Source organism: Roseateles sp. P1_C1_2 (assembly GCF_056406535.1).
In genome coordinates, this window is record NZ_JBFUAB010000029.1 from 1 (window position 1) to 53,577 (window position 53,577).

At 70.2% G+C, this 53,577-nt stretch carries 62 protein-coding genes (1 of these 62 only partly in view); 33 read left to right on the forward strand and 29 right to left on the reverse strand.

Annotated features, from left to right (window positions below):
• The coding region (locus AC1D2H_RS25255) for a hypothetical protein (RefSeq protein ID WP_478012803.1) at nt 1-326 on the reverse strand (326 nt) is incomplete at its 3' end.
• Nucleotides 327-533: 207 nt separating this feature from the next.
• Here AC1D2H_RS25255 and AC1D2H_RS25260 point away from each other — a divergent pair.
• Entirely contained in the window at nt 534-743 is a 210-nt protein-coding gene (locus tag AC1D2H_RS25260) for a hypothetical protein (RefSeq protein ID WP_478012804.1), read from the forward strand.
• Here the strand turns inward: AC1D2H_RS25260 and AC1D2H_RS25265 are convergent.
• Nucleotides 740-2,791, reverse strand: a complete 2,052-nt coding sequence (locus tag AC1D2H_RS25265) for an oxidoreductase (RefSeq protein ID WP_478012805.1) — start codon at nt 2,789-2,791, stop codon at nt 740-742. The genes AC1D2H_RS25260 and AC1D2H_RS25265 overlap by 4 nt on opposite strands.
• Nucleotides 2,792-2,991: 200 nt before the next feature.
• Between AC1D2H_RS25265 and AC1D2H_RS25270 the strand changes: the two genes are divergently transcribed.
• From AC1D2H_RS25270 to AC1D2H_RS25290, 5 genes are all read left to right on the forward strand, one after another.
• The gene (locus AC1D2H_RS25270; RefSeq protein ID WP_477933406.1) at nt 2,992-4,296 is read left to right on the forward strand and encodes a DUF4397 domain-containing protein; all 1,305 of its coding nucleotides are present in this window, start codon (nt 2,992-2,994) and stop codon (nt 4,294-4,296) included.
• 72 nt (nt 4,297-4,368) lie between these two features.
• A complete protein-coding gene (locus tag AC1D2H_RS25275; protein ID WP_478012806.1) occupies nt 4,369-5,070 on the forward strand; it encodes a hypothetical protein in 702 nt (233 codons plus the stop codon).
• A 42-nt stretch (nt 5,071-5,112) separates the two neighbouring features.
• Nucleotides 5,113-7,797: a DUF3857 domain-containing protein gene (locus AC1D2H_RS25280; RefSeq protein ID WP_478012807.1), complete on the forward strand. Its 2,685-nt coding sequence runs from the start codon at nt 5,113-5,115 to the stop codon at nt 7,795-7,797.
• A gap of 7 nt (nt 7,798-7,804) precedes the next feature.
• Complete coding sequence (locus AC1D2H_RS25285) at nt 7,805-8,224, forward strand: DUF1801 domain-containing protein (protein ID WP_477933411.1); 420 nt, start codon at nt 7,805-7,807, stop codon at nt 8,222-8,224.
• Entirely contained in the window at nt 8,221-8,448 is a 228-nt protein-coding gene (locus AC1D2H_RS25290; protein ID WP_477933413.1) for a cysteine-rich CWC family protein, read from the forward strand. The genes AC1D2H_RS25285 and AC1D2H_RS25290 overlap by 4 nt, the downstream gene beginning before the upstream one ends.
• Here the strand turns inward: AC1D2H_RS25290 and AC1D2H_RS25295 are convergent.
• Entirely contained in the window at nt 8,412-8,864 is a 453-nt protein-coding gene (locus tag AC1D2H_RS25295) for a nuclear transport factor 2 family protein (RefSeq protein WP_478012808.1), read from the reverse strand. The genes AC1D2H_RS25290 and AC1D2H_RS25295 overlap by 37 nt on opposite strands.
• Before the next feature lie 111 nt (nt 8,865-8,975).
• Between AC1D2H_RS25295 and AC1D2H_RS25300 the strand changes: the two genes are divergently transcribed.
• The 5 genes from AC1D2H_RS25300 (at nt 8,976) to AC1D2H_RS25320 (ending at nt 13,642) form a co-directional block, all read left to right on the forward strand.
• The gene (locus AC1D2H_RS25300) at nt 8,976-9,686 is read left to right on the forward strand and encodes a TetR/AcrR family transcriptional regulator (RefSeq protein ID WP_478012809.1); all 711 of its coding nucleotides are present in this window, start codon (nt 8,976-8,978) and stop codon (nt 9,684-9,686) included.
• Between the two features lie 13 nt (nt 9,687-9,699).
• Nucleotides 9,700-10,575 (forward strand): DMT family transporter, encoded by an 876-nt coding sequence (locus AC1D2H_RS25305; protein WP_477933419.1) that lies wholly within the window; start codon nt 9,700-9,702, stop codon nt 10,573-10,575.
• Nucleotides 10,572-12,245: a long-chain-fatty-acid--CoA ligase gene (locus tag AC1D2H_RS25310; protein ID WP_478012810.1), complete on the forward strand. Its 1,674-nt coding sequence runs from the start codon at nt 10,572-10,574 to the stop codon at nt 12,243-12,245. The genes AC1D2H_RS25305 and AC1D2H_RS25310 overlap by 4 nt, the downstream gene beginning before the upstream one ends.
• A 122-nt stretch (nt 12,246-12,367) precedes the next feature.
• A complete protein-coding gene (locus AC1D2H_RS25315) occupies nt 12,368-13,132 on the forward strand; it encodes a DUF4349 domain-containing protein (protein ID WP_478012811.1) in 765 nt (254 codons plus the stop codon).
• Between the two features lie 9 nt (nt 13,133-13,141).
• Nucleotides 13,142-13,642 (forward strand): endonuclease V, encoded by a 501-nt coding sequence (locus AC1D2H_RS25320; RefSeq protein ID WP_478012812.1) that lies wholly within the window; start codon nt 13,142-13,144, stop codon nt 13,640-13,642.
• Nucleotides 13,643-13,685: 43 nt separating this feature from the next.
• Here AC1D2H_RS25320 and AC1D2H_RS25325 read toward each other — a convergent pair whose 3' ends face one another.
• A complete protein-coding gene (locus AC1D2H_RS25325; protein ID WP_477933426.1) occupies nt 13,686-14,066 on the reverse strand; it encodes a YXWGXW repeat-containing protein in 381 nt (126 codons plus the stop codon).
• 156 nt (nt 14,067-14,222) lie between these two features.
• Here AC1D2H_RS25325 and AC1D2H_RS25330 point away from each other — a divergent pair, with 156 nt between their 5' ends.
• Together AC1D2H_RS25330 and AC1D2H_RS25335 are read left to right on the forward strand one after the other, a co-directional pair.
• Complete coding sequence (locus AC1D2H_RS25330) at nt 14,223-14,585, forward strand: VOC family protein (RefSeq protein WP_478012813.1); 363 nt, start codon at nt 14,223-14,225, stop codon at nt 14,583-14,585.
• On the forward strand, nt 14,582-15,202 hold the full coding sequence (locus AC1D2H_RS25335) for an HD domain-containing protein (RefSeq protein WP_478012814.1): 621 nt from the start codon (nt 14,582-14,584) through the stop codon (nt 15,200-15,202). The genes AC1D2H_RS25330 and AC1D2H_RS25335 overlap by 4 nt, the downstream gene beginning before the upstream one ends.
• Here the strand turns inward: AC1D2H_RS25335 and AC1D2H_RS25340 are convergent.
• Nucleotides 15,151-15,453 carry a DUF2834 domain-containing protein gene (locus AC1D2H_RS25340; protein WP_477933432.1) on the reverse strand — a complete coding sequence of 101 codons (303 nt, stop codon included), beginning with the start codon at nt 15,451-15,453 and terminating at the stop codon, nt 15,151-15,153. The two genes, AC1D2H_RS25335 and AC1D2H_RS25340, sit on opposite strands and share 52 nt — an antisense overlap.
• 113 nt (nt 15,454-15,566) lie before the next feature.
• On the opposite strand from AC1D2H_RS25340, the gene AC1D2H_RS25345 reads away from it, so the two are divergent.
• From AC1D2H_RS25345 to AC1D2H_RS25385, 9 genes are all read left to right on the forward strand, one after another.
• Nucleotides 15,567-15,947 (forward strand): phosphopantetheine adenylyltransferase, encoded by a 381-nt coding sequence (locus tag AC1D2H_RS25345; protein WP_477933434.1) that lies wholly within the window; start codon nt 15,567-15,569, stop codon nt 15,945-15,947.
• Nucleotides 15,944-16,726: a helix-turn-helix domain-containing protein gene (locus tag AC1D2H_RS25350; RefSeq protein WP_478012815.1), complete on the forward strand. Its 783-nt coding sequence runs from the start codon at nt 15,944-15,946 to the stop codon at nt 16,724-16,726. Before AC1D2H_RS25345 ends, AC1D2H_RS25350 begins: the two co-directional genes overlap by 4 nt.
• Before the next feature lie 191 nt (nt 16,727-16,917).
• On the forward strand, nt 16,918-17,136 hold the full coding sequence (locus tag AC1D2H_RS25355) for a hypothetical protein (protein ID WP_477933438.1): 219 nt from the start codon (nt 16,918-16,920) through the stop codon (nt 17,134-17,136).
• Between the two features lie 327 nt (nt 17,137-17,463).
• Nucleotides 17,464-19,602 carry a protein kinase domain-containing protein gene (locus AC1D2H_RS25360; RefSeq protein WP_478012816.1) on the forward strand — a complete coding sequence of 713 codons (2,139 nt, stop codon included), beginning with the start codon at nt 17,464-17,466 and terminating at the stop codon, nt 19,600-19,602.
• The gene (locus AC1D2H_RS25365; RefSeq protein ID WP_477933441.1) at nt 19,599-20,189 is read left to right on the forward strand and encodes a hypothetical protein; all 591 of its coding nucleotides are present in this window, start codon (nt 19,599-19,601) and stop codon (nt 20,187-20,189) included. Before AC1D2H_RS25360 ends, AC1D2H_RS25365 begins: the two co-directional genes overlap by 4 nt.
• 130 nt (nt 20,190-20,319) lie before the next feature.
• The gene (locus tag AC1D2H_RS25370) at nt 20,320-21,555 is read left to right on the forward strand and encodes a hypothetical protein (RefSeq protein ID WP_478012817.1); all 1,236 of its coding nucleotides are present in this window, start codon (nt 20,320-20,322) and stop codon (nt 21,553-21,555) included.
• 29 nt (nt 21,556-21,584) lie between these two features.
• Nucleotides 21,585-22,706 carry an HBL/NHE enterotoxin family protein gene (locus tag AC1D2H_RS25375; RefSeq protein WP_478012818.1) on the forward strand — a complete coding sequence of 374 codons (1,122 nt, stop codon included), beginning with the start codon at nt 21,585-21,587 and terminating at the stop codon, nt 22,704-22,706.
• Between the two features lie 23 nt (nt 22,707-22,729).
• Complete coding sequence (locus tag AC1D2H_RS25380; protein ID WP_478012819.1) at nt 22,730-23,527, forward strand: hypothetical protein; 798 nt, start codon at nt 22,730-22,732, stop codon at nt 23,525-23,527.
• A gap of 59 nt (nt 23,528-23,586) precedes the next feature.
• Nucleotides 23,587-24,228, forward strand: a complete 642-nt coding sequence (locus tag AC1D2H_RS25385) for a hypothetical protein (RefSeq protein WP_478012820.1) — start codon at nt 23,587-23,589, stop codon at nt 24,226-24,228.
• A gap of 113 nt (nt 24,229-24,341) precedes the next feature.
• On the opposite strand, the gene AC1D2H_RS25390 is transcribed toward AC1D2H_RS25385, so the two are convergent.
• Nucleotides 24,342-24,803 (reverse strand): helix-turn-helix domain-containing protein, encoded by a 462-nt coding sequence (locus tag AC1D2H_RS25390; protein ID WP_478012821.1) that lies wholly within the window; start codon nt 24,801-24,803, stop codon nt 24,342-24,344.
• Between the two features lie 153 nt (nt 24,804-24,956).
• On the opposite strand from AC1D2H_RS25390, the gene AC1D2H_RS25395 reads away from it, so the two are divergent.
• Nucleotides 24,957-26,540 (forward strand): sigma 54-interacting transcriptional regulator, encoded by a 1,584-nt coding sequence (locus tag AC1D2H_RS25395; RefSeq protein WP_478012822.1) that lies wholly within the window; start codon nt 24,957-24,959, stop codon nt 26,538-26,540.
• 9 nt (nt 26,541-26,549) lie between these two features.
• Nucleotides 26,550-26,720 carry a hypothetical protein gene (locus tag AC1D2H_RS25400; protein WP_478012823.1) on the forward strand — a complete coding sequence of 57 codons (171 nt, stop codon included), beginning with the start codon at nt 26,550-26,552 and terminating at the stop codon, nt 26,718-26,720.
• 225 nt (nt 26,721-26,945) lie between these two features.
• Here the strand turns inward: AC1D2H_RS25400 and AC1D2H_RS25405 are convergent, their stop codons facing one another.
• Complete coding sequence (locus AC1D2H_RS25405; protein ID WP_477933455.1) at nt 26,946-27,515, reverse strand: dihydrofolate reductase family protein; 570 nt, start codon at nt 27,513-27,515, stop codon at nt 26,946-26,948.
• A gap of 396 nt (nt 27,516-27,911) precedes the next feature.
• The gene (locus AC1D2H_RS25410) at nt 27,912-29,093 is read right to left on the reverse strand and encodes an MFS transporter (RefSeq protein WP_477933456.1); all 1,182 of its coding nucleotides are present in this window, start codon (nt 29,091-29,093) and stop codon (nt 27,912-27,914) included.
• 23 nt (nt 29,094-29,116) lie between these two features.
• Here AC1D2H_RS25410 and AC1D2H_RS25415 point away from each other — a divergent pair, with 23 nt between their 5' ends.
• Nucleotides 29,117-29,680, forward strand: coding sequence for a helix-turn-helix domain-containing protein (locus AC1D2H_RS25415; RefSeq protein WP_478012824.1), 564 nt, complete (start codon nt 29,117-29,119; stop codon nt 29,678-29,680).
• Between the two features lie 71 nt (nt 29,681-29,751).
• Here AC1D2H_RS25415 and AC1D2H_RS25420 read toward each other — a convergent pair whose 3' ends face one another.
• The 21 genes from AC1D2H_RS25420 to AC1D2H_RS25520 all read right to left on the reverse strand — a co-directional run bounded on the left by AC1D2H_RS25420 (nt 29,752) and on the right by AC1D2H_RS25520 (nt 46,428).
• Complete coding sequence (locus AC1D2H_RS25420) at nt 29,752-30,366, reverse strand: hypothetical protein (protein WP_478012825.1); 615 nt, start codon at nt 30,364-30,366, stop codon at nt 29,752-29,754.
• Entirely contained in the window at nt 30,359-30,580 is a 222-nt protein-coding gene (locus AC1D2H_RS25425; RefSeq protein ID WP_478012826.1) for a hypothetical protein, read from the reverse strand. The genes AC1D2H_RS25420 and AC1D2H_RS25425 overlap by 8 nt, the downstream gene beginning before the upstream one ends.
• A gap of 89 nt (nt 30,581-30,669) precedes the next feature.
• On the reverse strand, nt 30,670-31,455 hold the full coding sequence (gene sctT / locus AC1D2H_RS25430) for a type III secretion system export apparatus subunit SctT (protein ID WP_478012827.1): 786 nt from the start codon (nt 31,453-31,455) through the stop codon (nt 30,670-30,672).
• The gene (sctS, locus tag AC1D2H_RS25435) at nt 31,455-31,730 is read right to left on the reverse strand and encodes a type III secretion system export apparatus subunit SctS (protein WP_477933466.1); all 276 of its coding nucleotides are present in this window, start codon (nt 31,728-31,730) and stop codon (nt 31,455-31,457) included. The genes sctT and sctS overlap by 1 nt, the downstream gene beginning before the upstream one ends.
• Nucleotides 31,727-32,386 carry a type III secretion system export apparatus subunit SctR gene (gene sctR, locus AC1D2H_RS25440; protein ID WP_477933468.1) on the reverse strand — a complete coding sequence of 220 codons (660 nt, stop codon included), beginning with the start codon at nt 32,384-32,386 and terminating at the stop codon, nt 31,727-31,729. The genes sctS and sctR overlap by 4 nt, the downstream gene beginning before the upstream one ends.
• Nucleotides 32,387-32,389: 3 nt before the next feature.
• Complete coding sequence (locus AC1D2H_RS25445) at nt 32,390-33,067, reverse strand: hypothetical protein (RefSeq protein WP_478012828.1); 678 nt, start codon at nt 33,065-33,067, stop codon at nt 32,390-32,392.
• Nucleotides 33,064-33,705, reverse strand: coding sequence for a response regulator transcription factor (locus AC1D2H_RS25450; protein ID WP_457388452.1), 642 nt, complete (start codon nt 33,703-33,705; stop codon nt 33,064-33,066). Before AC1D2H_RS25450 ends, AC1D2H_RS25445 begins: the two co-directional genes overlap by 4 nt.
• Nucleotides 33,702-34,766: a sensor histidine kinase gene (locus AC1D2H_RS25455; protein ID WP_478012829.1), complete on the reverse strand. Its 1,065-nt coding sequence runs from the start codon at nt 34,764-34,766 to the stop codon at nt 33,702-33,704. Before AC1D2H_RS25455 ends, AC1D2H_RS25450 begins: the two co-directional genes overlap by 4 nt.
• Nucleotides 34,763-35,650: a hypothetical protein gene (locus tag AC1D2H_RS25460; RefSeq protein ID WP_478012830.1), complete on the reverse strand. Its 888-nt coding sequence runs from the start codon at nt 35,648-35,650 to the stop codon at nt 34,763-34,765. Before AC1D2H_RS25460 ends, AC1D2H_RS25455 begins: the two co-directional genes overlap by 4 nt.
• Complete coding sequence (locus tag AC1D2H_RS25465) at nt 35,647-36,216, reverse strand: hypothetical protein (RefSeq protein WP_478012831.1); 570 nt, start codon at nt 36,214-36,216, stop codon at nt 35,647-35,649. Before AC1D2H_RS25465 ends, AC1D2H_RS25460 begins: the two co-directional genes overlap by 4 nt.
• A gap of 7 nt (nt 36,217-36,223) precedes the next feature.
• Nucleotides 36,224-36,697 (reverse strand): hypothetical protein, encoded by a 474-nt coding sequence (locus AC1D2H_RS25470; protein ID WP_477937913.1) that lies wholly within the window; start codon nt 36,695-36,697, stop codon nt 36,224-36,226.
• On the reverse strand, nt 36,694-38,022 hold the full coding sequence (locus AC1D2H_RS25475) for a FliI/YscN family ATPase (protein ID WP_478012832.1): 1,329 nt from the start codon (nt 38,020-38,022) through the stop codon (nt 36,694-36,696). The genes AC1D2H_RS25470 and AC1D2H_RS25475 overlap by 4 nt, the downstream gene beginning before the upstream one ends.
• Nucleotides 38,019-38,642, reverse strand: a complete 624-nt coding sequence (locus AC1D2H_RS25480; RefSeq protein ID WP_478012833.1) for a FliH/SctL family protein — start codon at nt 38,640-38,642, stop codon at nt 38,019-38,021. Before AC1D2H_RS25480 ends, AC1D2H_RS25475 begins: the two co-directional genes overlap by 4 nt.
• A gap of 11 nt (nt 38,643-38,653) precedes the next feature.
• The gene (locus AC1D2H_RS25485) at nt 38,654-39,169 is read right to left on the reverse strand and encodes a hypothetical protein (protein ID WP_477937918.1); all 516 of its coding nucleotides are present in this window, start codon (nt 39,167-39,169) and stop codon (nt 38,654-38,656) included.
• Nucleotides 39,162-39,893, reverse strand: coding sequence for a type III secretion system inner membrane ring lipoprotein SctJ (gene sctJ, locus AC1D2H_RS25490; protein ID WP_478012834.1), 732 nt, complete (start codon nt 39,891-39,893; stop codon nt 39,162-39,164). The genes AC1D2H_RS25485 and sctJ overlap by 8 nt, the downstream gene beginning before the upstream one ends.
• 265 nt (nt 39,894-40,158) lie before the next feature.
• Nucleotides 40,159-40,551, reverse strand: a complete 393-nt coding sequence (locus AC1D2H_RS25495; RefSeq protein WP_478012835.1) for a hypothetical protein — start codon at nt 40,549-40,551, stop codon at nt 40,159-40,161.
• The gene (locus AC1D2H_RS25500; RefSeq protein ID WP_477937924.1) at nt 40,548-40,850 is read right to left on the reverse strand and encodes a hypothetical protein; all 303 of its coding nucleotides are present in this window, start codon (nt 40,848-40,850) and stop codon (nt 40,548-40,550) included. Before AC1D2H_RS25500 ends, AC1D2H_RS25495 begins: the two co-directional genes overlap by 4 nt.
• A gap of 29 nt (nt 40,851-40,879) precedes the next feature.
• Nucleotides 40,880-41,881 carry a SctD/MshK family protein gene (locus AC1D2H_RS25505; RefSeq protein WP_478012836.1) on the reverse strand — a complete coding sequence of 334 codons (1,002 nt, stop codon included), beginning with the start codon at nt 41,879-41,881 and terminating at the stop codon, nt 40,880-40,882.
• A gap of 4 nt (nt 41,882-41,885) precedes the next feature.
• On the reverse strand, nt 41,886-43,700 hold the full coding sequence (gene sctC / locus AC1D2H_RS25510) for a type III secretion system outer membrane ring subunit SctC (protein ID WP_478012837.1): 1,815 nt from the start codon (nt 43,698-43,700) through the stop codon (nt 41,886-41,888).
• Nucleotides 43,697-45,676: an FHIPEP family type III secretion protein gene (locus AC1D2H_RS25515; protein WP_477936537.1), complete on the reverse strand. Its 1,980-nt coding sequence runs from the start codon at nt 45,674-45,676 to the stop codon at nt 43,697-43,699. Before AC1D2H_RS25515 ends, sctC begins: the two co-directional genes overlap by 4 nt.
• Nucleotides 45,673-46,428 carry a lytic transglycosylase domain-containing protein gene (locus AC1D2H_RS25520; protein ID WP_478012838.1) on the reverse strand — a complete coding sequence of 252 codons (756 nt, stop codon included), beginning with the start codon at nt 46,426-46,428 and terminating at the stop codon, nt 45,673-45,675. The genes AC1D2H_RS25515 and AC1D2H_RS25520 overlap by 4 nt, the downstream gene beginning before the upstream one ends.
• A 315-nt stretch (nt 46,429-46,743) precedes the next feature.
• On the opposite strand from AC1D2H_RS25520, the gene AC1D2H_RS25525 reads away from it, so the two are divergent.
• The 8 genes from AC1D2H_RS25525 to AC1D2H_RS25560 all read left to right on the forward strand — a co-directional run.
• A complete protein-coding gene (locus tag AC1D2H_RS25525; RefSeq protein WP_478012839.1) occupies nt 46,744-47,961 on the forward strand; it encodes an EscU/YscU/HrcU family type III secretion system export apparatus switch protein in 1,218 nt (405 codons plus the stop codon).
• A 4-nt stretch (nt 47,962-47,965) separates the two neighbouring features.
• The gene (locus tag AC1D2H_RS25530; RefSeq protein WP_477936531.1) at nt 47,966-48,259 is read left to right on the forward strand and encodes a flagellar biosynthetic protein FliO; all 294 of its coding nucleotides are present in this window, start codon (nt 47,966-47,968) and stop codon (nt 48,257-48,259) included.
• Nucleotides 48,256-48,885 (forward strand): GNAT family N-acetyltransferase, encoded by a 630-nt coding sequence (locus AC1D2H_RS25535; protein WP_478012840.1) that lies wholly within the window; start codon nt 48,256-48,258, stop codon nt 48,883-48,885. Before AC1D2H_RS25530 ends, AC1D2H_RS25535 begins: the two co-directional genes overlap by 4 nt.
• Nucleotides 48,882-49,577 carry a hypothetical protein gene (locus tag AC1D2H_RS25540; RefSeq protein ID WP_478012842.1) on the forward strand — a complete coding sequence of 232 codons (696 nt, stop codon included), beginning with the start codon at nt 48,882-48,884 and terminating at the stop codon, nt 49,575-49,577. The genes AC1D2H_RS25535 and AC1D2H_RS25540 overlap by 4 nt, the downstream gene beginning before the upstream one ends.
• A gap of 161 nt (nt 49,578-49,738) precedes the next feature.
• A complete protein-coding gene (locus AC1D2H_RS25545) occupies nt 49,739-50,461 on the forward strand; it encodes a hypothetical protein (RefSeq protein ID WP_477936525.1) in 723 nt (240 codons plus the stop codon).
• A 143-nt stretch (nt 50,462-50,604) separates the two neighbouring features.
• Nucleotides 50,605-51,567 carry a TolB-like translocation protein gene (locus AC1D2H_RS25550; RefSeq protein WP_478012843.1) on the forward strand — a complete coding sequence of 321 codons (963 nt, stop codon included), beginning with the start codon at nt 50,605-50,607 and terminating at the stop codon, nt 51,565-51,567.
• A gap of 67 nt (nt 51,568-51,634) precedes the next feature.
• Nucleotides 51,635-52,696: a TolB family protein gene (locus tag AC1D2H_RS25555; protein WP_477936521.1), complete on the forward strand. Its 1,062-nt coding sequence runs from the start codon at nt 51,635-51,637 to the stop codon at nt 52,694-52,696.
• A 52-nt stretch (nt 52,697-52,748) separates the two neighbouring features.
• Nucleotides 52,749-53,577 carry the 5' portion of a hypothetical protein gene (locus AC1D2H_RS25560; protein ID WP_478012844.1) on the forward strand. 785 nt of this gene lie beyond the right edge of the window, so only the first 829 of its 1,614 coding nucleotides appear in the window; the start codon lies at nt 52,749-52,751; the stop codon falls past the right edge of the window.

Sequence of the window (53,577 nt, forward strand, 5' to 3'; positions counted from 1 at the left end):
GCCGTGTGCAGCGCCGCGGCGACCAGGGCGTCGCCGGGTGGGCTGCCCAGGCTGAGGCAGAGGTAGACATAGGGCGGCAGCAGCAGCACCGCCGGCGTCCAGGCCAGCATTGCCCAGCGCAGGCTGCCCAGCAGCGTCGGCACCAGCGCCAGCAGCCACAGCGACAGCCCCAGCGTGGCCAGGCGCTCGGGCAGGTCCAGCCCGGTGCTGCCCAGCGCGACGACGAGGCCGGGGCTGGCCAGCAGCGCCAGCAACAGCGCCACCAGCCCGCGCTGGGCCGGCGCAGGGCGAAACGGGGCTTGGAAGGGCGGCGCGGAGGGGATCAAGGCGATGGGCGGCTGATGGGCGCCGCGAGCTTAGCCTGCGGCCGTCTCCCCCTTTTGGGGGAAGAAGAGGGGAAGAAGGGGGATGCGGCGCCGCCCTCTCCCCCCTCGCTCCACCCTCCGGGTGATGTCCCCCAAAGGCCTCGGCCGCGATGCTGACGGCATGGCGTTGAACACGACGACGCCCCTTCAAAAACCCGGAGCCACCCCATGCAATTCTTCAACTCCTCGCAGTCGCCCTGGTCCCACTCCAAGCTGCCGGTGGCCGGCCTGCCCAGCCCGCGCACGGCGGCCAGCGGCGCCAATCGCAAGCTGGATTGCGGCTGGTACGACTCCAGCTTCGACCTGGCTCAGGGCCTGGAGATCGTCGAGCAGGACTGCGACACCCTGTACCAGCTCTGGGAGCTGTCCCAGAACTAAAGCGTGCAGGCCAGCTTGGTGCCTTGCAGGATGGCGCGTTTGGCATCCAGCTCGCCGGCCTCCAGCGCGCCGCCGATCAGGTGGACGTTGACGCCCGCGGCCTTCAGCGGCGCCTCCAGCTCGCGCAAGGGCTCCTGGCCGGCGCACAGCACGATGGTGTCGGCCTCGATCAACTGGGCGTCGGCCCGCTTCTCGCCATAGCTGACCCACAGGCCCTCGGCCGTGATCTGCTCGTAGTTGACGCTGGCCAGCATGTCGACGTTCTTCATCTTCAGTGCCGCGCGGTGGATCCAGCCGGTCGTCTTGCCCAGGCCCGCACCGGGCTTGCCGGCCTTGCGCTGCAGCAGCGTGATCTGGCGCGTCGGCGCCTCGGGTGCCGGCCGCAGCAGACCGGCGCGCACCTGTTCCGGGTCGCCCACGCCCCAATGGCGACGCCAGGCGGCCGGATCCAGCGTCAGCGAGTGGCCGGCCTCCAGCAGGTACTCGGCCACGTCGAAGCCGATGCCGCCGGCACCGACGATGGCGACCCGCCCACCCACCGGCTTGCCGTGCCTCAGCACATCGATATAGCTCAGCACCTGGCCGCGCGCCTGGCCTTCGTCCTGGCCCTTGATCTTCGGATCGCGCGCGCTGACGCCGGTGGCCAGCAGCACCTCGTCGAAGCCCTTCAGGTCGTCCGCCGCGACACGACGGTTCAGCTTCAGCTCGACACCGGTGACCTCGATGCGGCGGCCGAAATAGCGCAGCGTCTCGCTGAACTCCTCCTTGCCTGGGATGCGCTTGGCCATATTGAACTGGCCGCCGATCTCGGCCGCGGCGTCGAACAGCGTCACCGCGTGGCCGCGCTCGGCCAGCGTCGTCGCGGCGGCCAGGCCGGCCGGGCCGGCGCCGACGACGGCGATGCGCTTCTTCGCGCCATTCACCGGCTTGATGACGATCTCCTGCTCGTAGGCCGCGCGCGGGTTGACCAGGCAGGTCGAGATCTTCTGCGCGAAGGTGTGGTCCAGGCAGGCCTGGTTGCAGGCGATGCAGGTGTTGATCTCGTCGGCCCGGCCCTGGCGGGCCTTCTTGACGAACTCCGAGTCGGCCAGGAAGGGCCGCGCCATCGACACCATGTCGGCGCTGCCATCCGCCAGCACGCCCTCGGCCACTTCGGGCGTGTTGATGCGGTTGCTGGTGATCAGCGGCGTCGTGATGCCTTCCTCGCGCAGCTTGGCCCGCAGCTTCGCGGTCACCCAGGCGAAGCCCGCGCGCGGCACGCTGGTCGCGATGGTCGGGATGCGCGCCTCGTGCCAGCCGATGCCGGTGTTGATGAGGGTGGCACCGCCCTTGGCCACGCGCCGGCCCAGCTCCACGACTTCGTCCCAGCTGCTGCCGTTGGGCACCAGGTCCAGCATGGACAGGCGGTAGATGATGATGAAGTCCGGCCCGACGGCCTCGCGCATGCGCGCCAGGATCTCCAGCGGCAGGCGCATGCGGTTCTCGTAAGACCCGCCCCAGGCGTCCGTGCGCTGGTTGGTGTGTTCCACCAGGAACTGGTTGATGAAATAACCCTCGCTGCCCATCACTTCGACCCCGTCGTAGCCGGCCTCGCGGGCCAGCTTGGCGCAGCGGATGAAGGCGCGGATCTGGCGCTCGATGCCGCGGGCCGAGAGCTCGCGCGGCGTGAACGGGCTGATCGGGCTCTGGATGCGCGACGGCGCCACGCACAGCGGCGAATAGCCGTAGCGGCCCGTGTGCAGGATCTGCAGCGCGATCTTGCCGCCCTCGGCATGCACGGCGTCCGTGATGATCTTGTGGCGCCGCGCCGCGCCCGACGTGGCCAGCGTGCCCGCGAAGGGCTTGGCCCAGCCTTCGATATTGGGCGCGAAGCCGCCGGTGACGATCAGCCCCACCTCACCCTTGGCGCGCTCGGCGAAAAAGACCGCCATGCGCTCGAAATGCTTTCGTCCATCCTCCAGGCCGGTGTGCATGCTGCCCATGAGCACGCGGTTCTTCAGCGTCGTGAAGCCGAGATCCAGGGGCGCGAGGAGGTGGGGATAGTTCATGGCGGCGGATGCTACCGACGCGGACGCGCCGGAATTGGAGTGCTCTCCTCACCTGCAGCCTGGGGCAGACCCTGGCTCCAGCAACAGTTCTTCACCCGGTGCTAGGTGGCGGAAATGGCGATATCGCCGGCTTGGGTTCTAATCGCGAGTCCGCGTTCTTGGGATCGGCCCGGCGGTTTGGTTTTTTCGGAGAGTTCTCGATGCGATTCACCCCCTGGGCCACGCGACTGGTCCTGACGCTGAGCCTGTCGGCCACTGCATTCCTGACCGCCTGTGGTGGCGGTGGCGGCGGCAGCAGCAACACGCAGGTTCGCCTGCTCAATGCCACGCGTTCCTATGCGGCGCTGGATCTGTCGGTCAACGACAAGTCCATCAACACCAAGGTCGCCTACGCCAGCGTCGGCGCCTATGGCGACGTCGACACCAACGCCACGGCCACCAAGGTGCTGACCAGCGACGTCGGCACCAGCGTGTCGGCCACGACGCCCACGCTGACCTCGGGCAGCAACTACACCTTCATCACCTACGGCTTCGCCGGTGCCATCCGCACCACGCTGCTGCAGGAAGCTGAAGTCGTGCCCGACGCCAACAAGGCCAAGCTGCTGGTGCTGAACCTGGCACCGGACGCCGGCGCGCTGGACGTCTACGTGACGACGGCCACCGACCCCATCGACACCGCCACCGCGCTGACGACCAACCTCCAGGGCGGCGCCGGCAGCGGCTACATCCAGATCAACTCGGGCACCTTCCGCGTGCGCGTGACCGGCTACAACAAGCGCACCGACCTGCGCCTGGACATCCCGGCCATCACGCTCGACTCGGCCAGCGTCAACACGCTGATCCTGACGGCTTCGGATGGCGGCGTGCTCGTCAACGGCATCAGCCTGGTCCAGAAGGGCGCCGTCAAGAACTTCGCCAACACCCAGTCGCGCGTGCGTACCGTCGCAGCCCTGACCAATGGCGCCGCCGTCGGCTCCAACGTCAACGGCCAGCAGATGTTCAGCAGCGCCATCAGCCCGCTGATCAGCGACTACGTGACCACCGCCTCCGGCGCCAGCACGCTGTCCGCCACCGTCAACGGCGCTGCGGTCAGCTTCAACGCCCCGACGCTGACGGCCGGCAACGACTACACCCTGCTGGTCTGGGGTGACGCCGCTGCGCCCAAGATGTCGGTGCTGAACGACGACAACCGCCTGCCCACCGTCGCCGGCAACGTGAAGATCCGCCTCGTCAACGCCATCGCCGCCCAGACCTCGGGCGTGTCGCTGAACGTCGACTTCAGCTCCGTCGCGTCCAATGTGTTGCCGGGTACGGCTTCCACGCCCAACAGCATCTCGTCGACGACGGCGTCGCAGGTGGATGTGACCGTGCCGACCTCGGCCACGTCCATCTACACCAACACCGCCCTGGCCTTCCCGGCCAACAGCGTCTGGACCTTCTTCGCCGTGCCCAGCAGCTCGGCCACGCAAGGCATGACCGCCCTGCCCAAGCGCGAGCGCCCGTAAGCCTCGGCTGACTCCTCGCAAAGCCCCCGTGCCTACCGGCCGGGGGCTTTTTCTTTGGCAGAAGATAGCGGCATGCCCGCCCCTACCCGCTTTCATTTGCAGCGCCTGCGCCTGCTGTGGCGCAGCGCCGGCTGGCCCAGCCTGGACCTGGTCGAGATCGAACTGCTGGCGGCCGGCTGGGTGGAGCGCCTGCAGGAGGCCGACGGCCGCGAGCGCCTGCGCGTGACCGATGCCGGCATCGCGCTGATCGCCGATTCCCTGACCCGCAACCGCGCCGCCCGCGACGCCCATGAGACCCTGGTTGAGCGCGTCGCTACCGAGATGCAGCGCGCCGGCCGCATCGCCTGGCGCGGCCTCACCCTGCGCGCCGGCCTGCCTGGTCTGGATGGAGAGGATGGCGGCAAGACGCTCTGGGTCAACGCCATGCCCGACGTCTATTCCATCCGCCACAGCACGGTAGAGGACTACCTCGAACCCGCCATCCACGAGATCAAGGTCAGCCGCGCCGACCTGCTCGGCGAGCTGCGCCGCCCGGCCAAGTCCGCCGCCTACCGCGCGCTGTGCGGCCAGTGCTGGTTCGTCATCAAGGCCGGCATCGCCGAAGCCGAGGAGATCCCGCCCGACTACGGCGTGCTGATCGGCCACGCCAGCCACCTCGAGCTCGCCCGGCCGGCGCCCAAGCGCGCCTGCAAGCCCGATTTCGCGACCTGGATGGCCCTGGCGCGAGCGACGCCGCTGCTGCCACCGGAAGACCCGCAGTCCCACCTCGCCTGAGCCTGACCATAATCGCCGCGCGATGAGAGGGAGGCGCCAATGATGCGCGGATTGAGGGAGAAGCTGGCCGTTGCGGGTCTCGCACGGCTGGGCGGGGTTGTGCTGCTGTGGGCCCTGCTGCTGGGCGGGTCGGTCAATGCCTGGGCCCAGCAGGCCAGCGTGGCCCGGGGGCTCAGTTTTGCACCCGTGCCGGCCTGGGTGCAACCGCAGGCGGTGCCGCTGGATGCCGCGGCGCCCGCCGAAGGCCTGAACAAGGGCCAGCACTATCTGCTGGCGGACGAGCAGGTGCGCATCGTGTCCGGCACCCTGGTCAGCTATCACCATATCGCCAGCCGGGCCGTCAACGAGCGCGGCGTCGAAGAGATCGCCAGCGTGCAGCTGCGTTTCGATCCGAGCTACCAGACCMTCGTCATCCACCGCATCGACGTGAAGCGGGCGGGGCGCACCGTGTCCACCGTGGCACCCGGCGCCGTGAAGCTGCTGCAGCGCGAGTCCAGCCTGGAATCGCTGATCTTCGACGGCCGCCTCACCGCCCATGTCGCGCTGCACGACGTGCGTGTCGGCGACGTGGTGGAGTATGTCTACAGCCTGCAGGGCGACAACCCGGTCTTCGGTGGCCGCCATTTCGGCAGTTTCGACCTGGACTGGGACACGCCCGTCGCGCGTCGGCATGTCCGCGTGCTCTGGCCCAAGGGCCGCCCGCTGTACTGGAAGCTCCACAACCAGGCGGCGGCGGCCCAGGTCAGCGACCTCGGCGCCGAGGTGGAGCACCGCTGGGACCTGCGCAACGTGCCGCCCAAAGTGCTCGACAGCGACAGCCCCGGCTGGTACGACCCCTACAACTGGGTCGAGTGGAGCGAATTCGAGAACTGGGCGGCGGTCACGCACTGGGCGCAGCCCCTGTACCGCCTGCCCGCGGGCCCCATGCCGGCGGTGGATCGCGAGGTGGCGCGCATCGCGGCCGAGACGAGCGACCCCGAGCAGCGCCTGCTGTCCGCCCTGCGCTTCGTGCAGCGCGAGGTGCGCTATCTCGGCATCGAGATGGGCGTGAACTCGCACGCGCCGCATGCGCCGGAAGTCGTGCTGCAGCGGCGCTTCGGCGACTGCAAGGACAAGACCCTGCTCAGCATCGCCCTGCTGCGCGGCCTGGGCATTGCGGCGCGACCGGCCCTGGTGCACACCGGCCTGCGCCAGGCCGCTGCCGACCGGCTGCCCACCCCGGGAGCCTTCAACCACGTGCTCGTGCAGGCCGACGTCGGCGGCCGCCGCGTCTGGCTGGACCCGACCCGCAGCCCGCAGGCCGGCCGCGGCGTGGCGCAATGGGTGCAGGCCGATTTCGGCCGCGCCCTGCTCGTCGACGCCGACAGCCGTGAGATGGTGGCCATGGCCGGCCCGCAGGCGCGGCTGCACACGCGGCAGGTGCGCACGCTGCTGGACGCCAGCGCCGGCTTCGACCAGCCGGCCAGCTTCACCGTCACGACGACGGCGAGCGGCGCGGCCGCCGAGCAGCTGCGCGCGACGCTGGCGGACAACGCGCGGGACAGCCTGCAGAAGCAATACCTCGACTACTACGCCGCCAGCTACCCCGGCCTGACGGTGGAACAGCCCTTCAGCGTGCGCGACGACGTCGACGCCAACACGCTGGAAATCGTCGAGCGCTACCGCATGCCCAGCTACTGGACCCGCGATGAGAAGCAGGCGCGCTGGAAAGGCGAACTCGAGGTGCCCGACCTGCTGGAGTGGCTGCGCCGCCCCTCGGGCCTGAATCGGCAAGGTCCGCTGGGGCTGCGCCATCCGGTGGACTTCACCCTCGTCAGCGAATTCCGCCTGCCCGGCAACTGGGGGCTCAAGCCGGAGAAGCTCCATGTCGAGGACCCGGCCTTCGAGCTGCGCCGCGAAGAAGCCTGGCAGGGCGCCACCCTGGTGCTGACCGACCACTACCTCAGCCGTGAGGATCACGTCGCCGCCGCCGACATGGCGCGCTATGTCGGCCAGCTCGACAAGGCCCGCACCGGCGTCGGCTTCAGCCTGACCCACACGGGCGGCAGCGAGGCCGCGGGGTCGGCATCCGCCGGTGCCGGCACGCCGCACTGGCTGCCGCTCATCGCCGCGCTGCTGACGCTGGGCGGCCTGGCCGTGCTGGGGCGTCGCCTCTACCGCTGGGATCCCGAGCCGCCTGCCCTGCCGCTGGACCCCGCGGCGGCCAGCGGCATTGGCGGCTGGCTGCTGCTGCCGCCGATCGGCCTGGCCGTCACGCTGTATCGCGTCGGCAAGTCGCTGCTCGAATCCACGGGGGTCATGGACGTGCAGTCCTGGGTCGAGCTGACCAAGGCCCATGCCCTCTGGGCACCGACGCTGCTGTTCGACCTCGTGCTGCAGCTGGCCATCGGCGCCGGGGCGCTGCTGCTGCTGTGGCTGATGGTGAAGCGCCGCAGCAATCTGCCGCGCATCTATGTCGGCTGGTGGGTGCTGGTGATCGTGATGACGCTGGGCGACGCCATCGCCTTCCAGATCATCCCGGCGCTGCGCGAGCAGTGGGGCGCCAAGGACTCCGCCGAATCGGTCCGCGCCTGCGTGTTCGGCGCGATCTGGATCAGCTATTTCCTGCGCTCGGAGCGCGTGCGCCGCACCTTCGTGGAGCGCCTGGGTGCCCGCCAGGAAAGCCCTCTCGCCCCTCCCATCCCGGCCGTCGACGGCACACAATCGGCCTCTTCTCCCGTGGCCTGAGGGCTCCATGGCGACCGCCAACAAGACCGTCCCGACCGACGCCGATGTCCAAGCCCACTTCGCGGCCCAGCCCGAGGCGCGCGCGGCCGACTGCCGGGCGCTGGCCGCGCTGATGCAGCGCACCAGCGGCCAGCCGCCGAGGATGTGGGGCCGCATGGTGGGTTTTGGCGATCACCACTACGTCTACGACAGCGGCCGCGAGGGGGACATCTTCGAGATCGGCTTTGCCAGCGGCGCGGGCGGCAAGGGCGACATCAGCCTCTACCTGAACGTCGGCTGTATCCCCGCCGAACGCGCGGCCCTGCTTGCCAAACTGGGCAAGCACCGCGAAGGCAAAGGCTGCGTCTACATCAAGCGCCTGGCGGATGTGGACCTGGGCGTGCTGGAAGAGCTTTGCGTGGCGGCACTCAAGGAGAGGCGTTCATGAACGGCCCGCTGCTCGACACCAGCTGCCCGCGCTGTGGCGGTGGCTTCGAGTGCGGCGTCAACGCCGGCCACTGCGCCTGCTTCGGCATCCGCCTGACCGAGAGGTTGCGCGTGCAGCTCGCCGAGCAGTACAGCGGCTGCCTGTGCCTGCCCTGCCTGAGCGAGCTCATCGAGGCTGACCTGCGTCGTCAGCCCGTGATCGGTTCCGCCAAGGCCTCGGGCTGACCGGCTGCGGCCACCTCGGCCAGATAGCCCGCCAGCCGGGCCGTGTCGCAGTGCACCGTCAGCGCGCTGACGCGGCCCCAGCGCAGCTCGAACTCGTGCATGCCGCAGTTGCTGCCTTCGCGGCCGCCGGGCAGCTGGAAGCGGTCGCGCCAGGCCACGACGGCCCGCGTGCGCCAGGGCCAGCCGCTGACCCATACGCCGTCCACCTCGAAGCGCAGGCCCGGCAGCAGGCGCTGCAGGCGGCCATACCAGCGCGTCGTCGCGCCCAGGTCGCGGCGCTCGCCGCCGAGGGCATGGTCGCCCACCATGTGATGCCGGTGCGCGGCCCTGAACTGGGCCGGGATGCCGTCATAGCGCCCCGCATTCAGCTCGGCAAAGGCGTTCAACAGCTTGCGCCGGACGATGGCGTGATACATGGCCGCTCTTTCCTTGCTGTCCGTCCAACCATGCAAGCCAACGCATGATCTTGACGGTGTAAAGATGTCGGCAGTATCCACCTTGATCTTGACGATGGCAAGATGCGGCGCATGAGCAAGCCTGCTTCGACCCGACCGCCCGCCAAGACAGGCGCCGCTCAACCAGCGAGGGCGCCGCGAGCCACCCAGGCGGCGGCCAGGCCCGCCGCGGACCGCCCGCCGCGCCCGCGCGCCAAGGCGGCCGGTGCCTATCACCATGGCGAGCTGCGCGAGGCCCTGCTGGACGCCGCCGAGGCCCTGCTGGCCCAGCGCGGCGCCGCCGCCCTGAGCCTGCGCGACGTGGCGCGCGGCGCCGGCGTCTCGCATGCGGCGCCCTATCACCACTTCGCCGGCCTGCCCGAATTGCTGGCGGCGCTGGCGGAGCGCAGCTTCCGGCAGCTCGGCGCGGCCATGCAGGCCGGCGTCGACGCCCACCCGGCGGATGCGCGCGAGCAGCTGCTCGCCATCGCCTCGGCCTATGTCGACTTCGCGCGGCGCCGCCCGGCGCGCTTCCGGCTGATGTTCGGCCCCGTGCTGGCCTCGCGCAGCCACAACCCGGGCCTGGACCGCGCGGCCGAGGCGTCCTTCCGCGTGCTGCTGGACGCCGCGACGCGCTTCGACGCCAGTTCCGGCCCGCTGATCGCGCTGACCGGCTGGAGCCTGGCCCACGGCCTGTCACACCTGAGTTTGGATGCGGCCTTTGCCGGCCTGCCGCTGGCCGGGCCGCTGCCCGAGCCGGCCGAACTGGTGCGCCTGATGAGTGCCAAGGTCTTGGGTGCTTAGGCATGATGGCTCGATGTCCGCACTCGACCGCCTGGCCCCGCCGCTTTTCATCTTCATCTGGGCCACCGGCTATATCGTCGCCAAGCTGGCCGCGCCCTATGCCGACCCACTGACCTTCCTCGCCTGGCGCTATGTCGGCGTCATCGCGCTGATGCTGGGCCTGGCCCTGGCGGCGCGCGCGGCCTGGCCGTCGCCGCGCGCGATGGCCCATCTGGCGGTCGCCGGCCTGGGCATCCAGGCCCTCTACCTCGGCGGCGTCTGGGTCTCCATCCGCCAAGGCCTGCCGGCCGGCACGGCGGCGCTCATCGTCAACCTGCAGCCCGTGCTGGTCGCCGCGCTGGCGCCGCTGATCGGCGAGCGTGTCTCGCCGCGGCAATGGCTGGGCGTGGCCCTGGGCCTGGCCGGCGTCGTCCTCGTCATCTGGCACAAGCTCAACCTCGGCGCGAGCTATGGCCCGCCGCTGCTGCTGTGCCTGATGTCCCTGCTCGCCATCACCGGCGGCACGCTGTACCAGAAGCGCTTCGTGCCCCACTTCGACCTGCGCACCGGCCAGGTCGTGCAGTTCGCGGCGTCACTGGCCGTCACCCTGCCGCTGGCCTGGTGGCTGGAGCCCATGCACATCGAATGGAATGCCCATGTGCTGGTTGCCATGGCCTGGAGCATCCTGGTGCTGACGGCCGGCGGCATCAGCCTGATGTTCCACATGCTGCGCCATGGCCGCGTGACGGCCGTGTCAAGCACCATGTATCTGGTGCCCTCTGTCACCTCGGTGATGGCGTGGTTGCTGTTCGGCGAGACACTCGGCGCACAAGCCATCGCCGGCATGGGGGTGACGCTGCTCGGCGTCTACCTCGTCGTCGCGCAGAGGAAAACGGAGACAGCCGAATGACGACCCCCCGAGCACATCACAAGTTCTGGCCCGTCCGCGTGCCGCACGCCATCGAGCCGCCGGCCACGGCCCTGCCCGACAACCTGCTCGTCAGCGCACGCCGCTTCCCGCATCGGCCGGCGCTGGTCTTCCTGGGCCAGACGACGACCTATGCCGAATTGGCCGCCCAGGTGGCGCGCCTGGCGGGCTGGCTGGCCCAGCGCGGCATCAAAAAGGGCGACCGCGTGCTGGTGGGGCTGCAGAACTGCCCGCAGCTCGTCATCGCCCATTACGCCATCCTCAGCGTCGATGCCGTCGTCGTGCCGGTCAACCCGATGAACAAGGCGGCGGAGCTCAAGCACCTCATCGAGGACAGCGGCGCGGTGCTGGCCATCACCAGCGCCGACCTCAGCGCCGAATGGCTGTCGGCCGGCGTGGCCGCGCAGAACCTGGTCGTCACGCGCCTGGCCGAAGTGCTGCCGGGTGGCCACAGCGACGGCGCAGGCCTGCCCGCGGGTTGGGCCGACTGGCTGAATACCGACATCGCCCTGCCCGCCGGCGCCACGCCCTGGGCCGACGCCCTCGCCTGCACGGCCCCGGCACCGGCCATGACCGTGGGCGCCGACGACCTCGCCCTGCTGCCCTACACCAGCGGCACGACGGGCCATCCCAAGGGCTGCATGCACCGCCATCGCAGCCTGCAGCACAACATCTTCGCGGGTGGCCTGTGGGCCAATGTCAGCCACGAAGACGTCGTGCTCGGTGTCGTGCCCATGTTCCACATCACCGGCATGGTCGTCGTCATGCACGGCACGCTGGCGGCCGGTGCGGCGCTGGTGCTGATGCCGCGCTGGCAGCGCGAGTACGCGGCCCGCCTCATCGCCAGCCACCGCGTCACGCGCTGGACCAACATCCCCACCATGGTCATCGACCTGCTGGCCAGCCCGCAGGTCGACGGCTTCGACCTCAGCAGCATGGTCACCATCGGCGGCGGCGGCGCGTCCATGCCGCAGGCGATTGCCGAGCGGCTGTGGCAACGCTATGGCCTGCGCTACATGGAAGGCTATGGCCTGACCGAGACGGCCGCGCCCAGCCACAGCAACCCCTACGACGCGCCCAAGCAGCAATGCCTGGGCGTGCCCTACCTGAGCTGCGACTCGCGCGTCGTCGACCCCGACACGCTGAAGGAGCTGCCCGTCGGCGAAGCCGGCGAGATTCTCGTCCACGGGCCCATGGTCTTCGACGGCTACTGGCGCCGCCCCGACGCGACGGCGGCCGCCTTCGTCGAGATCGACGGCAAGCGCTTCTTCCGCACCGGCGACATCGGCTACGCGGATGCCGACGGCTACTTCTTCATGACCGACCGGCTCAAGCGCATGATCAACGCGAGCGGCTTCAAGGTCTGGCCCTCCGAGGTCGAGAACCTGATGCACGCCCACCCCGGCATCGCCGAGGCCTGCATCATCTCGGCGCCCGATGCCTACCGCGGCGAGACCGTCAAGGCCGTCGTCGTCAAGCGCGCCGGCCATGAGTCCCTGACCGAAGAACAGCTGCGTGACTGGTGCCGCGCCAACATGGCCGTCTACAAGGTGCCGGCCCTCATCGAGTTCGTCGACACCCTGCCCAAGAGCGGCGCGGGCAAGGTGATGTGGCGGGCGCTGCAGGAGCGCGAGAAGGCGCGTGGCGGTTGAGGGGGCCGGGCCTCATGCGACAGTCTGGCCGGTCGCTCCACGTGGCTAATCCAGCCGCCCCATGCCCCCTCCCTCCCGCCGGAGATCCGATGCATCGTCTGCTGATCGCTTGCCTCTTCCTGGTGATCATCACCGGCTGTTCCCGCCCGGATGAATCGGGCCCGGTCACGGGAGCCAAGGTGGTTTCGGTCGCGCGTGATGCGGCGGCCGACGGTGCGCGCCGCACGCTGGCGTACAGGCATGCGATCCAGCTCGACGCGCCGGAGGGCAAGGTCGCCGCACTTCATGAAGCGGCGCTGGCCGCCTGCACCCAGTCCGCGGCGGAGCTTTGCACCGTGCTGGAATCGCGCATCAGCACGGGCCGCTCCGCGACGGCATTCCTGCGCCTGCGCGCCAAGCCCGGCGGCATCCAGAAGCTCATCGCGACGCTGGGCAAGCAGGCCGATGTGACGGAGCAGTCCACCCAGGCGGAGGACCTCGCCGGGCCGATCCAGGATGGCGAGAAGAAGCTGGCCATGTTGACAAGCTACCGCAGCGAGCTGGAGGTCCTGCGCAAGCGCGCCGGCAACGATGTGGATGCCTTGATCAAGGTGACTCACGAGCTGGCGCAAGTGCAGAGCGAGCTGGAGGCGGCGAATGGCAAGCATGCCTACCTGCTTCAGCGCGTGGAGACCGAGACCCTCGACATCAACATCCGCACCGAGCGCAGCCACTCGCTCTGGAGCCCGGTCGCGCTCGCCCTGTCGGACTTTGGTGGCAGCCTGTCGCAGGGGGTCGCGACGGCCATCACGGGCACGGCCTATCTGCTGCCCTGGGCCTTCGTCATCGGGCTGGCGCTGTGGATAGCGCGCAAGCTATGGCGGCGGCGCGGGGCAAAACGCGCCTGAGGCTGCTGCATGAAACTCGTGATCGCTGTTCATTTCGATGGTGCGCAGGCGATCGTTGCCGCGGTGGCTTTCGACGCCTGGGATGCCGCGGACGCGAGCAGGACCTATGTCTCGCGCATCGTCCATGTGGAGAAGGCTGCAAGAGGAGAACTCGACCTGCGGGAACTGCCCTGCGTGATGCAGCTGTTGCGCGAGCACGGCCTGGAGCCTGAACTCGTCCTGCTTGACGGCTTCGTCCATCTGGATGCCGACGAAACGCCGGGCCTTGGCCAGCACCTGTACCACGCACTGGGCGGCATGGTGCCCATCGTCGGCGTTTCAAAGAGGAGCCTGCCAGGCCTGTCGGCGCAGTTTGAAGTCATGCGAGAAGAGGAAACGCAGCCGCTGCTGGTGACGTGCGCAGGCATCGACATTGGCGCGGCCAAGGCGCGACTGCGCGCCATGCACGGCAGGAAGCGAGTTCCTACGCTGATGAAGCTCGCAGCGCGCCTGGCGAAAAACCAGGACTGAGTCCGGGACCGCTGGCTGAGCAGCGGGCGGTCCCAGGCCGGAATCAGCGGCGGTGCGGATCGTTGGGCCGGCGGTCGGCGCCATTGGGCACGCCATCCCGGTCTGCGTCGCCGCGCGCCCAGCCGCCGCGCCTGAATTCCCAGCGGCCATCGTGTTCGGCCCAGGCCGGCTGGTTGTAGGAATAGCCATGGCGTTCCTTCATCCAGACACCGCGTTGCCAGACGTGGCGACGACCGTTCCAGTTCCAGTAGCCGGGCACCCAGACATAGCCCCGGCGCGCAGCGGGAACCACCTCATGCCGCGGCGCCGGTGGTGCCACCTGAACCCACACGCTGGCCTGTGCCGTCGCGGCGGTGGGCAGGGTGGCTGCGCCCAAGCCAAGGCTTGCGGCCAGGCAGGAAGCGAGGAGGGTCTTGTTGAGCATGGCAAATCTCCAAGGTAGAGGAGTCCATTCAACGCCCGCGCCCGGCGGCCCGTGGTCGGAGGAACGCCCATCGGCGTGTCAGCCGCTTCCTGCCCTTGGGCTGTGGTGTCCATCGTCCAGGCAATATCCGAGGTCAAGCCGCCCTAACATGGCCCGATGCTGACCCAAGCCCGCTATGTCCTCGCCGTGCCCGACCTCGCGCGCTCGGCGGCCTGGTACCGCGACGTGCTCGGCTTCACCGTGCACGACATGGGCGACCCCGGCTGGTGTTGGCTGGAGCGCGATGCCTGCGTCATCATGGCCGGCGAATGCGCCGATGCGCTGCCGCCCGCACAACTCGGCGACCACAGCTATTTCGCCTATCTGCAGGTCGACGCCATCGACACCCTGCATGCCGAACTCCAAGGCAAGGGCGCCGACTTCATCAAGCCGCTGCGCGACGAGCCCTGGGGCATGCGCGAGTTCGGCGTCAGGACGATCGACGGCCACCGCATGATGTTCGGCCAGCCGTCGGCATGAAGCGGGCCTGGACAGCGCTTGGCGCCGGTGGCGGCGAAGCCTTGCAGGCCGAGCTGCTGGCCCGCTATGCCGAGCCGCATCGCGGCTATCACACGCGGCAGCATCTGGACGAATGCCTGGCCTTGTTCGGCGAGTTCGCCCATCTGGCCGAACGGCCCGCCGAGGTCGAGATCGCGCTGTGGTTCCACGACGCCATCTACGACGTGCATCGCCATGACAACGAAGCGCTGAGCGCCGACTGGGCCCGCACGGCGCTGCTTGGCGCAGGTGCCTCGACCGACACCGGTGAGCGCGTTGCGGCCTTGGTGCTGGCCACCCGCCACAGCGTCGCGCCGCAGACGGCCGACGAGCAGCTCTTGGTCGACGTCGACCTCGCCATCCTCGGCGCCGCGCCGGCGCGCTTTGCCGAGTACGAGGCGCAGATCCGCCGCGAGTACGCCCATGTGCCGCCGGCCGTCTTCAGCGAGAAGCGAGCCGCCATCCTGGCCGGGTTCGTCGCGCGGCCGGCGCTCTACGGCACACCGGCCCTGCGCGAGCGCTTCGAGGCGCCCGCGCGGGCCAATCTTCAAGCGGCGCTCAACGCCCTGTCGCGGCCCGCGGGCTTGAGCAGCAGATAGAGCAGCGGCCCGAACGAACCTGCGGCCAGCGTGATCAGTGCGAACGGCCAGACGGTGCGACCCGTCTGCCTGGCGTCGCGCCAGATGAAGCCCAGCGCGATCCAGGACATGATGACCAGGTCCGCCAGCACCTGCCAGGCACCCACGCTGCTCATGCCGGCCTGCCAGATGCCGAGGTAGCCGACCTGCCACATCACATAGGTCGAGAACAGGCCGAAGGCGGCGAGGACGAGGATGAGGACGACTCTCATGACGATCTCCTTGGGGAGTGGTTGATGGCGTCATGTTCGGCAGCCGAGTGCGTCGCCGCAATGACCTCCGAGGTCATCGCAGCCGCGCGATGCATGGCCTATGGTCAGTCCTCATGAAGCTGCTTGTCCCCATCACATTGGCCCTGGTCGCCCTGCTGCATGCCCTGCCACTGGCCGGCGTGCTGGGCGCCACCAGGCTGTCCACCCTCTACGGCGTCGACGCCCGCGACCCCGCCCTCGAACTGCTGCTGCGACATCGCGCCGTGCTCTTCGGGCTGCTCGCGGCGCTGCTGGCCTGGGCCGCCTGGCAGCCCGCGTTGCGCGGCCTGGGCCTCGTTGCCGGCTTGGTCAGCGTCGCGTCCTTCCTGCTGCTGGCGCTGCAGGCGGGCCCGTTGCCACCGGCCCTGGCCACGGTCTTCAAGCTGGACGTCGCCGCGCTGCTGTTGTTGCTGGCAGCGGCTACCCTGCACCTGCTGCCCACGCCATCACCATGACCGCCACCCTCGCCGCCCTGCGCAAATCGCGCCGCGTCAGCCAGCTCGAGCTGTCGCTGCGCACCGGCGTCTCGCAACGCCATCTCAGCTGCATCGAGACCGGCCGCTCGCGCGCTGGCCGCGAGACGCTGATCGCCCTGCTCGATGCCCTCGGCGCCACGCTGGAGGAACGCAACCAGGCCCTGCTCGCGGCCGGCTATGCGCCTGCCCATACCGAGCGCGCGCTGGACGCGCCCGAGATGGCGCCCGTGCGCGCCGCGCTGGGACAGTTGCTGCACGCCCACGACCCGACGCCGGCGCTGGTGCTGGACGGCGAATACAACCTCGTCATGGCCAATGCCGGCCTGGTGCGGCTGTTGGGGCTGCTCGGCCTGCCGGCCGACCACCTGCTGGCGGGACCCTTCAACCTGCTGCGCGCCGTCTTCCGCCCCGATGGCCTGCGTGCCCTGTGCGTCAACGAGGCCGAGCTGTGCGGCGAGATGTGGGCGCGCGCCAGCCGCGAGGCCGAGCACCTGCCGCGCCTGCGCGCCCTGCTCGACGAGCTGAGGCCCTCCCTGCGCCCCTGGGGCGCCATCGAGCCCAGCGGCCTGCCCGTGCTGGCATTGCGCCTGCGCGCCGCCGACGGCCAGACGCTGAGCTTCTTCTCCGCCTTCACCAGCTTCGGCACGCCGCTGGACATCACGCTGGCGTCTCTGAAGGTGGAGCATCTTTTCCCCGCCGACGAGGCCACGCGCATGGCCCTGATGGATGAGGTCGGGGCGCCGGCAATTTCGGCCTGACGCGGCTTCGGCCGGCGCGCCGCAAACACCGCCAAGCGGCAATTCGCCACACGCCATGCGGGTTCGCACCCAGCCCGGGCCCGTCGATTGCCTACGATGCCGGGTTGAGTCAGGCGGGCTCCGGCTACGCGAGCCTTGTCGACCCCGCTGCGGCAATGGTGCCGCGCGATGCAGCCGTCATTTGTTGGTTGATGAAGCTTCCTACCGTCGTGGCGACGGACGCTGTCGTCCGCTCCATTGAACTGGCCGAGATCCAGGCCTCACGCCGGGCCGCCATGGGCTCGCAGCCTGTCATCAGCCAGATGCCTTTGCAGCAGGCCATCGCCGTCACCCACCTCGACGGCCAGACCACGCGCGCCGTCTTCGGCGTCGTGGGCGCGGCCCGCTACGAGGCCGTCAGCAAGCTTTAGCGTCGCCGATGCCAGCTCGGGACCGGCAGGGCGCGGCAATGTCCGCAACAGGCGGGCTGCTGCCGTTCGCAGCGCAACGGACGTGCCAATCGCACCCCGGATCGCAGACCGCGACGCCTTCAACACCTCTGTTCCCCTAACTACTTCTTGTAGGATGCCGTCCAAGCGACTGTTGTGAGCCTTCAGCTGCGCGGTAGCGCGCCGGGCCAGCACCCGCGACGCGCCGAACGTGCGCATGGAGTCGCCGCATACATGGAGCGCCACGAAGGTATCGCTGAATCGCAGGCCGAGAAACCTGCGGCATGGCCGCTTCACGGAATGGACGGCTTGCCGGCCAACCCCGTGCTGGCGACGCGGTACGACATCAAGCGGTTGATCGGCCGCGGCGGCGCGGGCTCGGTGCATGAGGCGTGGGACCGGCAGCTGGAGCGGGCCGTTGCCATCAAGCGCGTGGGCTGGGGCAGCGGCGACGCGCTGGTGGAGGCGCGGCTCGCGGCCGGGCTGAGCCACCCGGCCATCGTCGCCATCCACGACGTGGTGCAGCAGGCCGACAGCGTCTGCATCGTGATGGAGCTCGTGCAGGGCCGCACGCTGGCCGCCGTCATCGCTGATGGCCCCACCGAGCCGCAGCAGGCGCGGGCCTGGGTCGCCGAGGTGGCCGACGCACTCGCCCAGGCCCACGCCGCCGGCATCGTTCATGGCGACATCAAGCCGGGTAACCTGATGCTGGACGACGCCGGCCGTGTGCGCATCCTCGACTTCGGCATCGCCAGGCGCATCGACGTGCTGAAGACCGCCTCCGGGCCCGTCACGCCCGTCGGCACGCTGCGCTACATGGCGCCGGAGGTGCTGCTCGGCGCCCGGCCCGGGCCGGCGGCTGACATTTACTCGCTGGGCCTGGTGCTGTTCGAACTGCTGCAGGGCGGGCAGGCCTTTGCCGGCGAGGGCGACTTCGCCGTGGCGCATCGCAAGCTGTCCGAGACGGCTGGGCCTGTCGCGCCGGAGCTCGCCGCCGCTGATCCGCTTTGCGCGCTGGCCGAGCGCATGACCCGCCGCGAGCCGGCGCAGCGCCCGCCCGGCATGGCCGACGTCGCCCGCGCGCTGCGCCAAACCGGGCTGCCCACCGAGGGCCCGGCGCCGCCGCACCCCCGCCTGCCCTGGCGCCGGCACCTTCGGCGCGCTGTGCTGCCGATTTCATTGCTTGCCAGTGCCGCCGCGCTGTGGGGCGGCGTGATCATCGCCACCCGGTACCTGCCGGCCAACACCCAGGCGCCGGCACCTGCGCCGGCACTTGCACCCCAGGAGAGCGTCTCGCAGGCCCGGCGCCTGCTGATGCGCTTCGACGAGCCCGGCCACCTGGACCGCGCGGTGGCCTTGCTCAAGGGCGTGCTGGAGTCACACCCCCATGATGCCCCCGCCGCGGCGCTGCTGGCCATTGCCTACTGCCTGCGCGACGGCAGCGACGCCTCGGACGCGGCCTGGCTGGAGCGCGCCAATGCGGCGTCCCAGGTCGCGGTGCAGGCCGACGACCAGCTCGCCGTTGCCCAAGCCGCCCGCGGGCGCTACCTGGCGGCCGCCGGGCAGGCCGGGCCAGCGCTGCAGGCCTACGACCGCGCCCTCGTGCTGGACCCGCGCGACTTCCATGCGCTGCTGGGCAAGGCCGAGCTGCTGACCAAGCAGCAACAGGCCGAGCCCGCGCGTCAGGCGCTGGACGCGGCGCTGGCGGCCTACCCCGACGAGCCCGTGCTGCACAACGCGCTCGGCACGCTGCTCTACCAGGGTGGCCGATACGCCGAGGCCGAGACCGCGTTCCGCGCCGCCGTGCGGCTGGCGCCCCTGGTGGCCGCAGGCCACGCCAATCTCGCCGCCACCCTGCAGAGGCTGGGGCGCGGCGACGACGCCCTGCAGGTGCTGCAGCAAGGCCTCGCGGCGCGGCCCGAGGGGCGGCTCTACAGCAACCTCGGCACGGCGCTCTTTGCGCGGGGCCGGTATGCGGAAGCCGCCAGCGCCTTCGAGAGCGCGGTGTCCGAGAGCAAGGGCAACCCGAACGACTACCTGAAATGGGCCAACCTGGCCGATGCCCTGCGCTGGGTGCCCGGCCGCGAGGCCGGGGCGCAAGCCGCCTACCGCCACGCGCTGCAGCTGCTGTCGCCCCGCCTGGGTGGCGACAAGCCCGAGCCCACCCACCTGAGCCGGGCGGGCGTGTATGCCGCACGGCTGGGCGAGGCGGCGCAGTCGCGCGCCTGGACCGAAGCCGCCGTGGCCGCCGCGCCCAAGTCGCCCGACGTGGCCTTCAGGGCCTGCATGGCCTACGAACTCAGCGGTGACCGCACGCGGGCGCTCGCCCACCTGCAGCGGGCGTTGAAGCTGGGCTATCCCCTGTCGTCCGTCGAGCAGGAGCCCGACCTGCAGGCGCTGCGGCGCTCGCGTGCCTTCCACCAGACCATCACCCAAGGACTGCCATGAAACCATCCAGCCTCCTGAATGACCTGCTCCTGCTCAACGTCAGCTTCGACATCCACCAGCTCAGCCCCTTCCTGTGCTGGCAGGTGATCGACGAGAGCCAGGGCGGGCGCAACCTGATGCGCCAGGTCGGCCGCCACGCCGGCTCGGTGCACCTGGAGAAGGACGACACGGTGCACGTCTGCGTCACGGCCTTCAGCGGGGCTGAGGGCAACGCCCCTCCCGAGGACTTCGGTGGGTTCACCATCAAGAACTGCACGCTGCAATCCGTGCCGCGCCTGCGCGAACGGGACACCTTCTACTCACCGTCCCCGTTTCAGTACGGTCAGTCCGTCGACGGCGGGACCGCCATCCCGATCGGCCCGTTCAAGGTCGTCGATCACGGCAAGGACGACAAGCTCAATGCCTTCTACGAGCGACAGGTCAGCGAGGGCAGCGTGCTGGTGGACAAGGAGATGGGCATCTGGGAGATGTCGCTCGTGCTCGTCGTGGAGATCAAGCCCAAGGCCACGGCCGTGGGCTCGCACAAGAGGGTGTTCCGCTTCGACCCCGAGGCGGAGGTCGGCACCGGCACCAGCAAGAACCTCTGACCGCGGCCGCCCTCGGCGGCATCCAAAGGCGCTGAGACGAAGCGCCCGCTATTGAGACGCGTTGCCCTGCCGCCCGGCAGGGTGCGCCGACACCATGAGCCCCGTGTTCAACGTTTACGGGAGACCTCTCATGAGTGTCGTCAACATCGAGCGCAGCCAGGGGCTGAGTGCCCTCAGGCTGATCAGTGCGGTCGACGGGCTGGCGGGCGCCAGCCTGCTGGCCCAGGTCCGCGCCATGGTCGTGGAGCGCCAGCCCGGCGCCGCGCCCTTCAGCACCGACACGACAGCGCGGGCCATGCTGTCGGTGCGTCAGTCGCAGCTGCGGGCCCGGGCCCGCGAGCTGCTGAACGAGCTGCAGCCCTCGGCACTCGGCAGCATCACCGACATGCAGCAATTCGTGCTGCTGCTGCTGGAAATCCAGAAAGAGGCGCATGGCAGCGATGAAGCCGTCGAGGCCCTCCTGGGTGCGCTGACGGAGCAGGCCCGCGGGTTTGAGCAGCGCAGCGCGGCGCTGGCCGCCAGGGCCACGGCCGCGGCCACGCAGGCTGCCGAGGAACAGGCCGAACTGGACAAGCTCATCGACGCCGAGGTGAGCCGCATCGACGGCGCCGAGGACGGCGACGACGACGGCGAGCTGGCCCAGGCGCGTGCCCAGATCGCCAAGACGAGCGAAGCCATGTCGGCCGCCGTGCAAGCCACGGTGGACTCCAGCCGCAAGGTCGGCGGCGGCATCGGGCGCATCGTCACCTGGGTGTCTTCGCTGTTCTCCTTTCAGCCCGGCGACACGCCCCGGAAGCCCGCCAAGGACGACGATGGCGAGGAGGATGCCGACGACGGCGCCGAGAAGGTCAAGGCCGGCGACAAGGACAGTGGCAAGGCCGGCAAGGACAGCGACATGGCTGGCGGCAAGGACGGTGGCAAGGCCAGGCCCGACAAGCCCGGCCGGCCCCGCATCACGCCGGAGCGGCCGACTGCCGACTTCCCGGTCGAGACCATTGGCGAGATCGGCGACGACACCGCGGCCGTCTTCGACGCGCGCACCAAGCTCAACAGCCTGGTCATCCAGCAGCGCAACCTGTACCTGCAGCTCTACCGCGCCGAGGCGGGCCTGGCCGTGATGCAGGTCGTGGGTCAGCAGGGCAGCGACCTCGTCGCCGCGCTGCAGGGCCTGGGCAGCCGTGCCGAAGCCCTGCGCGCCGAATGGGAGCGCCTGGCCGCCGAGTGCGAACAGGCCAAGGGCTCCGGGCTGTCCTTCGATGACAGCTGGGCGCGCCAGCCCGCCAGGCTCGAAGCGCTGCTCATGTCTTTCATGTCGAGCCCCGCGTCCATGCCGCGGCTGACCCATATCGATTCCCCCACCGCCTGATCCACCCTCACCCCCCAAAGGAGATTTCCATGACCGACATCGCCATCGACCAAGGCGTGAAGGACAGCGGCAAGGCCGCTCTCGACCAATCCGCCGCGGGCCTGATCCTGCAGGCCCACTGCATGACCGTTGAAAAGCAGGCCACCGTCAACATCGCCAACGCGAGCGACAAGCTCAAGCCCATCCAGGAGCAGGCCAACCACCAGTTGGGCCTGGCCAAGGCGCGTTCCAAGAACTACCTCGACGTGCTGCAGCCGCGCATGCTGACCACGGCCACCGACGTCCAGCAGTATTTCCTGCTGCATCGGGAGATCAGCCACGAGTTCCAGAACGCGCCTTCGCGCCAGACAGCGCTGGCCATGCTGCGCGCCCTGCAGGAGCAGACCCAGGGCTTCCAGGCGCGCAGCATCAGCGTGCGAAATGACCTGGGCGTCCTGCGCAGCGGACTGGCCGAGGACGCGGCCGTCTTCCAGCGCGTGACGATCGACCTGAACACGCTGCTGAACGGCAACGAGGGCGTGCTCAAGGACATCAACGAGCAGCTCGGCGGCATCGACGGCAAGATCGCCGGCATGGCCGTGGGCATTGCGCTGGGCGGGCTGGCCGTGATCGCCGGCGGTCTGCTGTTCGTCGTCGGCGCCTTCGGCACCGTCTTCACCGGCGGCGCCGCCGCGGCCTTGTGCGTGGGCGGCGGTGCATTGGCCGCGGCCGGCGTCGCCAGCGTCGTGGGTGCTTCCATCGGCATGGCCGGGCTGCTGAACCTGAAGAGTGACCTGCTGATGCGCCAGGCCACCATCAGCGCCGAGACCACGCTGGTCAACAGCATGGCGGTCAACTTTGGCACGCTGCACAACAGCGCCACCGGCGCCCAGGCTTCGGCCCAATCCATGGCCAACGCCTGGAGCGTGATGGGCGACCACCTCGGCTCGCTGTACGACCAGTTGGAGAAGGGCAAGACGGACGTTCCGGTCCTGGCCCGCGTGTTCCTGGGCGCGGCCGACGGGTCCGTGAAGCTGGTGCTGGCCGACACGGAAAACATCCTCCGCAACGTCACCGGCGCAACGCGCACCGTGGACACGACCCGCCGCGTCGGCGACGTGGTGAAGGACGCGGTCAATGCCGCCGCGCTCGTGAACCGCATCGCGGCCTGACAACCCCAGCCGAGGAACACATCATGTCCATGACTCTGACCGACCAACTCACCGCGCTCGTCCAGCAGGCCGCAGCGGGCACCGCCACGCTGCCAGGCACGCAGCAGGCGCAGCAGCACGCCCAGGCAGCCGAGGCCTTCGGGCGCACGCTCAACGAACTGTGGAACACGGTTCGCGGCCACGCCCAGCGCACGCGGCAACGCGTGGCCCAGGTGCAGCTCGAGATCGCCCGCTGGAACCCGGCGACGCCCGGGGTCCTGCAAGCCCACGCCAAGGCACTGTCCGAGGAAGTGAACGCCCTGCTGCCCACGGTGCAGGCCAAGTCCGACGAAACCGCGCGCCACCGCTCCGTGCTGGCGGCCGACAGCGGGGCCCTGACGCAGCAGGTGGCCCAGGCACGCGCCCGGCTGAAGCAGCTGGAGCAGCAAAAGGCCGAGCTGCAGGCCAAGGCCAACGAGCTGCGCAACCGCTCCATCTGGACCTGGCTCTTCCCGCTGGCCAAGGCCATCGACGAGCTGGTGGCGCTGGGCCAGTACGGCAAGTCGACCGAGGCCGCCTTCGAGGACGCCCTGCGCCAGGTGGCCGAAGGGCAGCGCGAGGCCTCCGAGCTGATCCGTGCGTCCGACCTGGCCTCGGGCCAGGTGGCCGTGCTGGACCAGATGACCGCGCGCCTGCAGGCCCTGCACAACCAGCTGTCTGTCGTTGCCGCCCGGCTGCGCAGCGAGGAATCCCTCGCGAAGTTCGACAGCCCGCAGACCGCCGGCGTCTTCGCGAACGTGCTGATGCACGTCGCCCAGGCGCTGGAACACAGCGTCGACTGATGCACCGCCGCCGGCCCCAGCCGGCGGCCCTTCCCCCCGACCCACGAAAGGAAACCGACATGTTGCTCTTCTACGGAAAACCCAATGGCGGCAATCTCTCCAAGGACGAGAACGCCTCGCGCGCCGCACGCCTGGTCGCCCTGCGCGAGCATTTCCACGCCTGGAAGAAGTGGCCCGAGTTCGCCCCGGCGAACAAAGCCTTCAAGCCCGTTGCCATCCACTACCTGCAGGAGGAGATCCGCGCCGGCCGCCACAAGGGCCTCAAGGCCTACGGCGAAGCGGCCAAGATCCTCGTGCTGAACGCGCACGGCAACGAGTTCGCCTTCAACAACATCTCCACCGGCGCCGCCGAAGTGGCCGACCTGCTCATCGCGCTGGGCATCCGCGAGGCCGGCACCGAGCAGATCTGGTTGGCCGCCTGCGACAACGGCCTGCAGACCCAGGACAACAGCGGCCCACTGCCCCTGGTGTCCAAGCTGGCCAGCCTGCTGGCCACCCGCGAAGGGCTGCACCCCAAGGTCTACGCCCCCCGCGGCAAGGTGAGCTACCAGGAGAAGACGCTGCAGCGCGTCGGCACGGAGGACGTGATTCGCTACGGCAAGGTCATGATCCGCACGCAGGATGGCCCCGCCAACCCCAAGACCGGCAAGAAGACGGACTTCTTCTACCCGTTCGACCAGGGCTGGGTGCTGGCCCAGTAGCCACACGCCGCCCCTGAGCATCACCTGGCCGCCTCGGTCCCCAGTGGACGAGGCGGCCAGGTTTTTTCTATCGTTGTGAGTCCTGGACCCGAAGCGCGGGGCGCGGCATGCGCTCAAGCGGAGGCTGCCGCCGCAGCAGAAGTCCAGTTGCGCAGCCGCGCGTCCATAGGCGACAGCTGGCGCGCCAGCGCATGCGCCCGCCAGGCGCCGGCGCTCAGGCCGTAGGCCTTGCGAAAGCACCGGTTGAAGGTGCGCACGTCCTCGAACCCGCACTGGTAGGCCAGCGTCTCGATGGGCGTGCGAAATGGCGGCTGCGCCAGCAGCTCGCAAACGCGCGCGAGCCGCGCGCGGCGCAGGCAGCCCGCCACCGTGTCGCCCTGGCGCACAAAGGCGCGGTACAGCGTCGGCCGAGACACCCGCAGCTCATCCACCAGGCGCGTGACGTCATAGCTGCTGTCCGCCAGGTGCCGCTGCAACTGCAGGCAAGCCTGCGCGTACAGCCAGTCCAGCCGCCCGTGGCCGCCACGGTCCGCAGGGTGCGAACGGTCGGCAAGGGTGGCAGGGGCGGCGTGCATGGTGTCGGGGCGAGGCGTGCTCCCCTCAACACAACAAACGTGCCAGGCTTTTGACGGGGTATTGATGCAAGAATTCCTCCGCCAGCCGTGCTCTGGCATGTCAGCCGGGGCGGGCCGACATGTCAGCCCCTGTCAGCGGGCTGGCCCCATGCCATGACGCCCTCCGTACCGCCCCACCCTGAAGAACAGACCCAATCCGCCCGCATCGCCGGGCTCGACGCCGCGGGCGTGCCGGCGCCCACCCTGACCATCCTCTGGCACCCCGACCCGCAGCGCCTGGGCGAGCAGTGCGCCGTCTCCGTGGACGACGACACCCTCGTTCCCATCAGCCGCTTCACGCCGGGCTTCAGCGCGCCCGGCGCCCTCGGCGGGCGGCCGCTGGAGCATGCGAGCGTCTCGCGAACGCCCATCCACCTGCTGGCGTCGCGCGACGGCAGCGTGCGACTGTCGTTTCCGGCCGGCCCGGTCTGCCATGAGGTGGACGGCCTGCCCGCCGGCGGCGAACTGCTCCTGACGCGCGAACAGGTCGCCAGCGGCGTCGTGCTGTCGCTGCGCGGACGCGTGCTGCTGCACCTCGGCCATCGCACGGCCCTGCCGGACCGGTTGTACGGCCGCCTGCTGGGCGTCAGCGGCGCGATGGTGCGCGTGCGGCGGCAGATTGCGCAGGCCGCATCGACCGAGCTGCCGGTGCTTGTCCTCGGTGAATCGGGCACCGGCAAGGAACTCGTCGCGCAGGAGATTCACGCCCGTGGCAGCCGCGCGGGCCGGCCGCTGTGCACCGTCAACATGGCCGCGCTGACCGAGTCCATCGCCACCACGGAGCTGTTCGGCTGCGTCAAGGGGGCGTTCACGGGCGCGGACGCCGCGCGGCGCGGCCTCTGGGCCGAGGCCGACGGCGCAACGCTCTTCATGGACGAAGTGGGCGACACCCCCGCCCTCGTGCAGCCCATGCTGCTGCGGGCCGTCGAGACCGGTCAGTACCGCCCCGTGGGCAGCAGCCGCGTGGAGCGGGCCGACGTGCGGCTCATTGCCGCGACCGACCGGCCGCTGCAGGAGCGCGGCTTCAACGTGCCGCTGCTGCGCCGCCTGGAGGCCTTCGTGATCCGCATGCCCGCCCTGCGCGACCGCCGCGAAGACCTCGGCGTGCTGCTGCGCCGGGAGTTCGACGAGGCGGGCGATGTCGCAGGCTGGCTCGGCGAAGTCCCGCCCGAGCTGGCTCGCGCCCTGTGCCTGCATGACTGGCCCGGCAACGTGCGCCAGCTGCGCCATGCCGTGCACCGCCTGGTGCTGGCCGCCCAGGACCGCCAGTGGCTCAGCGTGGAAGATCTGCTGTCATTGCCGCCGGCAAGCTCCGCCCCACGAGCTGCCGGCAACGGCCTCCCGCCCCATGCCGAATCCGCCCCGGCGCCCTTCACCGACGACGAACCGCAAGACCCGCCCCGCACGGGCTGGCGCGCGCCGTCGTCGGTCACACCCGATGAGTTGCTGAAGGCGCTGGAGCAGCAAGCCTGGAGCCTGCGGGCCACCGCGACCAGCCTGGGCATCTCGCGCAGCTCCCTCTACGCCCTCATCGACCGCCACCCCCTGATCCGCTGGCCCGACGACATCGCCGGCGACGAGATCGCCGCCGCGGTGACCGAGGCGCCAGCCGGCGATGTGGCGGCGCTGGCGTCGAATCTGCGGACGCCGAGGGAAGCGCTGCGGCGGAGGTTGGTTTCGCTGGGGATCAGCCACTGAATGCAGGGCGTGTCCAGAGGGCAAAGTTGCCTGACGCAAGGCCTGGCCCTCGCCATCGTGGGCAGCATCCACGAGTTGCTGCCGGCGCGCGTCGAGGCGGGCGAGACGGCGGCCATCGGGGAGCTGGCGAGGCATGCGGAAGCGTTTGTGTTGAGGGTGGCGGGGAGCCGGGCGGCCTGAGTTCCACAGCACGCCGACGCGCCCTCGGATGGCGAGGGCCAACCTGCTAGGACGGGTATAGGCTGAACACGGTCCGTCAACGAAAGCGCTTCGGGCGGTCGTGTCGACCCAGAGCGGAAGTTGGGGCTGGATTAGCAAGCCTCGCAGAAGCAGTCATTCGACGTCTAAATTGAGCTGAGCCGCGAAGCGGCTTCGGCTTGAACGATTTGTTAGCCGCCACCCCGCTCAACGACGAACGCGATAGCGGATGTGCGTGGCATCCAATGTGTCGATCACCCGAACGATCTCCAGCTCGATCCGCGAAGGCAATACCTCGAATAGCCGACGGCCGCCGCCGAACAGCACTGGAATCTGATGGATCTGCACCTCGTCCAGCACACCGGCCTCAAGTGCCCGTTGTGCTGTGTACGCGCCGAGCACCAGCACGTTCAGGTTGCCGGCGGCGGCCTTCGCTCGAGCCATCGCGTTCTCGATGCCGTCGCGCACATACGTCACCAACGGATAGTTCGCGACGGATGGGCCGGGCGGCCGGTGGCTGGGCACGAAGATCGGGACGCCGTGATTGTCACCGCCCCAGTGATCGATTTGCTCCACGGTACGCCGACCCGCCAATATCGAACCAGGCGTGTTCCACTCGTCCCACAACTCTCCGACGGCCCCAGACGGCCGGGAGAAGTCCCCGTACCACTCGTGTAGCCGGTCGAAGGCATCGCCTCCGGGATTGCCAACTTCGTCGTTCGGACCAGCGATATATCCGTCGAGCGACATTGACATGAATAGTACCGATGCAGACATTGGAGTCTCCTTCGCTCTAGCAAGAATGGTGTGATACCTGTACGACGAGCGAGGCGCAGCAGAATCGACATGGGCACTTCAGCTTTTGCGCCTGTACCCAACTACTGGGAGGCTTCCATGGCGCCTCACGTTCGACGTAAGGGACCCGCCGAAGGCAGTCTCTCTTGTGTTCACGGATGGGCAACCATGGATGTGCGCAGGTTTTGCGGGTCTGGCGGGCCCTGCAGCGCGAGATGAGTCCCGCGTTGGACCGCCAACATTGGCGATGACGCTCAACAAGTGATGGCACAGCCGCGATGGCCAGCCGCAAAGCGACCCTTAACGAGCTTCCGCTTATGGCCGAGACCTGACCTCTGAGGCGATGCACGCGACCGGCAGCAATCGCTGCAAAGCGAACTAGACAAGTTTCCCAGCCGCCGTCGCGCTCCCGGCCGCGCCATGGGCCACGGCCCGCAGTACCAGCCCCGCAGCGACGATGGACAAACCCAGGCTTGCCCACCCCGCCGCCTGCCAACCCCAGTGCTCGACGACGCTGCCGATCAGGGGCGGCCCGAGCAGGGCGCCCGACGCGCCGAACTGCGTCAGCCGCCCGCTCGCGAGGCTGAGCCGCTCGGCGCTGCCCGCCACGCGGGGCAGCAAGGCGAAGACCAGACTGGCGAAGACGCCGGACACGAGGTTGACGAGGATGGCCATGACGACCAGCCGGAGCGGCGACGCACCCAGCTGATAGACCAGCGGGAACAGCGCGCCGGTCGCCAGCAGGCAGAGCACCAGCGCGCGGCCGACGAGGGCTTCGTGGCGCATCAGCCGGGCGCCGATGACGCCCGCGGGCACATTGGCTAGCGCAGCCAGCGCGGTCCAGGTGCCGGCCTCGGGCAGCGACATGCCGGCCTCCTTCAGCAGGCTGGGCATCAGGGCCAGCTGCCCCACCTCGCTGATGGCGTAGACGCCGAAGGCGGCCACCAGCATCCAGAGCGTTGCGCCGGTGTGCTGCTTCTTCTCGAAGCCGGCTGGCGACGCGGCCGGTGGCGCGGCGGCCTGCATGCCGACCAGGCTGGCGCCCAGGGCCAGGCCGGCCAGCACGCTCAGGCCTTGCGCCCAGCGCCAGTCGCTCAAGCCCGCCGCATAGGCATAGGCCGCGGCGCCGACCGCCATGCCGACGGGCACGAAGGTGCCCCACAGCGTCATGGCCGCGGCCTGGCGGTGGGCGGGCGCGGCCAGGGCGATCAGCACCGGCGCGGCCACCACCGTGACCAGATAGCCCATGCTCTCGATGAGTCTTGCAACAGCGGCCATGGGCATGTCCTGCGCCAGGGCCGCCCCGGCCGAGCCCAGTGCCAGGCAGAGCATGGCGACGGCCAGGCTCCGCTGCAGGCCCAGGCGCGGCAGATGCCTGCCGGCAGCGCCACCCAGCAGGGCACCACACACTTCCAGCAGCGAGGTCAGGGCCGCCATCGCGGCCAGGCCCAGGTGCAGGTCGCGCGAGATCAGCGGCGCCAGCGCGGCGAGCTTGCCGAGCTGGGCCGCCGCGAAGACGCCGCAGAGGTAGTAGACGAAAATCCGGGTCCGCGCCCTCATCATGATTCGACCCGCTGCCGTTGATGAACCACGCCCTGATTCCCGACACCCGCCAGATCGGCCGCAGCCTGCGCCTGTGGCGCTCGCTGCGTCGCCTCAAGCAGGCGGCGGTGGCCGAGCTGATGGGGGTGTCCCAGACCACCGTCTCGCGCTGGGAAAGCGGCCAGGCCGCGCCGTCGCTGCAGGAGCAGCAGGAGCTCAGGGTGCTGATGGCGGCCAGGCTGGACAGTGCCGCCGACTTTGCGCTGGGCCGCCTGGTGCGCACGGCCCAGACGCCCATGCACCTGGTCTGCGACTTCAGCCATCGCCTGCTGGCGCTGTCGCGACCGCGCGAGCTGCACTGCCGCGTGCCGGGCACGCAGTTGATGGGCAGCGCGCTGTGGCGTTATGCGACACCGCAGATCGTCGCGCACGAGGCGCGGCTGGACGAGCTGGGCTGGTACGAGCCCGGCCCCGAGGCCGTCGAGTTCGATACCGAGGGCTCCGACGATGCGGTCATGCCCATCGAGCGCAGCCGCATGCGCTGGATACGCATGCAGCTCTCCGACGGCAGTTTTGTTCGGCTGACGGAGACCGTGGCCGTTTGAGTTTGCTTTCACGGCGGCGAATCTAGCGGGCCGCCGCCGTCCCCCACAAGGAATGATTTATTCAGCGCCCCTCAGCGAGAGGCTCTGCCCAGGCTGGCGACAAAGGCCGAGCAGGCCTGGCTGGCGTCCGGGTGGCTGCGCCAGCCCTGGGCCAGCGTGCGCAAGGCAGCGCGCACCTCGCGCGGCATGGTGCCGTCCAGCGGGTCGTCGGCCACGGCGGCGAGGTGGTCCGCGTAGAGCCGGCGGGCGTCGGGGTCGCAGTCCAGCAGCTCCATCACCGCGCTGGCCAGCGTCTGGAACTGCTCGGCAGACAGCTCGGCCGGCCCCCTGGATTCGCCCGCGCGGGGCCAGGCGGCCAGGCAGAGGTATTCGATGGGGCCCAGGCTGCGGCGCAGCGCGCCGCTCTGCTGCGAGCCCCAGGCGGCACGCGAGCCGCTGGGCAGCCGGCCCTGGCTGAGGGCCTGGGCCAGCGTCTGGGCGACGGCCGCGCGGGCGGCATATTCGCCGCGCAGATTGACCTCGGCCAGCACGCGCAGAAAGGCCGGGTAGAGCTGGTCACCCAGGCCGGTGCAGACGGCCTCCAGCAGCGCGACGGCCCCATCCTGCCGGGGGCCGAGATCGAGGCAGCCGCCGATCAGGGCCTGCGCGGCCTCGACCCAGCGCGGCTGCGTCAGCAGTTCAGCCAATGAGGGCCGTGAGCACGCGCTCGGCGTGCTGCTGGACCGACAGCCCGCGCTGATCGACGGCCACGTCGGCACGCAGCGTGGCAGCGCCACGGGCACCCAGTCCGTCCAGCCATGCCGGGCCACCCGGCAATCCCGGCGCCGCAGGCGTACTCAGCGGGCGTAGCGAGGTCGCTGAGAACAGCGAGGTGGAGGATGACAGCGGAGCGCCGATCATGGCGGTAAGGGTGTGAGATGAAGAATGGTCGCCAGCCTAGCGGGGGGCGGCCGCCAAGGCGATTGCGGCTGCCCCTAATTCGTCAATCGTCAGCCGAACAAGTGCTTCATCAGATCCTTGACCACGCTGGCCCGCGCCAGCATTTCTTCGTTCATCAGCGCCACCAGGCTGCCCAGCTGCAGCAGCAGCACCAGATGGCCCACCACGGCCTTGATGGACATGGACAGGCTGAACACATTGAGTTGCTGGGCATAGCGGTTGATCAGGCCGAGCACGCCGTCCACCAGATACAGCAGCACCAGCGACGGCGCCGCCACCATCAGGGCCAGGCGCAGCATGCGGCCGAACTCCGCCTCGAAGGCCAGCATGCCCGCCGGCAGCAGCTGCCAGGCGCCGTGGACGGGCCACAGCGCGAAAGTGTCCAGCAGCAGGGCCGCGAACAGCATGAAGCCGCCCGAAGCCATGAAGACCCAGCTCGCCAGGCGGGCGAGGAAGGCGCCGGTGAGCGAGGTCTGGTGGCCCGACAGCGGGTCCAGCACCTGGGCCTGGGACGAGCCGACCTTGGTATCGATGAGTTGGCCGGCCATCTCGAAGGACCACATCAGCCCGGCGAACAGAAAGCCCAGCGCCGCACCCAGCATGGCCTCGCGGCCGTAGAGCAGGGTCCACTGCCAGCCGCTCAGTTGCAGCGGTCGGACCTCCTGCACCAGCAGGCCCAGCAGCGCCAGGGCCAGGAAGAGGGCGTTGCGGATCAGCGTCGGGATCAGGTCCTGCGTGAACAGCGGCACCAGCAGGAAGGCCACCGCCACCCGCATCGTCGACAGGCCGAGCAGCAGGACGGCATCGGTGGGATGCCCGATCCAGAACTCCAGCATCAGTGGTGGATCTTGACCAAGCCGGGGAACTCGCTGAACACCTTGTCGCCGAGGCGGTAGAGGCTGCCGCCCAGCAGCGAGGCGGTGATGAAGATGGTGACGACGATGGCGAAGAACTTGGCCACGTATTGCACCGTCTGCTCCTGCAGCTGCGTGGCGGCCTGCACGAAGGCGATCAACAGGCCGACGATGGCCGCCACCAGGATGGGCGGCGCCGACAGCAGCAGCACCAGCCACAGCGCCTGCTGGGTGAGTTGGATGACTTCGCTGTTCATGTCTGGTACGTGAGAACCAAGCCGTGGGTCAGCTTCACCCAGCCGTCAATGAGCACGAAGAGCAGCAGCTTGAAGGGCAGCGACACGGTGGTGGGCGACAGCATCTGCATGCCCATGGCCATCAGGATGTTGGAGATGACGAGGTCGATGACGAGGAAGGGCAGGAAGATCAGGAAGCCGATCTCGAAGGCCACCGTCAGCTCGCTGACCGTGAAGGCCGGCACGACGACGAGGAAGTCGCGCTCGCTCAATTCCTTGGCCTGCTCGGGCTTCAGGCTGCGTTGCGCCGTCTTCAGGAAGAAGGCGCGCTCCAGCGGCCGGCTGTGCTTGATGAGGAAGTCGCGCAGCGGCTCCTTGGCCACGTCCGCCGCCGCCAGCATCTGGCTGGTCGACGCCTTGCTCGTGGTCGGCATGGCGCTCAGGCTCTCCTGCATCTCCACGCCCACGGGGTACATGACGTAGATGCTCAGCACCAGGGCCAGGCCGTTCATGACGACATTGGGCGGCACCTGTTGCAGGCCCATGGCATTGCGCAGCAGGCTGAGCACGACGACGAGCTTGGTGAAGGACGTGACCATGACGGCCACGAAGGGCGCCAGCGCCAGCAGGACGACGGTGATGAGGGCCGAGGCCGGGGTGAAGGTGCTGAGATCCATGGCTCAGATTGCGTCGATGCGAAAAGCCTGGCTGCTGCCCCAGGGCAGCAGGCGGCCGCGGGCACGCACCGCGTCGGGCCGCGTGGCGTCGATGAGCAGGCATTGCGCCGGCAGCGCGGGCTGCGGGCCGCGCCAGCCCATCACGGTGTCCAGCGCCAGCGGCTGATCCCAACGCGCCACGAGCTGCCAGGGCGCGCCCGCTGTCGCTTCACCGCGGGCTCGCAGGAGGCGGGCCGGCGCAGCATCGAGCAGCAGCAGGCCGCCGGGCTCCAGCGCGGCGAGCTCTTCGTCGCTGAGCTGCCATTGCGCCAGCAGGCATTCCGCCGCGGTCGCCTGCCATTGCAGGCCGGGCACGTCGGGCGCCTCGGCCAGCGCCCGCAGGGTCGACCAGGGCAGCGACAGCTGCGCGTGGATCTCGGCGCCCCGCCAGCTGGCCTGGGCGCCGCCCGCGCTGATGCCGCCAGCCTGCGCCACCCATTGGCCGTCCGCGGCTGCGACCAGACCGACGGCCGCCAGCGAGTCGAGCAATTCGCCCGCCAGGTCCAGCACGACGGCGGCCTCGGCGGCGCAGGACGCCAGATCCGCCGCTTCGAAATCGTCGGCCGTGATGCACAGCCGGGCCTGGCCGCACAGATAGTGCCAGGTCGAACCCTGCGTCAGGGCTTGCGGAAAAAAGCTCATGCGCGGCGGCTCACCATGATGCGAGTCAGCTCGGTGACCGACTTCGCCTTCATCTTGCGCATGCCGCGCGAGCGGTAGAGCTCCACGCTCTTCAGCGACAGCTTGATCTCGTCGGCGATGTTCTTGTTCATCAACCCCTTGACGACCAGGGACAGCACCTGGCGCTCGCGCGGCGACAGCGTCTGCGAGCGGCGCTCGAACTCCTCGCGCGAGCCTTCCACCTCGGTGTCGATGCCGCTGTCCACGTCGGTCGGCGCAAAGGCCCGGTCCAGCGCAGCGCTCAGGGCCACGTCGTCCAGCGGCTTTTCCAGCAGCGAGACGGCGCCGCGCTTTTGCATCGCGGCCACCGCCAGCGGCACGTCGGCATGACCGCTCATGTAGATGACGGGCAGGTGGATGCCGCGCTCGCGCAGCGCGTCGTGCAGGTCCAGCCCCGACAGCTCGGGCATGCGCACGTCCAGCATCAGGCAGGTCGATTCCGGCCAGGTCGTGCCCACGGCCACGCGAGCCAGGGACTGCAGCGCGTCGCGCGGGTCGCCCCAGTCGCGCACCTGGCAGCCGAAGCCTTCGAGCCAGAAGCGCAGCGAGTCGCGGAACTCGTGGTTGTCGTCCACCACGTAGATTTGCCGAGGGGTCATGTCGTCCTCTCCAGAGTGGGGGTGGATGGCGCCGCCGCCATCACGGGCAGCGCGAAGTGGAAGCAACAGCCGCCGGCGTCGCGCCGCGTGAACCAGAGCCGGCCCTGGTGCATCTCGATCAGCGAACGGCAGATGGACAGGCCCAGGCCCATGCCATTGGGCTTGGTGGAGCTGAAGGGCAGGAAGAGGCGGGCCTCGGTCTGCGGCGTGATGCCGGGGCCGTTGTCGCTGACGCGCAGCTCGGCGCGGGGGCCGTCGACGACCAGCTCGATGTCGATCTGCGGCTCGGCGGGGCTGTCCAGGCGCAAGGCGTCCAGCGCATTGCGCAGCAGGTTGATCAGCACCTGCTGCAGCATGACGGCGTCGCCCTGAACCCGCACCGGCCGGTCCGGCAGGCGCAGCAGCAGGCGCACGGCTTCGCGCTGCAGGTCCCAGTCGAGCAGGGCCAGGCTCTGGTGCACCAGGGCGACGAGGTCCAGGCTCTCGGTCTTGGGCTGACGCGACTGCGTGTACTCGCGCACCCGGCCGATGATCTGGCTGGCATAGGTGACCTGCTGCACGGCCTTGTCCAGCGCGGCGAGCTCGTCGGTGTCGTCGGGATGGCGGCGCGCCAGGCGCAGCTTCAGGCCGCGCAGCAGATTGGCCGTTGCACCGATGGGCTGGTTCAACTCATGCGCGAGCACGCTGCCCATTTCGCTGACGGTCAGCGAGCGCGACGTGAACAGCAGGCCCTCGCGGTCGTCGAGTTGGCGCTGCAGATGGTGCAGGCGCTCGCGCTCGTCATCCAGGCGCAGCAGCACATGGCGGGCATCCAGCGCGACGCGCTGCGCCACGTATTCGCCACTGACGCCGCAGCGCGTGCGCGCGCCCAGCGGCGCCACCAGCGCGCTGGCCAGGCCATGCAGCGGCTGGGCCCAGTCCTCGGCCAGGCCACCGACTTCGCCGGGCAGCAGGGCCTGCATGGGCGCATTCAGCGCGACGAGGAAATCACCGTCGAGGATGGCCAGGGCTTCGCCGAGTTCACCCAGCGCGTGCAGCAGATCGGCATCGACGCGGATCACGCTTCCTCCCGAGGCCACAGCGCCTGGTTGCACAGCAGCCAGGTCATGGAGGGCCGCGCCGCCAGCAGCGCGCGCAGGCTGGCGCTGGCGGGTGCCTGCACCAGCACCTCGGCCCAATGCGCGATGCCGGGTGCGACGTCGTCCAGGCGCAGCTCGCAGCTGACCTGGCCGGGCGGCAGGACGGCACCACCGGTCAGGTCGCGCAGCGTGCGCGGGCGGCCCTGGGTGCCCAGCGCCAGCCGCACGGCCCACCAGCGCTCGGCCGTCGCGGGGCGGGCGCTGCGCCAGCGCGCCGGCCAGCGACGCCATTGCCAGGCCGTGGCATCGCGGCTGGCTTGCAGGCTGGCCAGGCCGGCGGGGCTGGCCAGCAACACCGGCAGGCCGACGCGCCAGGCCTGCAGGCACGGGCGCATGGCGGCGGCGGCGTGGGGCGCGGTGGCTGCCTCGCGCAGGCGCTCGAGCAGCGCCTGCGCCCAGGCGGGTGCGGGTTCCGGTGCGGCGTCGGGCTGATCGAGGGCAGTCTCCTGCTCGCCCGGGGTTTCATCGCCGGCGTCGTCGAACAGCAGGCGCCATTCCTTGGCGTCCTGCACGCGCCAGCGCAGCTCCGGCCCGTTCTGCAGGCTCAGCGGCTGCATGAGGACGGGCGCCATGGGCAGCACGGCCGATGCGGCGTCCGCGAATTGCAGGGCGGCCATGGGCGGTTCGGCGGGCCGCGTGGTGGACGGGCTCAACAGCGCAGAGGGCGCCGCGACCTGCTGGGGCAGTTCGGGTGTTGGCTCGGCTTCGACGGCGGGCTGGGCCTCGGCCTCGTTCGCGCTGGCCTGCAGCCAGGCCTGCCAGGTTTCGGCCGGCGTCAGGGCCTGGATGGCGGTGATGCTGCTCATCGTTCGATCTCGTCAATGGGGCGGAAGCGCTCGCCCGTGCGTGCCGTGTCGCGCAGACGCAGCTTGAGGACGTCATGCCCGGCGTCGCGCAGGCGCTTGTCCAGGTCGCTCAACTGCTGGCGGGCCTGGGCCTGAACGACCTGCGGCACGCGCAGCTCCAGGTTCAGCGGTGCCAGCGGCTGCACCTGCTCGACATGCAGCTGCCAGGCGGGCCCATGCAGCGCGGGCAGCTCGACCTGCCAGCTGCGCGCCGCCGGCGCCGCTGCGGCGTCGGGCTCGGCGAGCTGGCGAATCGCCTCGATGCGCGTCGCCGTGGGCGCGTCCGAGACGCTGCGCACTGCCGTCGTCTCGGGCGCCGCATCGCCCGCCCTCGCGGCAGGCAGCGGCAAGGGCGGCTGGACTTCGGTCGGCTCCTGCTCGCGCAGCCGCAGATAGGCACTGCGCCAGTCCGGCGCGCCGGCATCGGGGTGCGACTCCGGTGGCGGGGCTGGCTCGGAGGTCGCCATGGCGTGCCGTGCTCGCAGCGGCATCGCCACCAGGGGGAGAAGGAGGGGCAGCAGCTTCACGACGGTCTCAGTGCCGGGGCCGGCAGGCGTCTTCGGTTTCAAGCTCCGCCTGCCGCTCGCGGGTTTGCCGGGTCTGGCGGCGCTGGTCCTTCAGCGTCGCATCCACGGCGTCCTCGCGCGCCTGGGCGCGGGCGAGATCGGCGCGGCGCTGGCGCACTTCCGCCTGGGCCTGCTCCAGCGTCTCGCGTTCGTCGAGCAGGGCGTATTCATCGCGCTCCAGCCGCTCGGCCAGCACTTCGCCATGGACCTGGACTTGATGCACCCAGCGCGGCATGTCGGCACTGCCCGGACCACCCCAGTGCAGGACCAGCTCGGCGATCAGCGCACGGCCCTGCTGGATGCGCAGCTCGCGATCCTGGACCGCAGCCAAGGCTTGGCGCTCCCCGGCCTGCGCCAAGGCCAGCGCCAGGCGCGCGCGCTGCACGCGCAACTGGCGCAGCCGCAGCCACTGGCGGGCGTCGGTGTCGGACAGCAAATTCACGACACGATCTCCCGCAGATGCTGGAGGCCGCCTTCCCAGTCGCTGGGCTCGTGGTTGGCCTGCTGCAGCAGGGCCTTGATCTGCGGCATGCGCTCGATGGCCTGGTCGGCCAGCGGGTCGCTGCCGGCCTGGTACTCGCCCACGCGCAGCAGGAACTCGACCTCCTTGTGCCGCGCCATCAGTGCCCGCAGATGAGCGGCGTCGCGCTGCTGCTCGCGGCTGGTCACGCGCGTGAACACGCGGCTGGCGCTGGCGAGCACGTCGATGGCGGGGTAGTGCTGGCCTTCAGCCAGCGCGCGTGACAGCACCAGGTGGCCGTCGAGGATGGAGCGCACTTCTTCCGCCACCGGGTCGTTGCCGTCCTCGTCCTCGGCCAGCACCGTGTAGAAGGCGGTGATGGAGCCGTGGGCGTCGTTGCCGGCGCGTTCGAACAGCCGCGGCAGCTCGGCGAACACCGACGGCGGATAGCCGCGCCGCACGGCCGGCTCGTTGGCCGCCAGGCCGATCTCGCGCAGGCCGCGCGCGAAGCGCGTCACCGAATCCATCATCAGCACGACGCGCGCGCCCTGGGCCCGGAAGCCCTCGGCGATGGCCGTGGCCGCATAGGCGGCGCGCACGCGCTCCAGCGCCGGCCGGTCCGACGTGGAGACGACGACGACGGAGCGGGCCAGGCCCTCGGCGCCGAGGCTGTCTTCCAGGAATTCGCGCACCTCGCGGCCGCGTTCGCCGATCAGGCCGATGACATTGACCTCGGCCCGCGTGCTGCGCGCCAGCATGCCCAGCAGCGTGGACTTGCCGCCGCCGGCCATCGCGAAGATGCCGACGCGCTGGCCTTCGCCGACCGTCAGCAGCGTGTCGATGGCGCGCACGCCGCACACCAGCGGCGCGTGCACCGGCCGGCGCTGCAGCGGCGACGGCGCGTCGCGATACAGCGGCACGCGGGGCAGGTGGTCGAGCGGCGGGCCGCCGTCCAGCGGCTGACCGAAGGCGTCGATGACACGGCCGAGCAGGCCCGGCCCGCTCGGTAGTTGCGCGGCCTCGTGCAGCACCTCGACGGCGGCGCCCACGGGCAGGCCCTGCAGCGAGCCCAGCGGCGCGAGCACGGCCTCGTGGCCCTGGAAGCCGATGACCTCGGCCAGCAGGCCGTCGTCCTGCGGCCGCGAGGGGTCGAAGACGCGGCAGCTCTGGCCGACGCGGGCCTGCACGCCGGTGGCGCGCATCAGCGTGCCGCCGGCCTGCACGACGCGGCCCAGCGTGGCCACGGTGCGGGTGCGCTGCAGGCTGCGGCGCAGCGTGTCGGTTTCGGCGTCCAGGCTCAGCGTCACGGCTTGAGTCCCCAGGCGCGAGCCAGGCGCTCGACTTGCGTGGCGAGGCCGGCATCGGCTGTGCCGAACTCCGTGACCAGGCGGCAAGCGGCGTCGGCCATTTCGGCATCGGCCACGATCTCTGCGCCGGCCAGGCCGGCTTTGTCATCCGGGTCGATGGCGCGTAGCGCTTCACGCAGACCGGCCAGCTGGCTGGGGTGCACCTGCAGCCGCCAGGTGCGGGCCGGCAGCAGCTCGCGCGCCGCCTGGACGGCCAGGCGCCCAAGGCGCTCGTCGTCGGGCACTTGGCCGAGCAACTTCTGGAAGACCTCCAGCGCCAGGCCTGCCACCTCGCGCTGCAAGCGGTGGCGTTCGTCTTCATGGGTGCGTGTGAGACGGGTGAGCGCATGACCCAACTCGGCGCGGGACTGATCCTTCGCCTCGGCCAGCCCCTGGCTCAGCCCTTCGACGCGGGCGCGCTCGCAGGCCTCGTCGACGCGGATCTCTTCCTCGACGAACAGCGCGCGCAGGTCGGCCAGCAATTGCTGCGCATCCTGCAAGGCCGGCACCTCGGCGGCGCGCAGCACGCGGCGGTCCGACGCGATGCCCAGCTTGGCCTGCGGGTCTCGGTGCCAGAGCATGAAGCTGTTGTTCATGTGGTGACCTGTGACTGCAAGCTCAACGTTTCACGCAGCACGGCCAGCGCCGTGGCCTGGGGCATGACCCAGGCGGCGACCGGCCCGAGGCGGCGGCTGGCGGCGTGGCGCAGGGAGCCGTGCGGCAGGCCGGCCAGCAGCACGGCCGCGCCGGCCTCGGTGAACTGCCGGCTCAAGGTCTCCGGCGTCGACACCTCGGGCCAGTCGCTCAGGCCGGCAGGCAGGCCCGCCGGCAGCGGCGGCCAGGCCTCGGCGCTGCGCAAGGCCCGCCACCAGGGCACGCCCAGCGCGGCGCGTGCGAGCTCGCGCAGCGGCCCGGCAATCCACAGGCGCAGCGCCGGCGCCGCCAGCACGGAGCCGCAGCGGCGCGCCAGCACCAGCAGCTCGTCGCGCTCCAGCGCCAGCCAGGCGGGCGCCGCGTCGAGCTGGGCCCAGGTCAGCGTGCGTGCCTCGGCCGGTGCGTCCTCGAGCAGGCGTCTTGCGACGTGGGCGCGCAGTTGGCGTTCAGTCATGGCCGCCCCCTTCGAGTGCGAGCTGGGCGGTGGCGCGGCGGCGGCGCCAGCCCAGCCAGCCCGCCGTGCCCAGGCTGGCCGTGCCCAGCGCGATGGCCAGCACCAGCGGCACGCTCGCCTGGGTCTCGGCCAGCGGCGGCGCAACGGGCGTGGGCTCGGCCGCGAAAGCGACGACCGAGACGCTCTCATAAGGCAGGCCTTCGACGCTGTTGACGACGAGGGCGCGCACCTTGGGCAGCAGGGTGTCGATATTGAGACCGGGACGGTGCTTGAGCATCACCGAGGCCGACGAGGGCTGGACCTTGTCGGACAGCGGATGGCGCTCCGGCACCACCAGCGTCACGCGGGCCTGCAGCACGCCGTCGATGCTGGTCAGCGTGTGCGACAGCTCCTGCGACAGCGCGTGCATCAGGCGGGCGCGCTCCTCGACGGGCGTGGACACGAAGCCCTCGCGCTTGAAGACCTTGCCCAGGCTGTCGTAGTCCTCGCGCGGCAGGCCCTGGGCTCTGAGGATCTGCACCGCACGGGCGAAGTCGGCCTCGGCCGTCAGCACCTCGAAGCCGTCCTCGCGTGCATTCTTCTGCGCCGGCACGCCGGACAGGCGCAGCGCCGAGACCATGTCGTTGGCCTGGCGCTCGTCGAGCTTGGCGTAGAGGGTCTGCTCGCCACAGCCGCTGAGGAGAGCGGCCAGAGCAAGCGGAAGAAGGCTGCGGGCGACTTTCATTGGTGGTCCAGTTCGCATTCGTGGCGGCCGTGATGCATTTGCGGGCCGAGCGCCGGGCCGCTCCCTAGCCGGCCCGCGCTGGCGATGTGCTCGCGGCTCGATGCCGCGGGCATCGCCGTCCCCTCGGGGGCTGAGGCCGGACACATGGCGCCCAGTGGGCGGCATGTGCCTGCCGAAGAGCTGCGGCTCATGCCGCAGCGCGGTCTGCAAGACCGACCGGGTGCGCCCGCGTTCAGCGGGGCGAGACTGGGCGAGGGGCTCCATTTCATGACTGTTGACGGAACAGTTGCTGCAGGCCTTCTGACGTCCGGTTGGCGATGTTGGACGTCAGCTGGCAATGGAACATGAACTCCTGGCAGCGCACCGTCAGGTTGACCAGTTCGCCCGGCGTCAGTTCCTGGCCCGACGCGGCGGCCGCCTGGGCGTCGCGCCCCAGCGATGCCGCTTCGGCATTGATGTGGTCCAGCGGCTGGACGATGCGCTGCATGGCCTGGGCGGACGACTCGGTCGGCCCCAGGCGCTGCACGGCGCCGGCCATGGCGCGCTCGAAGCCCGCCACGTCGGCCGCGGGTGCGACCAGGCCGAGGCTGGACAGCGACGCGCCGGCGCCGAGCTGGACGTCCGCCACCGGAGCGGCGATGGCGAGACCGGGTGTCACTGCTTGCGCGCCATCGTTTCGAGGGCGGAGCCGACCGTCGACACGGCGGTGTGCGAGCTGCTGGCCAGGAAGCTCATCTTCAGCGACATGGCGGTCAGCTCGGTGACGGCGGAGGGCGTGTCGCCGCCGTTGTTCATCGCGTTGGAGGCGGTCTCGATGTCGCCGGCCTGCTTGTCCAGGGCCTTGCCCCAGGCGTCGGCCATGGCTTCGAACCAGGAGCCGCCGCTGCTGTTGGTCTTGCCACCCGTGGTGCCGGTGACGGGGGCGGCGGCGAGGGTGTTGAGAAGCGTGTTGGACATGGGAACTCCTTGAGGGAGGTTGAGGGAAATCAGAGGGTCAGCCGGGTGCGCTGGCCATCGCGCTCGACGATGACGGCGCGCTCGGCGATCTGCACGACGCGGTGGCCGCTGGGCAGCAGGGCGCCGCTGAAATAGCGGCTGCCGTCGGCGGTGATGAAGTAGGGGCTGTCGGCGTTGTCGACCACCGCGACCAGGCGCTTGGCCGGGTCGTCCGGCGCCGGGACGGGCGCCGCCGCGGCCAGCGTGGGCGGGCGGTTGTCCAGGCGCAGTGCCGGCAGGCGGGCGATGTCGCGCTTGGCGGCGGCGGCGGCGGCCTGCAGCTTGGCGGCGTCACGCTCCTGCGTCTGCAGCACCAGCTCGCCCTCGGGTGACCACGCCGCCTGGGCCGCGATGCCGTACAGGCGGAAGACCTCGACCGCACTGGCCAGGAAATCGGGTGCGGCCGCGGGCGCGGCGGCCTGCGCCGGCGGCACGACCTTGGCCACGACCTGGCCGGCCTCGCGCAGCGTGCCGCCGCGCCAGGCCAGCGCCGCGCCGCCGATGACCATGACCAGGCCGAGCGCCGTCAGCACGCCCTCGAGCATGGGTCGGGGGCGCGGCGGGGCGATGGCGGGGCGCAGCCCCTGGGCGCGTTCGCTGGCGGGCAGCTCGGGGCCGTCGTGCAGCACGGGCTCGGGCCAGTAGTCCTGGTCGGCCGGGCCATAGGCCACCCGCGTGTCGCCCAGCTGCAGCGGCTGGCCCGGCAGCCAGGCGTGGACGGCGGTGCCCGGCAGCAGCGCCTTGTCGTCCAGCACCGCCTGCCCGGCGACGAGCTGCAGGCCGACGCGGCCCGGCGCGGCCGGCACCAGCCGCAGCTGGAAGTCGATGTCGCTGGCGAGCAGGATGTCGGCGAACTGGGTGTCGGCCTGGTTGGACGCGTTCAGCCCGCAGACCAGCAGCTCCTGCTGTGCATCGAGCCGCGCGCGTGCGCCGGCCTGGCGGCCGGCCAGCACGCGCAGTTCGAGCATCGAGGCGGGGAGGTTGGGCTTCATGGCATCACTCCTGCTGGACTGCACCTTCGCCACCCGCCGATCCCGCCGGGGCGGCCGGATTCACGAGAGGCTGGCGGGCCTTCTCCATCACGTCGGCGGCGGCCTTGCTGCTGGCCAGGCGCGGCGTGATGAGGAACATGCGCTCGATGCGCTGGCCGCCCTTGCGCTGGGTCTTGAAGAGATTGCCCAGCAGCGGGATGTCACCCAGCAGCGGCACCTTGTCGACGCCGGCCGTCGAGCTGTCGCGCACCATGCCGCCGATCAGCAGGCTCTCGCCCTCGGAGATCAGCGCCTGGGTGTTGATGCCCGAGCGCTCGACGATGGGCAGGTTGTCCACGCTCTGGCCGGTCAGGCCGCCATCCTCGATCTGCACCAGCAGCTTGATGCGCGCGCTGCCTTCGCCGTCGGCGCCGTCCTTGAACACATGCGGCGTGACGCGCAGCCGCGTGCCGGCGGTGACGTTGAAGAGGTCGACGTCCTCGCGGCCGGCGACGCGGACGTAGTAGGTCGAGCTGTTGTCGAACACCGCCTCGACGTTGGACAGCGTGACGACCTGCGGACTGCTGACGACCTTGGCCGCGCCGTCGCTCTGCAGCGCCGTGATGCGGGCCACGAAGGGGAAGCGGTCGCCGATGACGGCGGAGATGACGCCGCCCTTGGCGCTGGGTGTCGGGTCGACCTGGCCGTTGAGGCGGTTGTCGCTGGCCGTGCCGTTGCCCAGCATCAGGCTGGACAGGCCGTGGTTGTAGCGCCAGTTGATGCCGAGCTCGCGCATGCGGTCGGTGTTGATGTCGATGATGGTGGCCTCGATCTCCAGCGACTGGGGCTCGATGTCCAGCGACTTGATGAGGGCGGCATAGCGGTCCAGCCGCTCCGGCAGGTCGCGCACGATGACGGCGTTCAGGCGCGGGTCGGCCTCGATGCGCGGCGCGAAGTCGGGTGGCGCCGCGGGGTCGGCGGCCTCGGGTGCGGCCTGGCCATAGCCGACCTGCGTGAGGGCGGCGACGAGGGTGTCGGTGCCACGCACATTCGGCGCGGCTTCGTCGACGAGGCCCAGCGTGGTGGTGTTGCGCGCGCCGCCGCCGCGCACGCGCTGGCTGCCCTGGGCGCGCGTCGGGTCGGTGCTCACGGCGGCCGCGCGGGCCTTGCTGGGCTGGCCCGTCAGCGAGCGCAGGATGCTGGCCACGCCGGGCAGCGTGGTCTGCTGGCCGCCGAAGCTCATCGGCACGTCCTGGGCCCAGGCATAGCGCAGGTAGAAGATGCGGTAATCGGGCAGAGGCTGCTGCTGTTGCGGCGCCCAGGCGCGCATGGCCGCGGCGGCCGTGGCCGGGCGCACCTGGCGCACCAGCTCGTCCACCTGCTGCACGAAGCGCTTGGCGCCGACGGCCAGCAGTGCGCCGTCCTCGCCGAACTTCAGCGTGTTGCGCGCGTCGGGCAGCTGCAGGGCCTGGGCGGCGCGCTGGATCTGGCTGGCCGCCGCGGGGGTGAGCAGATAGCTGCGCGTCTGCGTGTCGCTGGCCGGCGCGATGTAGAGCACGCCGCCGTCGTAATAGCTCAGCAGGTTGTAGGCGCGGCTCAGGTCGCGCAGCAGTTTGGCCGGCGTGCCGTCGAAGCGGCCGTTGACCTGGCCCTGCAAGCCGCTGGCGACGACGGGGATGTCGCTGCCCGAGAACAGCCCCTGCAGGAACTGCTCGATGGGCTGGTCGCGCGCTTCGAGCTTCACGACGCGCAGGCCTTCCGGCAGCGGGGCGGCCGACAGGGGCAGAGCTTGGGCCAGCAGCAGCGTGGCGGCGGCCGCGATCTTGAGGGTGGAGGTCATGCGGCGAGCAGCGCGGCTTGCGGGGGAAGCGCGTCCAGACGGGGTGGGGGCAGATGCAGCAGCGGCGTGAGTCGCAGCGTCGGCAGCAGTTCGTGGAAGGACAGTACGGGGGTGTCGAAGCACTCGTTCTCGATGAGCTTGCGCAAATGCCAGCGCAGGTCGACGGCGCAGACCAGGGCCTGCGGCCGCAGCGCCTGCACCTGGGCCTGCACCTCGAGCGCGAACTGGCGGGCCACGTCGGGCGAGACGGCGAGCTGGGTGACGCCGCCGCTGACATGCAGGTTCTGGCGCAGCAGCGTCTCCAGTTCGGGCGACAGCAGCAGGGCCTGCAGCTCGCCGCTGGCGCAGACGCGGTGGTGGGTCTGGCGGCGCAGCGCGATGCGCGTCATCTCCGTCAGCGCCTGCACGTCCTTCTCGCGCTGGCTGGCATCGGCGAGGGCTTCGAGGATGTCGCGCAGATTGCGGATCGAGACCTCCTCGGCCACGAGGCGGCGCAGCACCTCGGTGACCTTCTGCACCGGCAGGGCGCGCAGCACTTCCTTCACCACATCGGCCAGCTCGGCCTGGGCGCGGGTCAGCAGTTCGCTGGTTTCCTGGATGCCGATGAAGAGGGCGGCGTTGCGGCGCAGGGCCTGGTGCACCTGCGCGGCCAGGGCTGCGGCGTCACCGACCTGGGCACCTTCCGACAGCGGCACCTCGTGGGCGAGCAGCCGCCAGCCGCCGGTGCCCAGGCGGCCGTGCAGGGCCACGCGCGGCAGCGGCAGCCCCTGGTCGAGCTGCAGTTCGTCCAGCGTGGCCTCGATGGCGCGCGTCACGGCCAGACCGCCATCGCCGAGCAGCGACTGAGGCAGCTCCAGCAGCAGCGGCACGGAGGGGCGCAGGCGGGGTTGCGCCGTCTTGAAAGCGGCGGGCTCGGGCTTGCGGCGCGTGGGATTGAACCGGGGCATGCGCCGGGTCAGCCAGTCGCGGCCCCGGGGCATCAGCAGCACGCCGGCCGCGCCGAAGACGACGGCCAGCAGGCCGAACACCAGCGGCGGAAAGCCCGGCACCGTGGCCAGCAGCAGGCAGATGGCGGCGGCCATCAGGTGCACGCGCGGCTTGGCGCCGAGCTGCTTGCGGATGGCGTCGCCGAGGTGGCGGTCGTTCTCGTCGTCGTTGGTGCGCGTCACCAAGAGGCCCGCGGCCATGGCGCCGAGCAGGGCCGGGATCTGCGCCACCATGCCCTCGCCGATGGACAGGATGGAGTAGCGGTGCACCGCGTCGCCCAGGCTCAGGTCCTGCTGCAGCACGCCGATGGCCAGGCCACCCAGCAGGTTGATGAGGATGATGATGATGCCGGCGATGGCGTCGCCCTTGACGAACTTCATCGCGCCGTCGAGGCTGCCGTGCAGCTTGCTTTCCAGCTCCAGCGTGCGGCGGCGGCGCTTGGCCTCGTCCTTGTCGATGAGGCCGGAGCGCAGGTCCGAATCGATGGACAGCTGCTTGCCCGGCATGGCGTCCAGCGAGAAGCGCGCCGCCACCTCGGCCACGCGTTCGGCGCCCTTGGCGATGACGATGAACTGCACCACCGTGATGATGAGGAAGACCACCAGGCCCACCACGAGGTTGCCGCCGGCCACCAGCTTGCCGAAGGTCGCGATGATGTGGCCGCCGTCGGCATGCAGCAGGATCAGCCGCGTGGTGGCGATGGACAGTGCCAGCCGGAACAGCGTCGTCATCAAGAGCACGCTGGGGAAGACCGAGAACTCCAGTGGCCCGGTCACGTAGACGGCGATCAGGATCAGCACCAGCCCGGAGGCGATGTTGACGGCCACCAGCATGTCGATCAGCCACAGCGGCAGCGGCAGCACCATCAGCGCGACGATGGCCACGATGCCGGCGACGAGGAAGAGGTCGCTGAAGCGGGCGATCAGGCCCTCGCGCGGCTGGTCGGCCGCGGCGAAGTAGCCCGAGAGGCCGTCGGGACGGCTGCTCATGCCTGCACCCCGAAGCGGCGCCGCAGTTCGGCATACACGGCCATCACATTGCGCACATAGGCCTGGGTCTCGGCAAAGGGCGGCACGCGGCGGCCATGGCGCTCGACCGCGCCTTCGCCGGCGTTGTAGGCGGCCAGCACCAGGCGCAGGTCGTTGCCGAAGCGGGTCTGCAGCTGCTTCAGGTACTTGGCCGACGCCTCGAGGTTGGCCTGCGGTGTCAGCAGTTCGCGCTCCGCTTCGGCCAGCCCCAGGCCGCGGCCGGTGGCGGGCATGACCTGCATCAAGCCCCGCGCACCGGCCGGGGAGATGGCCTGGCTCTGGTGGCGCGACTCGATGTGGGCCACGGCATGCAGCAGCAGCGGGTCGATGTCGTGGCGCTGCGCCACCTCGGCCATCAGCGGCGCCAGCGCCCGGATGCGGGCCTGGCCGGCGGCGTCACGGGACGATGCGGGCCGGGTCACGGCGACGGGCGGCGCCTGCGGCGCGGGTGTGGCAGGCAGCACCTCGACGGGCATGGCCTCAGGCTCGGGCGGATCGACCAGCGCCGTGCGAGTCCTCACCAGGGTGGCCAGGCACAGCCTCTCGGTCAGCGCAAAGCCGCTGGCGCCCGCGGCCGGCGCGCTGTCCAGCAGCGCTTCGGCGGAGGGAGAGGAAGAGGGGCAGTTCGGCGCGGCGGCGAAAGCCCCCATCAGCGGGGCTGCGCCTAACGCACCGGTCGCCATGACCTGGCAGATCCGTTGGAGTCCGAACACTTGTCTTCCCTGCTTTTTGAACCGGGCGGACTATGGGGGCAAGCCTTGCCTGCTTGTTGACCATTGCAAGCAGACGTAACTGACTGACCCGTAGACATTGCTCCTTTGTATGTAGACCAGTGCCCCCCACGTTTACGCGTGGAAACATCTGCTGCACCGCCGCAATCCGAGACCGGGCATCGTTCGGTCCCGCCATGCCAACCACCCTGTGGACGACGTGGTGAATGGCCCCCTAGAAGTAGGGCTGGCCTCGGCACTGAAAACAAGTTTTCACAAACCCCGTTTGCACCCCCTAGAAATAGGTGTTATGGACCCATGGCCGACGACAGCGGCGACAAGACCGAGCAACCCACACAGAAGCGCCTGCTGGACGCCCGCAAGAAGGGCGACATCGCCAAGGGCAAGGAGCTGACGACCACGCTGACGCTGCTGGTCTGGCTGGTGATGGGCGCCCTGTGCCTGCGCATGGCCTGCGAGCGCGTCGCGGCCCTGTGCGAGGGCCTGTTCGCGCGCGTGTCGGTGGGCTGGCGCGAGGAGGGCTTCGGCCATGTCGCCGTGCTGCTGGGCTGGCAAAGCGTCGAGCTGACGGTGCTGCTGGTGGCCCTGCTCGTCATTCCGGTGGCGGTGCTGGGCACCCTGGTGGAGTTCCTGCAGGCCGGGCCCGTGCTCGCCTTCGAGAAGGTCGCTCCCAAGCTCGAGCATCTCAACCCGGCGGAGGGCATCAAGCGCATGTTCTCCATGGACAACCTGGTCGAGCTGCTCAAGGGCATCTTCAAGACGGCGCTGCTGCTCGGCATCGGCTGGGCGGTGGCGCGGCTGCTGCTGCCCGACGCGATGCGGCTGGCCTCGGGCACGGACCGGCCGGTCCAGCATTTCGGCGGCCTGGTCTGGGAGGGCACGGTCAAGGTGCTGGCGTGGACGGTGGGCGTGTTCGCCGGCGTGGCCTTCCTGGACACCGTGTGGACGCGTCACCGCTTCACCAAGAAGCTGCGCATGAGCATGCGCGACATCAAGCAGGAGATGAAGGACAGCGAGGGCGACCCGCAGCTCAAGCAGCAGCGCAAGCAGGCCCACGCCGAATGGAGCCAGCGCAACCAGCAGGCCGCGGCGCGCGGCGCCAATGCGCTGGTCGTCAACCCCACGCATGTGGCCATCGCCATCGACTTCGAGCCGGGCCGCTGCCCGGTGCCCACCGTCAGCGCCAAGGGCGAGGACCATGTCGCCCGCGCCATGCGCGAGGCCGCCGAGGACGCCGGCGTGCCCATCGTGCGCAATGTGCCGTTGGCGCGCGAACTGCTGGCGCGCTGCGAGGAGGGCGAGGTCATTCCGCCCGATCTGTTCGACGTGCTGGCCGAGGTCATCGTCTGGGCCGAGGGCGTGCGCGAACAGCTGAAGTGGGAGGCCGCCCGCGCCGACCCGCATCGGCGCGGTGAGACACCCGCCGAGCCGCCGCGCGCGCGGCAGGCACCCGGTGAAGACCTGACGCGCCATCCCGACGTGGACCCGCGCGTCGTGCCCGCTGGAGCCCACTGACGCCATGCAGGCCCTGATGCTCAACCTCGCCAGCACCGTGGCCGCCCTGGCCTTCGTGCTGCTGCTCGCCTGGGTGCTGATCCGCGGCTGGCGGCGCCTGCAGAACCTGGGGGGCCGCGGCCCGGCCGACGATGGCCAGGCCCTGCGCTTCGTGCGCGCCCTGCCGGTAGGTGCGCGCGAGCGTGTCGTGCTGCTCGACCATGCCGGCGAGCGCTGGATGCTGGGCGTCACGGCGGGGGGCATCAGTGTGCTGGCGCGCTGGCCGGTTACCGACGCGACGGCGGAGCGCCAGCCATGACGCCGTTTTCCCACCGCAGTGACAAGCTGCTGCTGCGCGAATTCGTCCCGGGCGACGCCGCCGACGTCATGCGCCTGCACGCCGACCCGCGGGTGCGCGCCCTGCTGCCCGACGAGCAGCCCCTGCACGAGGCGCGCTGGGCCGAAGCCTTTGCCGATTGCCTCACCGGCTTCTACCGCCGCCACCCGGGCCTGGGCATCTGGCGCTGCGCCGTGCCGACGGGGCGGACGGAGAGCTTCGCCGGCTGGTTCAGCCTCATGCCCCTGCAGGCTAGTCCCGGTGTCGACGTGCGGCCTGGCGACGTCGAACTCGGCAGCCGCCTGCGGCCCGAGCACTGGGGCAGTGGCCTCAGCCTCGGCGGCGGCGAGGTGCTGCTGCGCCATGCCTTCGAGACGCTGGCGCTGCCCACGGTCTGGGGCGTTTGCCACCCCGACAACCGCGGCGCGCGCGTCTGCCTGGAGGCCCTGGGCTTCACGCCGCGCAGCCGCGCGCTCTACGAGGGCCAGCCCTCGGATTTCCACGCCCTGGATGCGACGACCTGGTCGGCCGTCCAGACCCTCAGCCGCCGCGAACGCCTGCGCCAGGTCCGGCGCGCCGGCGGCACTTCAACCCTCGCCACGCCATGACCACTTCCGCCTCACCCAACCCCTGGCAATCCGCCCTCGGCCGTCGTCTGGCGCAGGCCCTGGAGCAGTCGCGGTTTGCGCACGCCCCGCTGGCCGACGACGCTGCTGAACGCGACGCCAATGCCACGCGCTGGCGCCTGCCTTCGCGCGTTGCCGAGCCCGTTGCGGCAGCGGCCGCGTTGAACGAGATGCTGGGCCTGGCCAGCCAGGCCGGCCTGGTGGCGCGCTGCCTGCAGCACTACCGCAACCAGCTGGCCGCGGGTCGCGCCGAGGACGACCTGGGCGTGGCCCTGGCCGCCTATCTGGGCGCCTGCCGCCAGGCCTTCGATCACGAGGCGCTGACGCCGCAGCGCTGGCTGTCCATCACGCAATGGGTCAAGGCCTGGGTCATCGATGAGCTGCCCTGGGAGGACGCATCCCTGCTGCAGCGCCAGGATGCCTTCGAGCGTTTCGCCGTACTGACCGTGGCGTTAGGCGAATGGACGGTGCAGGCCAGCCGCCAGGGCACGGCGCAACAGGCATCGGCCACCTGGATGGCCCGCAACAGCCTGCGTGGGCAACTGGGCCTGGACCTGCCGGCCCTGTGCGCGCTGCTGCGCCAGCTGGACGGCGCGACTGCGGCCAACCCTAGCGCGCCGGGCGCAGAAATAGGAGCAGCCGCATATAGGCAGCCCAAGCAGGACCCCGTTTAATGAAACCTGTCAGCGCCGCAGAGTTTGGTTCGAAACCTTAGCGACAAGACACGCAGCGGATCCGGTGTTTTTCAGTCGCCACCTGATCCAGATGCCTCGCAAATTCAATCAATCACTGCGGCAGGGTTTGCCGCAAACCCCTCACATTTTTGGAGATCGACATGGGATCAGCAGTTAGCAGCATTTTCGGCGGCGGTGGCTCGGGTGGCATCCTGGGTGCCCTGGGCGGCATCGTCGGCGGCATCTTCGGTGGCCCGATCGGCGCCATGATCGGCCAGGCCATCGGCGGCATGCTGCAGCAAGCCGTCGGCAACGCCTTCAACGGCGCCGTCGACAACATGGTCAAGGAACACGGCATGCCCAAGTTCCTGGGCGACGAGGTCAAGGCGCGGGCCGGCGAAGTGCTCGGCGGCATCGGCAACGGCAGCCCGAGCCACGAAGCGCAGCAGATCGCCCATGACCGTTTCGGCGGCGCGATCAACCGCTTCGAGCAGAACCTCACCGACACGCTGACGGGCCTGATGTCCGATGCGATCGGCAAGAAGGGCACCGCTGGCAAGACGTCCGCCAAGGGCTGGATCCAGGCGATCGCCGAAGCCATGGGCAAGGCCCTGGGCGACAAGGCCAAGGAAATGGTCAAGCTGTCCGACGAGATCAGCAGCCTGGCCGGCTCGGGTGCTGAAACGACGGCCCAGATGCAGGGCAAGAAGGGCGAGGAACTCGGCCAGCTGCAGTCCAAGAAGCAAGACCAGGCTCAGGAATTCAACATGAAGATGACCGAATTCCAGGCCACCAGCCAGGAATACAACATGCTGAACAACGTGTTCTCGACCGCCATCAAGTCGATCGGCGAATCGATGTCCTCGATGGCCCGCAAGCAGTAAACCTGCTGCGTTCCCGGGAAGCCGCGCTGGAAATGCCAGCGCGGCTTTTTGCCCATCAAACGCAGCGCCCCGACGTGTCGATCTTGCTAACCGCCCTTCTCCCCCCTCCAGGACCGCGCCGTCGGCCAGGGATGCTGGTGTGCGTGGGGCTGGCATTGGTCGCCCAGCTCGGATGCGCCGGCGACGCCGCGGCGGCAAGGCTGGGCAGCCTGTTGATCACCCTGCCCGACAGCGAACTGCCCCAGGTCGTGAACCTGGACAACCCCGAACGCCTGACCGTCCACGCCGACAGGAATGCCGGCGACGCGCGCTTCTACGGCGGCAACAGCCACTACTTCAAGATCCGGAACATCGGCTTCAAGCAGGACGCCTTCACGGTGTACTCATCGGCCACCGGGCAGGTCGAATACCTTGCCAGGAGCGTCCCCAGGGTCTCGGAAGCCCAGCCGTCACCCACCGCTGCCGGCGTGTTTTCCTTCGTCTTCCTCGACACCGCCGGCGACACCGGCCTCTTCGCCGTCGTGGACCTGTCCCAGGAGCAGCGCGTCCTGGCCAGCTACAAGGGCCAGGTGGGCAAATACCTCCACTGGTGGATGCCGGATGGTTCGATCAGGCGCCTTCACGCGCACACCGGCGAGCTGTCGACCTGGCGCGGCAATCTCCAGGGCGCCAACGAGCGTATCGAATGGCAGACGACAGGAGCGATCCCCCCGCCGCTGCCCGGCGTCATCTTCGGCATGGCGTCCCTGTCCCCCACCGGCGATGAGCTGGTGCTCTCCACCGTGGATGTCCGCACGCGCAGGGTCGACCTGTGGATGACGGACTTGCGTGGCGCCGGTCTGCAGAGGATCACGAACGACGGCTTTGTTTCCTTCGTGACCTGGGCTCCGGACGGCAAGCATTTCCTGCTTCAGCGCAGCAATGTGTCCTCCATCAACACGAGCTTCCGCGGCCAATGCTCCTACTGGATAGCGCCCGGCAGCGTCCGCGATGCCGCGGGCATCGTTCCCGGCGTGCCGCATCCCGCGCTCAGGCAGGTGTTCTACGGCAGCCAGCAGGCCCCCAACTCGCTGCCATGCGGAAAAGTGGCCGCGTGGATCAAGTAGTCATGGGCGGCGATCCCGCCGCCGTTGCATCAACGCGCGTCCCGCGCATCCATCCATTCCGTTGAACATGAATATCCAGCTCTTCTCTCGGTCGCCCCGGTTGTTGATGAAGCGGGCCTGGCAAGCGGGCCTGGCGATCTGCCTGGCGGCCAGCCTGGCTGCCTGTGGTGGTGGCGGCGGTGGCCCCAGTGACACAACGCCGTCCACGCCGGGCACGCCGCAGGTGCCTCCTCCCGATCCGGTGCACCCGTCCGGCTGGCTATGGCATGACAACTACGCACTGGATTCCTGGGACGGCATGCAGATGGCCTCGCTGGATGGACAGGCGCCGATCCACGTCACCAACAAGAAGCTGGCCCTGACGCCATGGTCCGACGGTCGCCAATTCGTGACGACGGAATGGAATGTCGCGGGGGGCTACACCGATCTGTCGGTGGTCGAGCGGAGCAGCGGCAACACGCTGTACGCACTGCGCGCCGATGGCTACCTGCGCGGCGCGCTGCCATCGCCGACCGACAAGAAGCTGGTCAAGGTGATGCTGGGAACGGACTCGGTGTCCGCCTTCAGCGAATTCATCCTGGATCTCGACACCCGGCGCGCACGCCACCAGATTGCGGCACAGGATTGGTTTGCCTGGATGCCGGATGGCAAGTTCCTGCTTGTGAACCCCGAGGCCGGCACCATCCGGGTCGGCAGCGTGGATTCCAGCGACGAGGTGACGGTGGGGCAGTTCCAGCTGCCGGCCGACCGGCGCATGGGGCCGATCTGGGTCAGCCCCTCGGGCAAGCAGTTCGTCGTGCGCCTGCCGCGCATCAGCGCCACCGGGGAAAGCGATCTCTGGATCGCGAACATCGACGGCTCTGCGCTCGAGCAGCTGACGGATTCGAAGCGGAGCTTTGAAGCGCAGTGGTCACCCGACGGGCGCTATGTCGCCTACGACACCGATTCGAGCCGCGCCTGCACGGGTACGGTGTGTTCCGGCACCTGCCAGCTCTGGTACACGACGCCGGATCTGCGCAAGGTGCAAGGACTGAATGGCACATCGGGCAGCGGCGCGTTCCGCGTCAACGATCGCAACGGTGCTGCCGCGACGCCCCTGGGCTGCCGGCTGGTGGGCTGGACGCCCTGAGGAACGGTGCGCGCCAGCCGGTCTGGCAATGATGGCCGGATATCTCGCCCTCATGGCGGCCGCCTGCAGCGCCGGCCTGGCGCTGGCCGCCACGTCGCAGACTGACCTGGCGGCCAACGCCGCCGCCCTGACCGAACTCGTCAATGCGGTCAGCCTGGACGTGATGTCCGAGGCTGCGCTCGAGGCCTGCGACGACGTCGGCGCGCCGTCCACGCCGCAGATGCGCGCGGCCTGGGTGGCCTGGCGCGACAAGCACCAGCTCGCACCGCTGCGCATGGTGGTGATGGAGCTGAAGCGGCGCCAGGGCAGCAGCGTGCCGCCGTGGACGACCATCACCGAGCCCATGCGCCGCCGCGTGCTGGGCGACCCGGCGCCCGACAGGGTCTGCGCCGGCCTCATCAACGACTGGCAGGGCCCGGCCATGGATGCGTCGGCGCAGTTTCCGCAGGCGCGTGCCGCGGCCATGGCGCTGGTCAAGGCCAAGATGGTGTCGGCCCCGGAGATGCCCGCCGTCGCGCCGGGTGCCGTGCGGGGCCAGTTCTTCCTGCCCAGCCAGATGCCAGCGCTGGCGGCGCAGCAGAAGCACACCTGGAGCGCCATCTCCGATGAGGCCGCCGAGCGTGCGCTGGGCCAGATCTACATCAAGGGCCGCGTCGAGCGCTGGGGGACGGAGAGGGACCGCTTCCAGCTCGCCCAGGAGCAGGGCGACCGGCGCGCCCCGCTGAGCATCAACCTGGGCATCGATGCCGAACCCTGGGTCGGCCGCGAGGTCGTCATGCGCGGCCTGGTCACCTCCTTGAGCGGCGGCTACGTCAAGCTGTCGGCTGCCGCCGTGGTCAGCGACCCCTCGGGCCTGACACCCTCGCCGCTGCCGCAGGTGC

Coding starts and splice junctions, on each gene's coding strand:
- AC1D2H_RS25305 (WP_477933419.1), top strand. CDS start 9,700: ATGTCCGCACTCGACCGCCTGGCCCCGCCGCTTTTCATCTTCATCTGG.
- AC1D2H_RS25375 (WP_478012818.1), top strand. CDS start 21,585: ATGACCGACATCGCCATCGACCAAGGCGTGAAGGACAGCGGCAAGGCC.
- AC1D2H_RS25290 (WP_477933413.1), top strand. CDS start 8,221: ATGAACGGCCCGCTGCTCGACACCAGCTGCCCGCGCTGTGGCGGTGGC.
- AC1D2H_RS25530 (WP_477936531.1), top strand. CDS start 47,966: ATGCAGGCCCTGATGCTCAACCTCGCCAGCACCGTGGCCGCCCTGGCC.
- AC1D2H_RS25405 (WP_477933455.1), bottom strand. CDS start 27,515: ATGTCTGCATCGGTACTATTCATGTCAATGTCGCTCGACGGATATATC.
- AC1D2H_RS25330 (WP_478012813.1), top strand. CDS start 14,223: ATGCTGACCCAAGCCCGCTATGTCCTCGCCGTGCCCGACCTCGCGCGC.
- AC1D2H_RS25480 (WP_478012833.1), bottom strand. CDS start 38,642: ATGCTCTGGCACCGAGACCCGCAGGCCAAGCTGGGCATCGCGTCGGAC.
- AC1D2H_RS25540 (WP_478012842.1), top strand. CDS start 48,882: ATGACCACTTCCGCCTCACCCAACCCCTGGCAATCCGCCCTCGGCCGT.
- AC1D2H_RS25325 (WP_477933426.1), bottom strand. CDS start 14,066: ATGCTCAACAAGACCCTCCTCGCTTCCTGCCTGGCCGCAAGCCTTGGC.
- AC1D2H_RS25395 (WP_478012822.1), top strand. CDS start 24,957: ATGACGCCCTCCGTACCGCCCCACCCTGAAGAACAGACCCAATCCGCC.
- AC1D2H_RS25275 (WP_478012806.1), top strand. CDS start 4,369: ATGCCCGCCCCTACCCGCTTTCATTTGCAGCGCCTGCGCCTGCTGTGG.
- AC1D2H_RS25500 (WP_477937924.1), bottom strand. CDS start 40,850: ATGTCCAACACGCTTCTCAACACCCTCGCCGCCGCCCCCGTCACCGGC.
- AC1D2H_RS25425 (WP_478012826.1), bottom strand. CDS start 30,580: ATGATCGGCGCTCCGCTGTCATCCTCCACCTCGCTGTTCTCAGCGACC.
- sctT (WP_478012827.1), bottom strand. CDS start 31,455: ATGCTGGAGTTCTGGATCGGGCATCCCACCGATGCCGTCCTGCTGCTC.
- AC1D2H_RS25415 (WP_478012824.1), top strand. CDS start 29,117: ATGAACCACGCCCTGATTCCCGACACCCGCCAGATCGGCCGCAGCCTG.
- AC1D2H_RS25295 (WP_478012808.1), bottom strand. CDS start 8,864: ATGTATCACGCCATCGTCCGGCGCAAGCTGTTGAACGCCTTTGCCGAG.
- AC1D2H_RS25535 (WP_478012840.1), top strand. CDS start 48,256: ATGACGCCGTTTTCCCACCGCAGTGACAAGCTGCTGCTGCGCGAATTC.
- AC1D2H_RS25285 (WP_477933411.1), top strand. CDS start 7,805: ATGGCGACCGCCAACAAGACCGTCCCGACCGACGCCGATGTCCAAGCC.
- AC1D2H_RS25310 (WP_478012810.1), top strand. CDS start 10,572: ATGACGACCCCCCGAGCACATCACAAGTTCTGGCCCGTCCGCGTGCCG.
- AC1D2H_RS25355 (WP_477933438.1), top strand. CDS start 16,918: ATGAAGCTTCCTACCGTCGTGGCGACGGACGCTGTCGTCCGCTCCATT.
- AC1D2H_RS25385 (WP_478012820.1), top strand. CDS start 23,587: ATGTTGCTCTTCTACGGAAAACCCAATGGCGGCAATCTCTCCAAGGAC.
- AC1D2H_RS25320 (WP_478012812.1), top strand. CDS start 13,142: ATGAAACTCGTGATCGCTGTTCATTTCGATGGTGCGCAGGCGATCGTT.
- sctJ (WP_478012834.1), bottom strand. CDS start 39,893: ATGAAAGTCGCCCGCAGCCTTCTTCCGCTTGCTCTGGCCGCTCTCCTC.
- sctR (WP_477933468.1), bottom strand. CDS start 32,386: ATGGATCTCAGCACCTTCACCCCGGCCTCGGCCCTCATCACCGTCGTC.
- AC1D2H_RS25265 (WP_478012805.1), bottom strand. CDS start 2,791: ATGAACTATCCCCACCTCCTCGCGCCCCTGGATCTCGGCTTCACGACG.
- AC1D2H_RS25300 (WP_478012809.1), top strand. CDS start 8,976: ATGAGCAAGCCTGCTTCGACCCGACCGCCCGCCAAGACAGGCGCCGCT.
- sctC (WP_478012837.1), bottom strand. CDS start 43,700: ATGACCTCCACCCTCAAGATCGCGGCCGCCGCCACGCTGCTGCTGGCC.
- AC1D2H_RS25390 (WP_478012821.1), bottom strand. CDS start 24,803: ATGCACGCCGCCCCTGCCACCCTTGCCGACCGTTCGCACCCTGCGGAC.
- AC1D2H_RS25525 (WP_478012839.1), top strand. CDS start 46,744: ATGGCCGACGACAGCGGCGACAAGACCGAGCAACCCACACAGAAGCGC.
- AC1D2H_RS25270 (WP_477933406.1), top strand. CDS start 2,992: ATGCGATTCACCCCCTGGGCCACGCGACTGGTCCTGACGCTGAGCCTG.
- AC1D2H_RS25485 (WP_477937918.1), bottom strand. CDS start 39,169: ATGACTGAACGCCAACTGCGCGCCCACGTCGCAAGACGCCTGCTCGAG.
- AC1D2H_RS25555 (WP_477936521.1), top strand. CDS start 51,635: ATGAATATCCAGCTCTTCTCTCGGTCGCCCCGGTTGTTGATGAAGCGG.
- AC1D2H_RS25345 (WP_477933434.1), top strand. CDS start 15,567: ATGAAGCTGCTTGTCCCCATCACATTGGCCCTGGTCGCCCTGCTGCAT.
- AC1D2H_RS25515 (WP_477936537.1), bottom strand. CDS start 45,676: ATGAGCAGCCGTCCCGACGGCCTCTCGGGCTACTTCGCCGCGGCCGAC.
- AC1D2H_RS25445 (WP_478012828.1), bottom strand. CDS start 33,067: ATGAGCTTTTTTCCGCAAGCCCTGACGCAGGGTTCGACCTGGCACTAT.
- AC1D2H_RS25370 (WP_478012817.1), top strand. CDS start 20,320: ATGAGTGTCGTCAACATCGAGCGCAGCCAGGGGCTGAGTGCCCTCAGG.
- AC1D2H_RS25260 (WP_478012804.1), top strand. CDS start 534: ATGCAATTCTTCAACTCCTCGCAGTCGCCCTGGTCCCACTCCAAGCTG.
- AC1D2H_RS25410 (WP_477933456.1), bottom strand. CDS start 29,093: ATGAGGGCGCGGACCCGGATTTTCGTCTACTACCTCTGCGGCGTCTTC.
- sctS (WP_477933466.1), bottom strand. CDS start 31,730: ATGAACAGCGAAGTCATCCAACTCACCCAGCAGGCGCTGTGGCTGGTG.
- AC1D2H_RS25335 (WP_478012814.1), top strand. CDS start 14,582: ATGAAGCGGGCCTGGACAGCGCTTGGCGCCGGTGGCGGCGAAGCCTTG.
- AC1D2H_RS25340 (WP_477933432.1), bottom strand. CDS start 15,453: ATGAGAGTCGTCCTCATCCTCGTCCTCGCCGCCTTCGGCCTGTTCTCG.
- AC1D2H_RS25545 (WP_477936525.1), top strand. CDS start 49,739: ATGGGATCAGCAGTTAGCAGCATTTTCGGCGGCGGTGGCTCGGGTGGC.
- AC1D2H_RS25350 (WP_478012815.1), top strand. CDS start 15,944: ATGACCGCCACCCTCGCCGCCCTGCGCAAATCGCGCCGCGTCAGCCAG.
- AC1D2H_RS25505 (WP_478012836.1), bottom strand. CDS start 41,881: ATGAAGCCCAACCTCCCCGCCTCGATGCTCGAACTGCGCGTGCTGGCC.
- AC1D2H_RS25450 (WP_457388452.1), bottom strand. CDS start 33,705: ATGACCCCTCGGCAAATCTACGTGGTGGACGACAACCACGAGTTCCGC.
- AC1D2H_RS25365 (WP_477933441.1), top strand. CDS start 19,599: ATGAAACCATCCAGCCTCCTGAATGACCTGCTCCTGCTCAACGTCAGC.
- AC1D2H_RS25380 (WP_478012819.1), top strand. CDS start 22,730: ATGTCCATGACTCTGACCGACCAACTCACCGCGCTCGTCCAGCAGGCC.
- AC1D2H_RS25460 (WP_478012830.1), bottom strand. CDS start 35,650: ATGAGCAGCATCACCGCCATCCAGGCCCTGACGCCGGCCGAAACCTGG.